Genomic DNA, 55365 nt, shown 5'->3' with positions numbered 1-55365 from the left:
CGAGCAGGCACTCACGCTGCAGAACCTGCTCTATTGCGCCCTCGGCTGCACCGTCGGCACCTTGATCGGGCTGCTGCCCGGCCTCGGGCCGCTCTCCACCATCAGCCTGCTGCTGCCGCTGACCTACTCCATCCCCGCCGGCGGCGCATTCATCATGCTGGCCGGCATCTATTACGGTGCGCAATACGGCGACAGCGTGAGCGCGATCACGATGAAGATCCCGCACGCCAGCAGCATCGTGGCGTGCATCGACGGCTACCAGATGACGCTCAAGGGCAAGACGGGCCTGGCGTTGTTCACGGCCGGCATCTCCAGCTTCATCGGCGGCACCGTGGCCATCATCGTGCTGGCGACCATGGCCCCCATGCTGGGCGAGGTCGGCTTCCTGTTCGGTCCGGCCGACTATTGCGCACTGATGCTGCTGGGCTTCTTCTGCGTGAGCTTCGTCAGCAGCGGCAGCCTGCTCAACGGCCTGGCCATGGCCATGATCGGCGTGCTGCTCGGCATGATCGGCACCGACGTCAACAGCGGCACGGCGCGCTACACCATGAACCTGCCCTTCCTGATGGACGGCGTCGGGCTCATCAGCATCGCGCTGGGCTGCTTCGGCATCGCCGAGGTGGTGAAGAACCTCGACAACAAGAATGTGTTGACGCCCTTCAACGGCAAGATCAAGCTCATGCCGACCTGGCCGGAGTTCAAGCGCATCATTCCGAGCGCACTGCGCGGCAGCGTGATCGGTTCCATCCTGGGCATCCTGCCCGGCGGCGGCCCGACCATCGCCCAGTTCGCAGCGTATGCGGCCGACAAGCGCTTCAGCAAGTACAAGCACGAGATCGGCACCGGCTGCATCGAAGGCGTGGCCGGCCAGGCTGCCGCGGACGAGGCCGCCGCACGCACCAGCTTCATCCCGCTCATGGCCATCGGCATTCCCGAGAACGCCGTGATGGCGCTGATGATGGCGGCCTTCATCGTCAAGGGCATCCAGCCCGGCCCGAACATGATCGCCAGCCACCCCGACCTGTTCTGGGGCCTGGTGGCCAGCATGTGGATCGGCAACTGCTTCCTGGTGATTCTCAACGTGCCACTGGTGCGCTACTGGCTGTCGGTCTTCAAGATTCCGTACGTCGTGCTGTTCCCGGCCATCCTGTTCTTCTGCTGCATCGGTACGTACAGCATCAACAACAGCCTGGACGACATCTACACCACAGCGGTGTTCGGCCTGATCGGCTACCTGTTCCTGCGGCTCGACATGGAAGCCGCGCCGCTGATGCTCGGCTTCATCCTGGGCCCGATGCTGGAAGAGAACTTCCGCCGCGCGATGCTGCTGAGCCGCGGCGAGTTCGGCATCTTCTTCCACCGCCCGATCAGCGCCACGCTGCTCACCGTGATCGCGATCGTGGTCGTCTGGCAGACGCTCGCGTTCTTCCGGGCGGCGAAGAAGAAAAGGCTCGTCGCTCAGACCGCGTCGATGCGCAACGACAGCTCCGTCGCGGTGTAGGTCGGCGTGACCTTGAAGCCGGCCGGCACGGTGATCGCGCTGAACTTGCCGATCAGCGCGCCGCTGCTGACGACCGTGAGCACGTCGCCCACGCTGGGCGCCGCGCCGGCCTTGAACGTGACGTTCAGGGTGCCGTCCAGGGCCGCCACGCCCTTGACCGCCAGGCGGCCGGCGCCGTTGCCGCCGATGTTCATCTGCAGCGTGCTGCCGCCCCGCTGCGTGTAGGCACCCGCCATCGTCACCATCGAATCGACATTGCAGACCAGCGTGCCGCCACCGACGTAGACGTTGCCCTGGCCGAAGGCGCTGGCCGAGTCCGCCTGGAGCGTGCCGGCCACGAGCTGCGTGCCGCCGCTGTAGCTGTTCTTGCCGCCCAGGCGCAGCGTGCCGCTGCCGGTCTTGCTCAGCTTGCCGGCACCGGTGATGTCGTTGCGCCAGCTGTCCGTCGCGTGGAAGCCACCCAGGCTGGCGTCCATCTTCACGACCACGTCGCCGTTGAACGCGCCGTAGCCGTCGGCCGCATCGAACAGGTTCAGACGACCCCAGCCTTCGGCGTCGTCCATCGCCGGGTAGCCCGACGCGATGGCGGTGGTCTTGAGCACCACGCGGCGCTGCTCGGCGTCGAGGTACGGCAGCCGGGTCTCCAGCAGCACTTCGGCGCCCTTGGGCACGACGGCCGGTTGGGTCCTGTCGCCGACCTGGGTCAAGCCGAAGGTCATGCGGCGCAGGTAGGCGGCCTTGCTGGCCGCGTGGTCCGCGAAGCGGTCCTGGTCCGCGCCCTGCGAATGCGCGACGGCGTTGAGGGCCGTGGCATCGGCTGCGCCGACCGCCGTCATCAGCACCGACTGGGCCTGCGCACGGGCCGCGGCCTTGCGCGCGGCGTTGGCGCCGGTGGACAGGCTGGCCGCCGCCACCGCATGGCCCTGGATGCGTCCACCGATCACGTCCAGCGGCGAGTGCATGCCCGCGAGAATGCGGTTCTCGCCGAGTTCGAGGCCGCGGGCAACCATCTCCTGGAAGCGCTCCGGCACCACGTAGCCGAAGGCGAAGCTGTTGCGCACCGCCTCTGCCGTGTGGCCGCTGACGAAGCCGCCGTCGGTGGCGGGCGTGGTGCTCTTCGCCGGTTCGAGCGCGGGAACCACCTTGACGCTGCTGCTCCAGCGCCATGGGCGTGCGTACTTGAAGTAGCGCTTGGCCGGCTCGGTGGAGCCGTTCTCACCGATGTTGTTGATCAGGTCGACCACGGTGCCGAAGCTCGGGTTGGCGCCGCCGCCCACGCCGCTGTTGTTGCCGCCGTCGTCGTACTTCACGGTGGTGGCGTCGGCGGCGATACCGGTGATCGTCGTGGTCTGCTGCGCGGCCGCGCGCCAGGCCGCCGTGAGCGGCCCCAGGCCGTCGCTGACGCTGTAAGCCTTGCCCCGGCGGTCGTCGAGGTAGGCCGCCAGTTCCTGCGCGCTGGTGCGGGCGGTGGTCACATCGACCACGTACTGGATGTTGCGGCCCAGCACGGCCGCGTTGACGACCTTGCCGTCGGTGGCGTCCCCGGGAATGCCGCTCCAGTTGGACGCGGTCACGGCCGGAAAGCCCGCCTGCGCCGGGGCCGTCTGGCCTGCGTCCACCAGCAGCGTGCTGGGCGTCCACAAATCGAGGAAGCCGGCCACCACGCGGACGCCGGCGTTGGTTTCCTTGGTGGCGTAGCGCGCATCGCCACGCTGGTTGGTCGCGGCGTTGTCGACGAACGGCGGGACGGTGGCCGTGTCGGGCACCGGTGCGGCATCGGTGAAGCCGAGGTCCTTCGGCGCGCCGCCTGCGACGGGCGCGACGGCGGCAGGCGCCGGTGCGGTGCCGGTGGCAGGGGTCGAAGCGCTCGAATCGTCGCCTCCCCCGCCGCAGGCCGACAGGCACAGCGCGGCGACCAGGGTGATGACGAAGGGACGGGAAGATGACAGGAGCAGAGACATGAAGAGGGGGTTCGATGCGGGAGGGAAGCGCGAGCCGGCAGAGGCGCCGGGCACGGCGACACGCACTCTAGACATCGAAGAAGTCATGCCCGTGAAACGTCGATGCAGAGGGCAGACGCCGCTGAAGTCGGCGTTTCAGGGCAGACCCCGACCCCGAGGTGGAATCAGGGCCATGGCAAAACATTTTTGACATGTCATTCCATGCTCCTGTATTCTCAATTCATCAAATTGACATTTCAGGTGGCCCAATGGACGCTCAACTGGTTAGTACGTCATGGCTTGCAGCCCATCTCGACACACCGGGCCTGGTGGTCCTGGATTGCGGGTGGTACCTGCCCGACTCCGGCAAGAAAGGGGTCGACGACTTCCTGGCCGGGCATATTCCGGGCGCCCGTTACCTGGACCTCGAGCAGGTGTCCGACCCGGACTCCCCCTACGTGAACATGCGGCCGTCCGCGAGCCGGTTCGAGTCCTGCATGCGCGCGCTCGGCATCGACAAAGATTCGCTGGTCGTCGTCTATGACGCCGGCTATGTTTCGGCCCGCATCTGGTGGATGCTGCGCACGTTCGGCCACGAAGGCGTGCGCATCCTCGATGGCGGCTGGCGCAAATGGAAGGCCGAGGGACGGCCCGTGGAAGCAGGGCCTGCGGCACCACCGGCGCCAGGCGACTTCGTCGCGTCGCCCCAGGCGGGCAAGGTGGCGGTCTGGCAAGACGCATTGGCGGCGTCGCGCGACGGCACGGCGACACTGGTCGACGCCCGGACTGCCGAGCGGTTCACCGGTGCCATGCCGTCCGGGTACCCGGGCGTGCCCGGTGGCCACATCCCCGACGCGCTCAATGCGCCCTGGAGCCGATTCATGGATCCGGAACGCGGCCATGTCTTCGTCAACGCGGAGCAGGCGCGGGACATTCTGGTCGCGGCGGGCGTTGACCTCGACCGCCCGGTCATCACGACCTGTGGCTCGGGCGTGACCGCCGCCATCCTGGCCCTGATGCTCGACCGCATCGACCATGCCGACCACCGGCTGTACGACGGTTCGTGGCACGAGTGGGCGCAGCGGGACGGCCTGCCACGTGTCTCGGTGACCGACAGCGCGCCGGACACCGCGCCGGGAGCCAAGGCATGAGCGGCGGGGGTCGCGACACCACCGGCCTCGCGCGCGACACGCTGTACGTCGCGGCGGGGCGCGACACCGATCTGCCTGGGCGGTCCGTCAACCCACCCATCGTCCGCGCATCGACGTTTCTGTTCAATTCGCTGCAGGAGCTGGAATCCGCCGCCAAGGCGCCCTTCGACGGCGCTTTCTACGGGCGCCTGGGGACGCCAACCACCTTCGCCTTCGAGCGCGCCATGGCGCAGGCCGAAGGCGGTTACCGCAGCATCGCGACAGGCTCGGGCCTTTCGGCCATCGTGGCGGTTCTGGTGGGGTTCCTGAAGACCGGCGACCACGCACTGATCGTGGATTCCGTGTACGAACCGGTGCGGCGCTTCTGCCACCGCGTCCTGGCCGGCATGGGCGTGGAAGTCACCTTCTACGACCCGGGCCTCGGCGCTGCGGAACTGGAGCCGCTGATCCGCACGACCACCCGGCTGATCTACATGGAGTCGCCCGGGTCGGGCACTTTCGAGGTGCAGGACGTCCCCGCCATCGTGGCGCTGGCCAAACGCCGCCAGCTCGTGACGGCGATGGACAACACCTGGGCCACGCCGCTGTACTACCGGCCGATCGAGCACGGTGTCGACATCTCGATCCACGCCGCCACCAAGTACATCGTGGGCCACTCCGATGCCGTGCTCGGCGTCGTGACCACCAACGAGGCCACCTGGGGGCCGGTGCGCCAGGCCAGCCAGGACCTGGGCGCGAGCGCGGGCTCGGAAGAGTGCAACCTCGGCCTTCGTGGCCTGCACACGCTGGCGGTGCGCATGCGCCAGCACGAGGCGACGGCGCTCACCCTCGCGCGGTGGCTGGCCGAGCAGCCCGCTGTTTCCCGCGTGTTCCATCCGGCGCTCGAAAGCTCGCCTGGGCATGCGCACTGGAAGCGCGACTTCGATGGCTCGAGCGGGCTTTTCAGCATCGAGCTGGGTGGCATGTCCGCCACGGCCTTCGATGCTTTCACCAGCGCCCTGAAGCTCTTCTCCATCGGCTTCAGCTGGGGTGGTTTCGAGAGCCTGATCCTGCCCGCCCATCCCGAGAAGACGCGCACCGCACCGGCCTGGCAGGGCACAGGCCCCCTCCTTCGGCTGCATGCCGGCCTCGAAGACCCCGCCGACCTGCTCGCCGATCTGCAAGCGGGCTTCGTCGCGGCGGCCCGCACCAAAGACACCGGCTCCCCATGACACGCGCCAAACGCACACTGACGCCGACGCCGCCTGCCGACCCGGCTGCCACCGCAACGCCCGGTCGCCTGGGCGATCACGCCTACGAACGGCTGCGCAGCGATGTGATGCACTGCCTGATCCTGCCGGGTGCCGAAGTGACGGAAGCGTTGCTCGCGGCGCGGTATGGCCTCGGCAAGGCGCCCATCCGCTCGGCACTCCTGCGGCTGGTGCAGGAAGGGCTCGCGGTGTCCTTGCCGCGCCGCGGCTACCAGATCGCCCCCGTCACCATCCGCGACATCCGCGAACTGTTCCAGCTGCGCGCACTGCTCGAACCCGAGGCCGTGCGGCTCGGCGTGCCGCATGCGGACGTTGCCGCGCTGCGCACGCTCGACGCCGTCCTGGCGAGTGGGTTCACGAAGGGCGACGTGGAAGGCGAAGCGGCCTACCTCGCCGCCAACCGCGCCTTCCATTCCACGCTCATCTCGGCGTGCAACAACGAGAAGCTGACGCGCGTCATCGACAACGTGATCGACCAGATGGGCCGCCTCTTCCACCTGGGCCTGACGCAAACCTGGAACAAGGGCAAGCTGCGCAGCGAACACCAGGAACTGGTGGACGCCGTCGAGGCCCGCGATGCCGACCGCGCCGCAGCGATCGTGGCCGAGCACATCGAAACCATGCGGCAGACCGTCATCGAAGGCGTCATGCAGCACGACAGCCTGGCCTTCCCCTCGGCCTCGACGGCGTCCACAGCGTCGCCGGCACCGCGCATCGCACGTCCTCCCGTGCGTGCCGACTGACCGAGGCGTCCGGCCGATGTCGCTCACATCCAGTCATTGGGGAACCTACGAGGTGGTCCGCGACGGCGGGCAGGCCGTGGGCCTCCAGGCGTTCAGGCACGACCCGGACCCCTCGCCGATCGGGCTGTCCGTCTTCGAGGCGGCCACAGGCCCGCTGCGCATCCAGAAGCCGGTGGTGCGATCGAGCTGGCTGCAGGCGCAGCGCGCCCGCCGGGCGCTGCCGCCGGGCACGCGCGCGCCCGGGCCGATCACGGCGGAAGAAGGCGCAACGCATCTGCGCGGGCAGGAGCCGTTCGTCGAAGTCTCCTGGGACGAAGCGCTGGACCTGGTTGCCGGCGCGATCCGAGAGGTCATCGACACGCACGGCAACGAGTCGCTCTATGCGGGCTCCTATGGATGGTCGAGCGCCGGTCGGTTTCACCATGCGCAGAGCCAGGTGCATCGCTTCTTCAACTCAGTGGGCGGCTACGTCCGGCATGCGACGAACTACAGCTTCGGGGCGGCGCAGGTGCTGATGCCGCACGTCGTCGCGCCGATGGACCATCTCATCACTCATCACACCAGCTGGGATGTCCTGGCCGAGCACTGCGAATTGTTCGTGAGCTTCGGTGGCGTTCCGTCGAGGAACGTGCAGGTCAGCGCGGGCGGTGCCAGCCAGCACAAGGTGCGAGATGGTCTGGCCGCCATGCGCGCGAATGGCGTTCGCTTCGTGAGCGTGAGCCCCGACGCCGCAGACCTGGACCATGTCGGCGAGCACGAATGGCTGGCCATCCGGCCGCACAGCGACACCGCGCTGCTGCTGGCCCTGGCGTACGTCGTGTATGTCGAAGGCCTGCACGACCGGGATTTTCTCGACAAGTACTGCGTCGGCTTCCAGCGCGTGGTGCCCTATCTGCTGGGCGAGGCCGACGGCGAACCCAAGACGCCGGCCTGGGCCGAAGCCAAGACGGGGATTGCCGCCGAACGCATCTGCACACTGGCCCGCGAGATGGCGGCATCGCGCACGATGATCAACATCGCCTGGTCGCTGCAACGCGCACACCACGGTGAGCAACCCTACTGGATGCTGGTGACGCTGGCCGCGATGCTCGGCCAGATCGGCCTGCCCGGCGGTGGCTTCGGCGTGGGTTACGGCGCCACCAGCCTGATGGGCAACGACGCGCCGCTCTTCTCCGGCCCCACCTTGCCGCAGGGCAAGAACCCCGTGCAGGCGTTCATCCCCGTCGCGCGCCTGACGGACATGCTGGAACAACCCGGCGGACGGTTCACCTATGACGGCCAGGACCATCGCTACCCGGACATCCACCTGGTCTATTGGGCCGGCGGCAATCCCTATCACCACCACCAGGACCTGAACCGCCTGATGCGTGCGTGGCGTCGACCCGGTGCCGTCGTCGTGCACGAGCAGTTCTGGACGGCGACCGCGCGGATGGCCGACGTCGTGTTGCCAGCCACCACGTCGCTCGAACGCGACGACATCGGCTACTCCAACCGGGACCGCTTCATCATCGCGATGAAACGCGCGATCGAGCCCGTCGGCGAGGCGCTGGACGACTACGACATCTTCACCGGCCTGGCACGACGACTGGGTGCCGAAGCGCTCTACACCGAAGGTCGTACCGCCATGGAGTGGTTGAAGGAAATCTACGGGCAAAGCGAAAGCCGGGCGCAGCGCGCAGGCGCCGCCCTGCCCGACTTCGACACCTTCTGGGCGCAGGATTGCTGCGATCTCGGCGCGTGGAGCGCGCCGGTGGTGATGCTGGCGCAGTTTCGTGCCGACCCGGTCGCGCACCCGCTGGCGACGCCCTCGGGCCGGATCGAGCTCTACAGCGAGACGATTGCCGGCTTCGACTGCGAAGACTGCGCGGGTCACGCCCGCTGGTTCGAACCCGTCGAATGGCTCGGCAGCGCAGCGGCCGGCGAGTTCCCGCTGCACATGCTGTCGAATCAGCCCGCCGCGAAGTTGCACAGCCAGTACGACCATGGCGCATCGAGCCGCAGCCACAAGGTCGATGGCCGCGAGCCGATCCTGCTGAACCCCGAGGACGCCCAGGCGCGCGGCATCGTCGACGGCGACGTGGTCCGTGTGTTCAACGCGCGGGGCGACTGCCTGGCCGCGGCCCGGCTCACGCCGCAGTTGCGACCGGGCGTGGTGAAGCTGTCGACCGGCGCATGGTTCGATCCGTCGTCATGGGCCGGCGCCGACAGCCTGGAGAAACACGGCAACCCCAACGTGCTGACGCGAGACCAGGGCGCATCCAGCCTGTCGCAAGGATGCATGGCGCAAACCTGCCTGGTGGAGATCGAGCGCTTCGCGGCACAGCCGCCCGCCGTCACCGCGTTCGAGCCCCCGACCGTTCTCCCCCGGACCTGACCGCAACTTCACCTCGATCCACCTCGAAAGGCCACCATGACATCGAAACGCTCTCTCGCACTTTCCGGCACCGCCTTGGCGCTTTGCTTCGGCGTGGCCACAACGGCCATCGCGCAGGCATTCCCATCCAAGCCGATCCGCCTGATCGTGCCGTACGCCGCCGGCGGCTCGTCGGACCAGATCGCGCGCCTGGTCGCGGTCCCGATGTCCAAGTCGCTGGGCGTGCCCGTGGTCGTGGAGAACATGGCGGGCGGGAACACCATGATCGGCGCTGGCGCCGCGGCGCGCGCCGCGCCCGACGGTCACACGCTCATGGTCAACGGCGTGGCGTTCTCGGTGAATGTTCTCGTCACGAAGGCGCCCAGCTACAAGACGGACGACTTCGTCCCCGTGGCCTCGCTCATCAAGTTTCCCTATGTCTTGAGCGTGAACACCACCGTGCCCGCCACCAACGTGGCCGAACTCGTGGACCTCGCCAGGAAGCAACCGCAGAATGTCAACGCGATATCGCTCGGGACCGGTGGCGTCACCCACCTGCTGAACGAGCGCTTTGCCTCGGCCGTCGGCGTGCCGATCACGAGCGTGCCGTACCGCGGGGCGGCACCGGCGCTGGTGGACCTGCTGTCCGGCCAGGTGCAGTTCTACATCGACGCCACGGTGTCGTCGATCCAGCACATCCGCAGCGGCAAACTGCGCCCCCTGGCCGTGACGACCGACGAGCGTTCTGCCTTGCTGCCCAACGTCCCCACGTTCAAGGAACTGGGCTACCCGGGCATGACGCAGGAAGGCTTCTTCGGCGTGTTCGCGCCCAAGGGCACGCCACAGCCGATCGTCGACCGGCTCAACGCGGAGGTCATCAAGGCCCTGGCCACGCCAGAAGCCGTGGCACTGTTCGAGCGCGATGGCCTGAAAGCACCCGCCTACACGCCCAAGCAGTTCGCCGATTTCGTCAAGAAGGACGGCGCTGTCTGGGCGGAGACCATCAAGCCGCTCAAGATCCAGCTGGACTGACCCAGTTCAGAGCGCTCCGGCCCGCGCCTTCTTCATCGCCATTGCCTTGGCCACGCGCGGCAGGATCAGCACCGCCAGCACCACGAGGATCAGCACGATCGACATCGGGCGCTGGAAGAACACCACCGCACTGCCCTCGCCGATGGACATCGCGTTGCGCAGCTGCGCTTCGGCCAGCGGCCCGAGGATCATGCCGACGACGACCGGTGCGGTCGGAAAGTCGAAGCGCCGCATGATCACGCCCAGCACACCGATGGCGTACAGCAGGAACAGGTCGAACGCGCTCTGGCGCATGCCATAGGCACCGACCGTCGCGAAGATCAGGATGCCGGCGTAGAGCTGGGGCTTGGGGATCTTCAGCAGCTTGACCCACAGGCCGACCATCGGCAGGTTGAGCACCAGCAGCATCACGTTGCCGATGTAGAGCGAGGCGATCAGCGCCCACACCAGCGCGGCCGAGGTGGTGAAGAGCTGCGGGCCGGGCTGGATGCCGTAGTTCTGGAAGGCGCCCAGCAGGATGGCGGTGGTGTTGCTGGTCGGGATGCCGAGCGTCAGCAGCGGGATGAGCGCGGCCGTCACCGTCGCGTTGTTGGCGGCTTCGGGGCCGGCCACGCCTTCGATGGCGCCGGTGGTGCCGAACTCGGCCTTGGCGTCGCTGTCCTTCGCGAGCTTCTTTTCCATCGCATAGCTCAGGAAGGTCGGGATCTCGGTGCCGCCGGCCGGGATGCAGCCGAAGGGCGTGCCGATGGCCGTGCCGCGCAACCAGGCGGGAATCGACCGCTTCCAGTCGCGCTTGCTCATGTGCACGCGGCTGAGCTTGTTCTGGCCCTCGACGACCTTGCCTTCGTACAGCACGGCATAGAGCACTTCCGCCACGGCGAAGAGGCCGACCGCGACCAGCACGATCTCGATGCCGTCGAGCATCTCGGGGATGCCGCCGGTGTAGCGGCCCTGGCCCGAGATCTGGTCGAGGCCGACGCAGCCGGCGGCCAGCCCGATGAAGAGCGCCGTCATGCCACGCAGCGTGCTCTTGCCGAGCACCGCGCTCACCGTGGTGAAGGCCAGCAGCATCAACAGGAAGTATTCGGGCGGGCCGAGCTTCACGGCGAATTCGGCCACGAAGGGCGCGAACAGAGTGACGACCACCGTGGCGATGGTGCCGGCCACGAAGGAGCCGATGGCCGCGGTGGCCAGCGCGGCGCCCGCGCGGCCGCTCTTGGCCATCTTGTTGCCCTCCATGGCGGTCACCATGCTGGCCGTTTCCCCGGGCGTGTTCAGCAGGATGGAGGTGGTCGAGCCGCCGTACATCGCGCCGTAGTAGATGCCCGAGAAGAAGATCATCGAGGCCGTGACGTCGACCTTGCCGGTGATCGGCAGCAGCATCGCCACCGCCACCGCGGGGCCGATGCCCGGCAGCACGCCGACGGCCGTGCCGAGGGCACAGCCCACCAGGCACCAGAGCAGATTGGCAGGGGTGATCGCCGCGGCGAAACCCTGCATGAGTGCGTTGAAGATGTCCATGTCAGATCCAGCCGCTAGAAGTGAGGCCCGGCAGATTGATGGCCAGGAACTGCGTGAACATCCAGAACACCGGTGCCGCGATGAGCATGCCGGTGACGGCATCGATGAGCCAGGTGCGCGGGCTGTTGACCCCGCCCTGCCCGCTCGCGCGGCGCAGGCCCTGCACAGCGAGCACGTAGCACAGCGTGCAGCTGAAGATGAAGCCGATGGTGGTGATGAGGGATGCGTTCAGCAGCAGCCCGGCCGACACCCAGACGAAGCCCGACCAGTAGGTCTCGGCCGCGCCCGAGGGTTCGTCCATGTCGCGGAAGCCGCCGGTGCGAGATTCCCAGATGATCCACGCGCCGCAGATCGACAGCACGATCGACACGAGCCACGGCAGGAAGTTGGGGCCGACGCCGCCGTAGCCGGCCTCCGAAGAAATGCCGATGGCGCCGCCAGCCAGCGCGAGGCCGGTGAGCAGCACGCCGACGCCGACCAGGGTCTGCGGCCACGTGGCGCCGCGCCCCACATCCACGGGAAGAGAGCTGGAGTTCATGTTTTTCTCTGAGGGAGGAGCGAAATCGTCCCCTTCCAGGGACACCACGGAACCGGCTTCGCCGGGCCGTTGGTGTCGCCCCCGGAAGGGGGTGGGCGCAGCCACACGAAGTGGGCAAGCCCCGGGGGAGAGTCAAATCATCCCGGACTTGGCCATGATGGCGCGCAGGCTGGCGAAGTCGTCGTCGACAAACTTCGCGAACGCATCGCCCGACAGCACGGCCGGCGTCCAATCGTTCTTCTTGAGCGCCTCGGCCCAGGCCGAACTCTTCACGGCGGCCAACACCATGTCGGTGACGGTCTTGCGCTGCTCGGGCGTGAGGCCCGGGGCGCCGTACACGCCGCGCCAGTTGCCGATCTCAACGTCGATGCCCTGCTCCTTCAGCGTGGGCACGTTGACGCCCGGCAGGCGCTGCGCAGACGTCACGGCGATCGCGCGCATCTTGCCCGCGGCGATGTACTCGGCGAATTCGCTGTAGCCGCTGCCGCCCACCGTGACGTTGCCGCCCAGAATGGCCGCAGTGGCCTCGCCGCCGCCACGGAAGGCGACGTAGTTGATCTTCGACGGATCGGCGCCGACCTTCTGCGCAATCATGGCTGCGGCGATGTGCTCAGTGGAGCCGCGCGAACCGCCGCCCCACTTGACGCTGCCCGGGTCCTTCTTGAGCTGGTCGACCACGTCCTTCATGGTCTTCAGCGGCGAACTGGCCGGCAGCACGAACACGTTGTATTCAGTCGTGATGCGCGCGATGGGCGTGGCCTGCTCGAGCTTGACCGGCGGCTTGCCGGTGATGATGCCGCCCAGCATGACCGAGCCCATGACCATCAGCGCGTTCGGGTCGCCCTTGGCGCCGTTGACGAATTGCGCCAGGCCCAGCGCGCCGGCGGCGCCGCCCTTGTTGTCGTAGGTGACCGTGTCGGCCACCTTGGCGTCGGTCAGGGCCTTGCCCAGGGCACGCCCGGTGGTGTCCCAGCCGCCACCCGGGTTGGCGGGAATCATCATCTTGAGGTTGGCGGCAGCGCGTGCCGACAGGGGCAACGCACCCGCGGCGGCTAGGGCGGCCAGGGACTTCAAAAAGGTGTCGCGACGCATCGGGTGTCTCCTTATGGAATGAAAGCTGATTGGAAGCTGAACGCCGCTATGATGCGCCGCCCTGCTGTCAGTTGGCTGTCCTGCGGACTGGGGTAAACACGAACCCACCTCCCCGATGAAGCTGCTGCTGGTCGAAGACGACCCCACCATGCAAACCACGCTGCAGCGCACGTTGGGCCGCCGCCGCATCGACGTGCGGGTGTGCGGCGACGGGGCGCTGGCAGTGGCGCAATGGCAAGCGCTGGAACCCGACGTGGTGGCGCTGGACCTCAACCTGCCGAACCTCGACGGGCTGCAGGTGCTGGCCCAGGCGCGTGCTGCCGGCCTGCGCACCCCCGTGCTGCTGCTGACGGCGCGCGGCACGGTGGGCGACCGCATCGTCGGGCTCAATGCCGGTGCCGACGACTACCTGCCCAAGCCCTTCGACCTGGACGAATTGGAGGCACGCCTGCGCGCCCTGCGCCGCCGCCACCAGCAAGGCGACGCTGGCGACGCGCCGGCCGGCCCGCAGCCGGTGGGCAGTTTGCGCTACGCGGCCGACAGCGGGGCCATCTACCACCGGGCCGATGTCATGGAGCTCACGCCGCGAGAGCTGGCGCTGCTCAAGGCGCTGATGATGAATCCCGGCCATGCGGTGAGCAAGGAGCGCCTGTTCGAGCTGGTATTCCCGGGCGAGGCGGACGTGCAGTACGAAGCCGTGGAGGTGGTCGTCTACCGCCTTCGCAAGAAGCTGGTCGGCACTGGCACCGCGCTGATGACGCTGCGCGGGCTGGGCTACCTGTTGCGCGAGGAGCCGTGAGGCGGCTGTTCGCGACCTCGGCGACCTCGCTGCGGGCACGGCTGCTGCTCGGCATCCTGGTGCCGGTGGCGCTCGTCATCGCGGTCAACAGCGTGAGCCTGTACCGCCAGAGCCTGGCCGCGGCCACCATCGCCTACGACCGCACGCTGCTGGCGTCGGCCAAGACCATCGGCGAGCAGCTCGACGTGACCGGCTACGACGACGCGGCGGTGCTGCGCGCGGTCGTGCCCTACTCCGCGCTCGAGGCCTTCGAGGCCGACAACCAGAGCCGCATGTACTACCGCGTGTCGACCCTGAAGGGCGAGATGATCTCGGGCTTCGACGAGGTGCCCTTCTGGCGCGGCACGCTGCCGATCCGCCCGCCGTATGCGTCGCTGGTCGACTTCTACGACGCCGAGTTTCGCGGGCAGCAGGTGCGTATCGCCGTGCTGCTGCAGCCCGTGGCCAGCGCCGTCGGCCGCGGCATGGCGGTGGTGCAGGTGGCGGAAACGCTGGAGATCCGCGAGACGCTGGCGCGCACGCTGCTGCTCGACACGCTGTGGCGGCAGGCCGTGCTGCTGGCGGTGATCGCGCTCGTCACCGCGCTGGTCGTGCAGCGCGCGACCCAGCCGGTGCGCGCGCTGGGCGAGGCGATCGAGGCGCGCGCCGCCGACGACCTGTCGCCCATCGATGCGCCCGACGCCCCGCGCGAGCTGCGCCCGCTGGTCGAGGCGACGACGCGCGTCATGGGCCGGCTGCAGGCGCTGCTCGACCACCAGAAGCGCTTCGTGCGCGACAGCGCCCACCAGCTGCGCACGCCGCTGGCGGTCCTCAAGGCGCAGGTGCAGTCTGCGCGGCGCGGCGACGTACCGGCAGATCAGGCCCTCAGCGAGATCGACGCCACCGTGGCGCGAGCGACGACGCTGGCCAACCAGATGCTGTCGCTGGCCAAGGTCGAGCAGCTGCGCCAGCAGCCGGAGTCGAGCACGCAGGACCTGGGCGAGGTGGTGCGCCAGGTGGCGCTCGACGTGTCGCCGCTGATCGCCGACAAGGCGCTCGATTTCGAGCTCGACGCCGACGCCGTACCGGTGCACGCCCACCGCTGGATGCTGCAGGAACTGACACGCAACCTGCTGCACAACGCCGTCAAGCACAGCCCGCGCGGCGGCATGCTGTCGGTGCAGGTGCGCGCGGAGGGGGGTGAGGCGCTGCTGCGGATCGCCGACGCCGGCCCCGGCATCACGGCCGAACTGCGCGGGCGGCTGTTCGCGCCCTTCTCCGCCGGCGACATGGCCAGCGGCTCGGGGCTGGGGCTGGCGATCTGCCGGGAGATCGTGCAGGCACTGCGGGGTCGCATCGCGCTGGACAATCGCCTGGCGGACGGCCGTGTCGTCGGTCTCGACGCCACCGTGCGGCTGCCGCTGGAACAAGGATAGGAATGGATCGTCTGCGCATCGACAAGTGGCTGTGGGCCGCGCGCTTCTACAAGACCCGCTCGCTGGCGGCCGACGAGATCGGCAAGAACCGCGTGCAGGTCAACGGCGACGTCGCGAAAGCCTCGCGCGAAGTCAAGGCGGGCGATACCGTCGCGCTGCGCCAGGGCGCCGTGCAACGGACCGTGGTCGTGCGGGGCCTGAGCGGCCAGCGCGGGCCGGCGCCGGTGGCGCAGCAGCTCTACGAGGAGACGGCGGAAAGCATCGCGGCGCAGGCCGCGGCCCGGGAACAGCGGCGCCTGGGCAGCGAGCCGGCGCTGAGCATCGAGCAGGGACGGCCGACCAAGCGCGAGCGCCGCAGCCTCGACCAGGCCCGAAGCGGCTGGGGCCCGCGCTGGAGCGCCAGCCTGGACGACGACGGAAATAGCGAATAGCCGTCGGCAATGCGGCATAGCCGGCGTGCCTCATCGCCGGCACCCCGGCGCGCGCCAGGATGCGCTTAGCCGAATGGCGTATTGAGGACATGCAAGCTCACGCGCAGACTGCAGGCTCGCCCCCGGGGTTCATCTCATCGCTTCTTCCAAAGGCACGGAAATGGAAACGCTTTCGCAAGCACAGTTCGTGGTGGCCTTCGCCTCCGCAGCGGGGGTCGGTATCGGCATGCTGGTGACCCTGAGCCGTTCGCAGATCATGCTCACCCAGGCGATGGCCGCGCGTGTCGCCGCCTCTATCGCGACGCTGGACGAGTCGACACGCTGAGTCAGAACCGGCCCAGCAGGCGCTTGCGAGGCGCCGCCACGGGTCGAACCGCCTTCCCGTTCGGCGTCGTCAGCGGGAAGCGACGCAGCATCCAGTGGCCGAGCGGCGTGATGGCTTCCACGGTGGCCGGTGGCTGGTCATAGCCATGCAGCGTGCGCACCGGCAAGGGGATCGTCGCCTTCACATGCCCCGCCAGATGCAAGACACGCAGGCTGTCCACCTCCTTGCCAGAGAACAGGTTGACTGGGAGGGATGCCTGAGCGAGCTGATGAAGGAGCAGAAGTGACACGGGGGCCTTGCTGGGCGGGATGCATTGATTTTCGGTGGGCTCTAGCACGCCCGACATGCCACCGAGTATCAACAAAGCCCGGCCGGCGTGAACAAGTTGACACTGTTTAACGGTGGTCGACGAACATACTCACGGGTCACTCGGAGGTGCTCATGAGTCAATGGGAAGCGGAATTCGCCGGCGCCGTGGCCAACCTGGAAACGGCCTACGCTGTGGATCAGCGCGCCTATGATGCCCTGCGTGATCCACTCAAGGCGTCCTGGGCCCTGCTCCCCACATGGATGTGGCCCGAGCCGGAGCGCGTGGGCGCCCTGCTGCGTGCGCGGATCGATCTCGTGGCCGCGGAAGACGACGTGCGCGATCTGGTACGCCGCCAGAGCATCGCCATCCGCAATGCCCGGGCCCGCCGCCAGGCCATGTACCAACGCCGCGCCTTCGCACAGACGGCCCCCGACGAACTCAGCGGCCCGGCGGCCCTGGCCGCACTGTCCTCCTCGCCCGTCATCAGCGCCGCACAATCCGCGGGCGAGTCTTGAGCCTCCAGGCACCGCCACCGGCCGGCGCTGCGGGCCACTACTGGATCGTCGTGTGGGCCACGTCGAAAGAGGGGCTGATGAAGGTGGGCGCAGCGAGTTCGCCACGGCGCGGGCCACTGGCACCGGCCGCCGCCTGCAGCGCCATGTAGCCGGCGGCCAGGGCCGCCTGGTAGGTCTTGGCAGGCGCGTCGGCCGCGTCGATCGGCTCGTACACACCCGCGTCGTCGTTCTCTTCCTGCAGCACCCAGAAATACAGGCCCGGCCACGGTTCGTCCACGGTCAGTGCAATGCGGCGCAGATCAGCAGTCATTTCTTCGTTCCTCGTCGGGCCGGGCCCGTTGGCTGTTGTGTGTCGGAACCTCACGGAACCGAGTTCTTTAGTTCACATTCGATGACCTTTGTCACCGTCTGTCGATAGGCTGAATTAGGCATGGCTTTCGCCCGATCCGCACGACCTGGGAGGCTCGATGTAATGCTTTTAAGTGACAAATCTCCCAAAACACGAGGACATTAGTACTCTTTTTCCTCAGCACCGACGGCGCGCGCCGTCGTGGCTCACGCCCAGGAAGCGGCACCCGTCCCCGGAACTTGATCCACCGCAAGCCGCTATCCGCGGCATCGGCGCAACATCGTGGCTCGACGGCTTCTCAAGGAGAGACACCATGTACCGCTACATCCTGGTTCCACTCGACGGCAGCAAGACGGCCGAGCGCGGCCTACGCGAGGCGATCCGGTTCGCCGATGCGCAGAAGACGAAGGGCAAGCTGCGTCTGGTGCACGTCATCGACGAGTTCCCCACGCTGGTCGAGCTCTCTTCGATGAACAGCTTCGAGCTCTCGATCCAGCGCCTGCGCGACGACGGCCATGCGCTGCTGGAGCGCGCCGCGCGCACTGCCGCCGAAGCCGACGTGCAGGCCGATACGACCTTGTGCGAAGTCACGCAGGGCCGCATCGCCGACGCGCTGGTGGACGAGGCCCGCAAGAGCGGCTGCGACCTCATCGTGATGGGCACGCACGGCCGCCGCGGCTTCAGCCGCCTGGCGCTCGGCAGCGATGCCGATCTGGTGGTGCGCGCGAGCACGGTGCCGGTGCTGCTCGTGCGCGATGCCGCGGCGGATACCTGAGGAAGCCGCCGGCGGCATGTGGGCTCCCTGGCGTGTGGCGGCGTTCGCTGGCGGGCTGCTCCTGCTGGGCGGATGCACGGCCCTGTCGGCCCCGCCTGCCGCGCTGTCCGCGGGCCGCATACCGGAATCGGGGATCGAATCGAGCTTCGCGTCGCTGGTAACGCGGCGCAGCGCCGCCGTGGTGGACATCGCGACGCTTCGCATCGGGCGCGACGCCAGCCTCGACGACGCCGAACCCGAATTCATGCCGGAGAACGACTTCGCCGATCGCCTGGCCTGGCCGCTCCCGGCGAGCGCGCAGCCCAGCCAGCTTCGCGATCTCGCCTCGGGCCTGATCCTGTCGAGCGATGGCTACATCCTCACCAGCGCGCATGTGATCCGCAGCGTCGACGACATCCAGGTGCGGCTCGACGACGGCCGCCGCTTCCGTGCACGCGTGGTCGGCATCGACGCGCGCAGCGACGTGGGCGTGCTCAAGATCGCGGCCACCGGCCTGCCCACCGCCGTCATGGGCGATTCCTCCCAAGTGGCCACGGGCGACTGGGTGGCCGCGATCGGCGCACCCTTCGGCTTCCATGGCAGCTTCACTGCCGGTGTGGTCAGCGCCACCGGCCGATTCCTCAACGGCGCAGGCGAAATTCCGTTCATCCAGACCGACGTCGCCATCAACCCGGGCAGCTCCGGCGGCCCCCTCTTCAACAGCCGGGGCGAGGTGGTGGCGATCAATGCGCTGATCTACAGCGGCAACGGCGGCTTCATGGGCATCTCCTTCGCGGTCCCCATCAATCTGGCGCTGAAGATCGCCCATGAGTTGCGCGCGAACGGCACCGTCCGGCGCGTCCATCTGGGCGCCGAGTTCCAGGAGGTGACGCCGGCCCTCGCACAGTCGTTCGGCGCACACGGCACCTCGGGGGCGCTGGTGGTGCAGGTGCAGGACGACGGTCCGGCCCACGCCGCCGGCCTGGTGGTCGGGGACATCGTGACCGCGATCGACGGCGTGCCCGTGGCGCGCCCCATCGCCCTGCTCGACGCCATGGCCGCACGGCCGGCCGGTACGCGGTGCAGCCTGACGGTCTGGCGACGCGGCGCCGCCGTGACCGTGCGTGCCACGCTGGCCCTCCAACCGGGCGGCACGCCACACGACGCCCCACCCAGCGATCTCGCATGGACCGACGACCTCGGCCTGACGCTGCTCGAACTCACCCCCGCACAGCGCCTGCTGTTTCGCATCGACAACGGCCTGTGGGTGCGCGACGCTGGCGGGCTCGCACGCGGCGAAGGGGTGCGCCCCGGCGACGTGCTCATCGCCGTCAATGACAGGCGCGTGGCCCACGTGGCCGACTTCAAACGCCTGCTCGCCGCATTGCCACCTGGCGGCGGCAGCGTCGCGCTGCTGCTGATGCGCGACCGCCGGATGGCCTACCTGGCCATCGATCTGCCGCCGAAGCCGCCTGCTCGCTGACGCGCGCCGATGGACGCGCCGGTCCACAGGCATCGCGCCGGCCCTGGCCGACAATCCCGGCTTCAAACAACGAGGATCTGCAATGGCGATCGAAATGGCTTTCTGGGCCGAGCCCGAACACATGGACGCCATCCGGGCGGCCAATGGCCTCACGAGCGGACTGAAGAATGTCCCCCTCTGCCCGTTCAACGTCGGCGACACCTTCAGCTACCCCGGCCCCACCAATGCCCTGGCCTACCGGGTCATCCAGCGGCATTACCAGCCGATGGCGGACGGAAGCGCGAAGTGGGTCATGAAGATCGAGCCCTGCGCGCATCCCGTGGCCGGGTAGTTCCGTGCGTCGCTGCGCGACGAAACGCGTCCGCCTACAGATAGACGCATTCCCCGCCGAGGGGGAAGCATTGGCCAATGAAAAAAGCCCCGTCAATCCGAAGATCAACAGGGCTTCATCAACTTGGCGGAACCGGAGGGATTCGAACCCTCGATGAGGCTCTACACCCCATACTCCCTTAGCAGGGGAGCACCTTCGGCCACTCGGTCACAGTTCCTTGGAGGCGTGATTATGCCAGTGTTCGGGCCGTTTTCAGGCAGTCGGCTGGTCGAGATCGAAGGCTTTGTGCAATGAACGCACCGCCAGCTCCATGTACTTCTCGTCGATCACGACGGAGGTCTTGATTTCGCTGGTGGAAATCATCTGGATGTTGATGCCCTCTTCGCTCAGCACGCGGAACATCTTGCTCGCGACGCCGACGTGGCTGCGCATGCCGATGCCCACGATGCTGACCTTGCAGATCTTGGTGTCGCCGACGATCTCGGCGGCGCCGAGCGTCGGCATCACCTTGGCCTTGAGCAGGTCGGTGGCCTTGGCGTAGTCGTTGCGGTTGACCGTGAAGCTGAAGTCGGTCTTCCCGTCCTTGCTCAGATTCTGGATGATCACGTCGACTTCGATGTTCGCGTCGGCGACGGCGCCGAGGATGTGGTACGCGATGCCCGGCCGGTCGGGCACGCCCAGCACCGAAATCTTCGCCTCGTCGCGGTTGAACGCGATGCCGGATACGACGGCTTGTTCCATGTTTTCGTCTTCCTCGAAAGTGATCAGCGTGCCGGACTTGGCTTCTTCATTGATGTCGATGTCCCAGGGCGTGAAGCTCGACAGCACGCGCAGCGGGACCTTGTACTTGCCGGCGAATTCCACCGAACGGATCTGCAGCACCTTGGAACCGAGGCTCGCCATCTCGAGCATTTCCTCGAAGCTGACGGTCTGCAACCGGCGTGCGTCGGGTTCGACGCGCGGGTCGGTCGTGTAGACGCCGTCCACGTCGGTGTAGATCAGGCATTCGGCGGCCTTCATCGCCGCGGCGATGGCCACGGCCGAGGTGTCGCTGCCGCCACGGCCCAGCGTCGTGATGTTGCCCGCGTCGTCCACACCCTGGAAGCCGGTGATGACGACCACCTTGCCGGCCGCCAGGTCGGCGCGCACGCGGGCGTCGTCGATGCTCTCGATGCGGGCCTTGGTGAAGGCGCTGTCGGTGTGCACCGACACCTGCCAGCCCGCGTAGCTCACCGAGGGCACGCCTTCGGCCTGCAGCGCGATGGCCAGCAGCGCCGACGAGGCCTGTTCGCCGGTCGACGCGAGCATGTCGAGTTCGCGGTCGTGGCTCGCATCGGTCTTGCTGGACGCGAGTTCCTTCGCGAGGCCCAGCAACCGGTTGGTCTCGCCGCTCATGGCACTCGGGACCACCACCATCTGGTGGCCGGCGCGTGCCCATTTGGCGACGCGCTTGGCGACGTTCTTGATGCGCTCGGTCGAGCCCATCGACGTACCGCCGTATTTGTGAACGATCAATGCCATGGGTGAAATCAAGGAGAGGAAAAACGGACGCCGCGATGTCGGCGACGGCCCTGCGGACCGCTTCGTCGATGGCCGGTTCAGCGCGAAGGCTGCGAGCTACGGCGAAGGCGCGACATTGTACCAACGCAGCCGCGCGCCATCCCGCTCGACGAAGCCGTCGGCCACCTTCAACCGAATGCCGTGGCCGCGGGTGCGGCAGGCCTCGACCTGGTCGAGCAATTGCTGCAGCTGCGCCTCGCTCGGCACCGCACGGTGCGCGCTGCGCAGCCAGTGCCGCAATGCGTTGGCGCGACGCTCGCGCGACAGCGCCTGCAGGGCGTCGATGGCTGGCGGCATGCCGGCGGTTTTCAGATCGATCTCTGCCAACTCGGTCAGCAAGGCCGACGCACGCGCCGCGTTGCGCGCGCTGCGCGCGAAGGTGTCGCGGAACTTCGGCAAGGCCTCGGCCAGTGCCGGCAGCACCCGCCGGCGGATGCGGTTGCGCGTGTAGCGCTCGTCGGTGTTGCTCGGGTCTTCGATGAACGGGATGGCCTCGGCCGCGAGCCAGGTGCGCAGATCGGTCGCCCGCAGGTCCAGCAACGGTCGGTGGAAACGAATACCGTGGCGCGTCATCTCGCGCGGCATGCCCGCCAGGCCGTCGAGCCCTGCGCCACGGCCGAGCGCGATCAGCATCGTCTCGACCTGGTCGTCCGCATGCTGCGCCAGCATCACGTCCTGCACCCCCTGCCCCGACGCGAGCACCGCCAGCGTGGCGTAGCGCGCCCGCCGCGCGGCATCCTCGGGGCTGTCGCCACTGTCATGGCGGGCGTCGACCCGGCCGATGTGCAACGGCACGCTCAGCGCGTCGCAGGTGGATGCGCAGTGGCGCTCGAAATCATCCGCCGCCGATTGCAGCCCGTGGTGTACATGCAGCGCCTGCACCTGCCCCGGCCAGCGTGCCGCCGCCGCGTGCAGCAGGGCCGTCGAATCGGCACCGCCGCTGTAGGCGATGCCCAGCGGAAGCGATACCGCCCACGAGGCGAGCGCGTGGGCGGCGGGGTTGTCCATGGTGATGGGCGAGCCGAAACCGGCTCGCAGACACGTCAGCGGCTGCTGTCAGCCTTGGTGTCCGAGAAGCGGCCGTAGCTCTGCAGACGCTCGTAGCGGCGCTCGAGCAGCTCCTTCACCTTCAGGTCGCTGACCTGGCGGAAGGCATCGTTCAAGGCGCGCTTGAGGAAAGCCGCCATCTGCTTGTGGTCGCGGTGCGCACCGCCGACCGGCTCGTTGACGATCTTGTCGACCAGGCCCAGTGCCTTCAGCCGATGCGCGGTGATGCCCAGCGCGTCGGCCGCTTCCTGCGCCTTCTCGCTGGTCTTCCAGAGGATCGAGGCGCAGCCTTCGGGGCTGATCACCGAATAGATCGAGTACTGCAGCATCACCAGCTGGTCGCCCACCGAGATGGCCAGCGCACCGCCGGAGCCACCCTCGCCGATGATGGTGACGATGATCGGCACCTCGAGTTGCGCCATCTCGAAGATGTTGCGGCCGATGGCTTCCGACTGACCGCGCTCCTCGGCGTCGATGCCGGGGTACGCGCCGGGCGTATCGACGAAGGTGAAGACCGGCAGTTTGAACTTCTCGGCCGTCTTCATCAGGCGCAGCGCCTTGCGGTAGCCCTCGGGCTTGCTCATGCCGAAGTTGCGCGTGGTGCGCTCCTTCGTGTCGCGGCCCTTCTGATGGCCGATGACCATGCAGGGCACGCCGTTGAAGCGCGCCAGCCCGCCGATGATCGACAGGTCGTCCGAGAAATGGCGGTCGCCATGCAGCTCGACGAAGTCGGTGAAGATCTCGTGGACGTAGTCGAGCGTGTACGGGCGTTCCGGATGCCGGGCGATCTTGGTGATCTTCCAGGGCGTCAGGTCGCTGTAGATGTCCTTGGTGAGCTGCTGGCTCTTCTTGCTGAGCTGATCGATCTCTTCGGAGATGTCGACCGCTGATTCCGTCTGCACATAGCGCAGTTCTTCGATCTTGCCTTCGAGTTCAGCGATAGGCTGCTCGAAGTCGAGGAAAGTTCGTTTCGCCAACGTCTTCTCCAGTTTTTAGTACGCGACCGGCACCGGGTCGAGCGACCGCCAAATATACCAAGTCGCCACGCTGCAATAGGGCGCCCAGCCCACCCCCACCTCGCGCAGGTCGCTGCGGCTGACCGGCTCGCCCGAAAAGTAGTTCTGGCTCACGCCGTTGATCAGGCCGATGTCGTCCAGCGGCAGCACATTGGGGCGCATGAGGTGGAAGATGAGGAACATCTCCGCCGTCCAGCGGCCGATCCCGCGGATCGCCACCAGCTCGTCGATGATCATCTCGTCGGTCATGTCCTTCCAGGCGTCGATGTGCACGGCGCCGGAATCGAAATGGATGGCGAGGTCGACCAGGTACTCGACCTTGCGCGCCGACAACCCGGCCGCGCGCATGTCGTCGACCTTGAGCTTGAGCACGTTGCGCGGCGTCATCTTGCGCGGCAGCGCCTCGAAGCGGTCCCAGACGGACTGCGCCGCCTTCACCGAGATCTGCTGACCGACGATGCTGCGCGCCAGCGTGGTGAAGGCGTCGCCGCGCGACTCCAGGCAGGCGTCGCCGAACTGCGGGATGAGCCGCTTCATCACGCGGTCCTTCTTGGACAGGTGCTTGCAGGCTTCCACCCAGTAGTCGGGCGTGATGATCTTGACGGGCAGGGAAACGGCGGGCGACATCGGGGTCCGGTCCTTCACTGCGCCGCAGCCCAGGTCGTGCCCGTGGCGGAGTCCTTGAGCACGATGCCTTGCGCGAGCAGGTCGTTCCGGATGCGGTCGGCTTCGCCGAAATTCTTCGCGGCCTTGGCCGCCGCGCGCTGCGCGATCAGCACCTGGATGGCCACGTCGTCGAGCGCACTGCCCGACTGAAGGAACTGCTGCGGGTCGCCCTGCAGCAGGCCCAGCGTACCGGCCAGCGCCTTCAGCAAGCCGGCCGTTTCGGCCGACGCCGTGCGGTTCACCTCGCCCGCCAGATCGAACAGCACGGCGATCGCCTCGGGCGTGCCGAAGTCCTCGTCCATGGCGGCCTTGAAGCGCGCGGCCTGGGGCTGCGACCAATCGATGGCGACCGGGGCCGGCGCCACCGAATGCAAGGCCGTGTAGAGGCGCTTGAGTGCGTTGCGCGCATCGTCCAGATGCGCATCGCTGTAGTTGAGCGGGCTGCGGTAGTGCGTGCGCACGAGAAAGAAGCGCAGCGTCTCGCGGTCGTACTTCTGCAGCACCTCGCGGATGGTGAAGAAGTTGCCCAGGCTCTTGGACATCTTCTCGTTGTCCACGCGCACGAAGCCGTTGTGCATCCATACGTTGGCCAGCGGCTTGCCGTGCGCGCCCTCGCTTTGCGCGATCTCGTTCTCGTGGTGCGGAAACTGCAGGTCGGCGCCGCCGCCGTGGATGTCGAAGGTCTCGCCCAGCGTCGCGCAGCTCATGGCCGAGCATTCGATGTGCCAGCCCGGCCGGCCCGAGCCGAAGGGGCTGGCCCACTTCACCTCGGCGGGTTCGGTCGGCTTGGACGCCTTCCAGAGCACGAAGTCGAGCGGGTCGTCCTTGCCGTCGAGCACCGCGACGCGCTCGCCGGCATGCAACTCGTCGAGCGACTTGCCCGACAGCTTGCCGTAGCCGGGGAACTTGCGCACCGCGTAGTTCACGTCGCCCATCGGCGAGCGATAGGCCAGGCCCTTCTGCTCGAGTGTCTCGATGATGCCGAGCATCTGCGGCACGTACTCGGTGGCGCGCGGCTCGATGTCGGGCGGCTCGATGCCGAGCGCGGCGACGTCCTCGTGCATCAGCGCGATCATCTCGTCGGTCAGCGCGCGGATCGTGATGCCGCGTTTGACCGCGCGCTCGATGATCTTGTCGTCGATGTCGGTGATGTTGCGCACATAGGTGACGTGCAGGCCGGTGGCACGCAGCCAGCGCTGCACCACGTCGAAGGCCATCATCATCCGCGCATGGCCGATGTGGCAGAGGTCGTACACGGTCATGCCGCAGACGTACATGCGCACCTGGCCGGGTTGCAGTGGAGAAAACTCCTCCAGTTCACGCGACAGCGTGTTGTAGATGCGCAGACTCATGGAAATCGGAAAGCGTCGGCCTGCGGCTCGGGCGACGCAGGCGAACAATGGTTTTGTCAGGGGTGTGGGGGCTGTTGCACGAGGGGTTCGGCTTGGCCCCTCGGCTACAATCGCGCCCAGTATAAACGGCCCCCGCGGGGCACCATCGGCCGATACCAGGGTGATTCTCGAAGCCCGCGCCGGACCCTCTTCCCGAGCCTCATGAAGCAAGCCGTCACCCTCCTCCTGACCCCCTTGTCCTTCCGTCCAGCCCTGCGCCTGTTCGGCGCCCTGCTGTTCGCGGTGGCCGGCACGCTCGCGCATGCCGACGACTACGCCGACGTCAACCAGCTGCTGCGCCAGGGCAAGGCCGCCGAGGCGCTGACCAAGGCCGACGCCTACATCGCCGGCAAGCCACGCGACCCGCAGATGCGCTTCCTGCGCGGCGTGATCCTCACCGAGCAGGGCAAGACGGCCGACGCGACCACGGCCTTCGTGCAGCTCACCCAGGACTTCCCCGAGCTGCCCGAGCCCTACAACAACCTGGCCGCGCTCTACGCGCAGCAGAGCAAGTTCGACCAGGCGCGCGACGCCCTGGAGAACGCGATCCGCCTGAACCCGAACTACGCCACGGCGCACGAGAACCTCGGCGACGTGTATGCGCGGCTCGCGGCCCAGTCGTATGCCAAGGCGCAGCAACTCGCATCCACCAACGCCAGCGCGGCGCCCAAGCTCGCGCTGATCCGCCAGATCTTCACCGGCACGGCGGCCGCCATCTCGGCGCTGCCGGCTGCGCCGACCGAAGCGCGCAAGCAGACGCACGCCAAGTAAGTCGCCTGTCTGCGGGGCGCGCAGCGCCGCCGGAGCACGTCCATTCCTGCAGAAAGCGAGTCATCCCTTGAGCATCCACGCCCTTTCGCGCCGCACGGCGCTGATCCTCGCCGCCACGCTGACCCTGGGCGCCAGCGCCTGGGCACAAGGCGCGGCACCGCGCGTGAAGCTGGCCACCTCGGCCGGCGACATCGTCGTCGAGCTCGCGCCCGAGAAGGCGCCCAAGACCGTGGCGAACTTCCTCCAGTATGTCCGGGACAAGCACTACGACGGCACGGTATTCCACCGCGTCATCGACGGCTTCATGATCCAGGGCGGCGGCTTCACGGCCGACATGCGCCAGAAGCCGACGCGCGCACCGGTGCCACTGGAGGCCTCGAATGGCCTCAAGAACGCCAGGTACACCATCGCCATGGCGCGCACCGGCGACCCGAATTCGGCAACCTCCCAGTTCTTCATCAACGTGAAGGACAACACGATGCTCGACGCCCCCAACCCGGACGGCTACGGTTACACCGTGTTCGGCAAGGTGGTCGCGGGCGCCGACGTGGTCGACAAGATCCGCGCCGTCCAGACCGGCAACAAGGGCGGCATGCAGAACGTGCCGCTCGACACCATCACCATCCAGTCCGCCACTGTCGTGGCGAAGTAACCCAGGAGCCATCCATGAGCAACCCCCAAGTCGAACTCGTCATCAAGGACCAGGGCACCATCACCCTCGAACTCGACCGCGCCAAGGCGCCGAAGTCGGTCGAGAACTTCATCCGCTACGTGAAGAGCGGCCACTACGACAACACGGTGTTCCACCGCGTGATCCCAGGCTTCATGGTGCAAGGCGGCGGTTTCGAGCCCGGCATGACGCAAAAGCCCACCGGCGCCGAGATCGAGAACGAGGCCAACAACGGCCTGAAGAACGACAAGTACACGGTCGCGATGGCCCGCACCAGCGCCCCGCACTCGGCCACCGCTCAGTTCTTCATCAACATCGCCGACAACGGCTTTCTGAACCACACCGCGCCCTCGGCCCAGGGCTGGGGCTATGCCGTGTTCGGCAAGGTGATCGCCGGTACCGAGGTGGTCGACAAGATCAAGGCCGTCAAGACCGGCCGCAAGGGCTTTCACGACGACGTGCCGATGGAAGACGTGGTGATCGAGAAGGCCACCGTCACGGTCGAGTAAGCCCCGGGTGTCACGCGGCATGAGCACGGTGACCGAGCTGGCCTTCGCCGAACTCGTGGCGCCGGCCGCGTGGCACACGGTCGACCTGCTCTCCGACCTGCACCTGCAGGCGGAGGAGCCGGCCACCTTCGAGGCCTGGCGTGGCTACCTCGAGACCACGCCGGCCGATGCGCTCTTCATCCTCGGCGACCTGTTCGAGGTCTGGGTCGGCGACGACGCCGCCGCCCTCCCCGGCTTCGAGGCGCAATGTGCCGATCTGCTGCGCGCGGCGTCGCTGCGACGGCCCATCTTCTTCATGCATGGCAACCGCGACTTTCTCGTCGGGCCGGATTTCGCCGCGCGCTGCGGCCTGACGCTGCTCGACGATCCGACGGTGCTGGTGCTGCACGGCGAGCGCTGGCTGCTGAGCCATGGCGATGCACTGTGCCTGGCGGACACCGACTACCTGCGCTTTCGCGCCCAGGTTCGCACGCCGGCGTGGCAGCAGCAGTTTCTGTCGCAGCCGCTGGAAGAACGCCGCACGCTCGCGCGCTCGATGCGCGCCCAGAGCGAAGAACACAAAGCCGCGCCCGGCATGGTCTGGGCCGATGTCGACGCCGACGCGGCCCGTGAGTGGCTGGACCGGGCCCAGGCACGCACGCTGATCCACGGCCACACGCACCGCCCCGCCGAGCATGCGCTGGGCGACGGGCTGCGCCGCATCGTGCTGAGCGACTGGGACGCCGCCGCGCACCCGCCGCGTGCGCAGGTGCTGTGCGTGTCGGCCGTGGAAGCACGGCGCGTCGACATCCGCTGACCGCCGCGATGTTCAGGTGGCTTCGCGGCCTGCGTGCCGCCCCCGCGATTCCCGATGCCCCCTGGCAGGCCACCCTCGCACGCTATCCCTTCCTGGCCGACCGTCCGGCCGCGGACGGCGATCGGCTGCGCGCCATGGCGGCCGAGTTCCTGCGCGACAAGGAATTCCACGGCGCACACGGCTTCGTCATCACCGACGAGGTGGCCCTGGCCGTCGCGGCGCAGGCCGTGCTGCCCGTGCTGCACCTGCCCGGCGGACTCGACTGGTATGGCGACTTCGTCGGCATCGTCGTGCACTCGTCCGAAGTGGTCGCGCGACGCAAGACCATGGACGAGACCGGCGTGGTCCACGAATACGACGAGGTGGTCGCCGGCGAGGCCATGGACCGCGGCCCGGTCATGCTCAGCTGGCAGGACGTGCTGGCCAGCAGCCTGACGGCCGGCGACGGCTACAACGTGGTGATCCATGAGTTCGCCCACAAGATCGACATGCGCGACGGCGCCGCCGATGGCTGCCCGACGCTGCCGGCCGGCTTCGGCGGTCACGCCAGCGCGCGTGACGCGCATGCCGCCTGGATCGCCGTGATCCAGCCGGCGTTCGAAGCGTTCCGCGAGAAAACGATCGTCGCCGAGCGCTTCGGCGGCGAGCCGCCCTGGCTCGACCCCTACGGGGCCGAGTCGATCAGCGAGTTTTTCGCGGTGGCGTGCGAGGCCTACTTCGTGAACCGCACGCGCTTCGGCGAGGAATTCCCGCCGCTGCTGGCGCTGTTCGACGCCTTCTTCACGCCCCCGCGCCGCTGAAAGACAAAAGGCCGCGCGCCCCTCGGCGACGCGGCCTCCTCTCAGCCTGCGGCGCTTACTTCCGCAGCAGCGCCTTCAGCGCGTTCTGCAGGCGGCGCGCCGTAGCGGCGTCATGCGCCGCGGCCAGCACCTTGCCCGCGTCCTCGCCCCAGGTCTGCGCCGGAGCCGGGTCGCCGCGCTTGGTCAGCAGCTTGAGCTGCAGGGCGCGGCGTGCGTCGATCTGGTCGGCCGGCGTCGGCACCTCGGCCGCCATTTCCAGGCGCAACAGGGCTTCGCCCGCGTCGCCCGACGGCGGCTTGGCCACCGCCTGCGTCCAGGCGGTGCGCACGGCGGGCGTCACCGCCCGGCCGAGTTCCTGCACGCTCGGCAGTTGGGCCGCATCGCGCTTCTCCCACGCGCCCAGCAGGTGCGTGAGCGCTTCGCCGTGCGCCTGGGCCGCCAGCTTGCGCAGCGCCAGGTCGGCGCGCTCGAGCGCCTCGCGCTGGGCGCGGAAGGCCGTGTCGCCCAGGCGCGGACCGCGGTCCTCGAAGCGCGGCGCACGGTCGCCGAAGCGGCCGCCGCCCGGCGCACCCCGGTCGCCGCCAGGACCACCGGAACCGCCGGCACGCGGGCCGCGATCGTTGGGACGCCCACCCGGGCCGCTGCGGCTGTCGCGGCGGTCGCCGAAGCGGCCGGCCGGCCCCGCCGGCTCGGCCTTGCGGCTGCCCGGACGGTCGTCGCCACGGCGTGCGGCCACCACCGGCTTCGGCGCGGCCTTGGGCGGCGCGACCGGCGTGGCGGCCGCCGCGTTGTCGCCTTCGTCGGCGAGTGCCGAGGCGTCGGCGCTGCCGACCGGTGCAATCAGGTCGCCGGACGGCGCGGGCGAAGCGGCTTGGCCTGCTTCGTCCGGTTCGGGCGCGGCCATGGGCGGCGGGGCATCGGTCTCGCCCGGCATCGGCTGCAACGAGGCGCCTTCGCCGAACTCGGCCGCGGCCTGGCCGGGCGCGACGACCTCGGTCGCACCGACGGACGGGCCGTCGCGCTCGGACGTGACCGGCGCGGGTGCGGACACGGGCGCAGGCGCCGGACGCACCGGCGCTTCGCCGCGCAGTGCAGCTTCGAGCTGCGCCACCGCGGCGCGGATCTTCTGCACGTCGCCCGACGCATTGGCCGCGTCGAGCGCCTTGGAGGCTTCCAACACGTTCCGGTCGTGCTCGCTCATCGCCGTGGAGGCCTTTTCGCGCTCGGCCGTCTTGCGGTTGAAGGCTTCGTCGATCGGCGCGCGGAATGCGTCCCAGAGCTTCTGTTCCTGGCGGCGGTCGAGCGGCACACCCTGGGCCTCGGCCTGCCAGCGCTGCTGCAGCGCCTTGACGGCGTCGATGCGCAGCATCGGCTGGGCGCCCAGGTCGGCGGCCTCGGCGATCATGGCCTGACGGCGCTCGATGCTGGCGGCCTGCGCCGTTTCGAGCGGCGCGCGCGCGGCGCCGAAGGCCTCGTTCCAGAGCGGCTGCAGTTCGGCGAAGACCTTCTCGCCGACGTGACCACCATCGCGCCAGCGGTCCGCAAATTGGTGCAGCGCGCGGTTGTGCGCCTTCAGGTCGGACGCACTGGCATGCGCCTCGGCCCATGCCTTCACTTCCTCGATCAGCGCCACGCGATGCGCGCGATGCTCGGCCGCGTCGGCACGCACCTTGTCGAGCCAGGCTTCGACCACCTTGTGCGCGTCGTTGCAGGCCTCGTCGAAGCGCTTCCAGAGCGCGTGGTTGGGCACACCGCCCTGGTCGGCCTGCTTCCATTGCTCGCGCAGCGTGCGCAGCGATTCCTGAATCTTGCGGCCGCCGAGCGCCTGCCCTTCCGGGCGCTTGAGCAGGCCTTCGGCCTTGGCGACGAGGTCTTCGCGCACCTTGTCGGCGCTCCAGCGCTGCCAGCCTTCGAGTTCGCCCGCGGCGACCAGGGCGGCATGCACCCGGGCTTCGAGCGCGGCGTCGACCTGCTTGCCGTGGTCCTTCAGCACCGCGCGCAACGCAGCGGCGGCACCGGCACTGGCCTTGCCGTGGCCTTCTGCCGTTTCCTGTTCCAGCTTCGCCAGAGCAGCCTCGACGGCGGCCTGTGCGGCGGCACGCTTCTCGGGGTCGACCTTCGGGCCGGCCGGCTTGGCGGGCGCCGCGGCGGCGGCTTCGGTCGGCAGGCCGCGGGCGGCGCGCAGTTCGTCGGCCCAGACCGGCACCGGCGGCAGCGGCGCGGCCGCATCGGCAGCCGCCGCGATGGCCTGCGCCAGCGCACTATGGAAAGCATCGGACACGACCAGCAACTGGGACTTGGACGCCTCGATCTGCGGGGCGAACCTGGCGTCCAGGCTGTTCCAGTTGGCGTCGGCGGTCAGGTCGGTGGCCTGCTGCTGCCAATGGGTCACGTCGGCGCGCAGGCCTTCTTCGGCCGCCTGCGCATCGCGCCAGCCCTTGGTCGAGAGCACCTCGAAGCGCTGGGCCAGGAGCACGGCGGCCTCGCGCTGGACCTGGGCCCTGTGCTGCAGGTCCTCGATGCCCTTCACGCGTTCGGCCAGCTGCACCTTGAAGCCGGCCAGCGGTTCGCGCGACAGCGGCGCCCCGGCCTTGGCGGCGTCGCGCTGCCAGGCGAGCGCATCGGCGATGTTGAGCTTGGACTGGGCCAGCAGGGCCTCGGCCTTCTGCGCCCATTCGGCCGCGATGGCCTCCTGGCCCTTGGCGCGCTTGATCTCGTCGAGCTTCTCGCGCAGCAGGCGCGCGGCGCCCTTGTCGCGGCCGCTGAGTTCCTTGAACACCTCCTGCATCTGGTCGGGCGATGGGCTCGCCGCAAGCCACTCGCGGATGCGCTGCGCCCGCTCGCCGGACGTGGGGGCGGTGAACGCGCCGCCCGTGAGCGTGTCGAGAGACTGGAGGTCGTGGTGCTTGGAAGAGGTAGAGGTCACTGCGCGCAGGTCGTTGTCGGAGAAAGATGAGAAAAGCGAGGGCGCCGGCAAAAAGCCGGCGCACCCCGCCATTTTCACCGACCGGCGCGTGTTCCGTTCAACGGGTGGCCAGATTCAGTTCCGCACCCGGTTTCCAATCGTTGCCGGACGGGTTCGTGCGGACCGCGCCGAGGAAGAGCCGCTCACTCGGCAATTGCCGGGCCAGCAGGTAGTCGCGCACCACCGCGCCGCGCTCCACGGCCAGCTGGCGGATCGACTCCTCGTCGACGGTGAGCGTGGCCAGCAGCAGGTCTTCCATCTCCTTCTGGGGCAGGTCCTTGGCGAGCCCGATCAGGTTGCGCGGCTTGGGGATGTCTGCGCGTTTGTAGACGGCGGTGAGCAACCCGGGGTATTCGGCGTCGGTGACCGCGGTGATCTCGGCGGCGTTCTGGCCGGCGCGCGCGGCGGTGCGGCGCTTTTCGGACAGCAGCAACTGGCGCAGGCGTTGGCGCTTGGCGGCCTCGCGTTCCTTCTCCAGGCTGGCGGTGCCCACCACGGTGAGTTGCAGCGCCGGGCGGTCGGTCAGGGCCTGCGCCACCTTGTCGAGGCTTTCTTTCGCGCCAGCGGACAGCACGGCACTGCCGGGCTCGAAGGCGATCGCACTCGCCTCGCCCGCACCACCGCCGCCGAAACCGCCCGTCAGCAGGCTGAACGGTGCGGTCACCGCCTTCAGAATCAGGTTGCCGATGGCCCGGAAGATCAGCGAGCCGATGCTGAACTGCGGGTCGTTGAGGGAGCCGCTGATCGGCAGATCGACGTCGATCACGCCATTGCGGTCGGCCAGCAGCGCCACGGCGAGCTTCACCGGCAGGCTGTTGGGCGCGCCCTGCACTTCCTCGCCGAACTGCAACTGGTTGAGCACCAGCTTGTTGGTCGCCGCCAGGCGGCCGTCGGGCGAGATCTTGTAGTTGACGTCCATGCTCAGCTTGCCGCGCTCGATGCCGTGGCCGGCGTAGCGCACCGCGTAGGGCGTGAGCGGCGCCAGGTCGAGGTCGCGCATCTTGGCGGTGATGTCGAGTTCGAGCGGCTTCGCAAGCGGATTGATCTTGCCCGAGATGTCGAGCGCGGCCGTCTGCTGCGCCTTGCCCCGCAGCTCGAGGTCCGCCATCCCGGGCTTGTCGGACGCGAAGGCGCTGAGCTTGCCGGTGAGCTCGCTCAGATCGGCCGAATAGTTCGGCTTGACGAACAGGTCGGTGAAGTCGATCTTGCCGTTGACCATGCTCATCGGGCCGAAGCGGATCACCGGCGCCGGCCCGCCCGTGTCGCCGGCGGCCGCTGTGGCCGCTGGCGCGGGACGCGTGGGTGCGGGCGCCCCGCCGACCATCGCCTCGGCAGGGACCGTGGGGGCGCCCGCCGTCGGGGCCTTGACCGCCGTCGTGGTGCCGCCACCCAGGTTGCGCCGCGTACGGGTTTCGGGTGCTGCCGCCGCAGCCGCATCGGCCTCCTGCTGCGACTTCTTCGTGAGGTTCTGCAGGTTGAGCCGACCCGTCGGGTCGACGATGACACGGGCGAAAAAATCGGTGAGCGTGGTTTCGCGCACATCGACCGTCAGCGGTGCGCGCGGCACCATGGCGACCTGCATGCCCCGCAGACTGAGCGCCTTCCAGCTGAGCAACTGGTTGTTGGCGCGCTCCAGGCCCGGCGATTGGGACTGGGTGAGCGATGCGCTGTTGGCGCGGAAACCCTCGATGGCCGTGTCGCCGGCCAGCTTCAGGCTCAGGCCTGCCGGCAGCGCCTCATAGCGGACGGTGCCGCGGTAGCTGGCGAAGGCGCGGCGGATGTCGATGTTGAGCACGTCGCCGTAATAGGCCTTGAAGGCGTGCGCCGGGAAGGCCTCCACCTCGAGCCGGCCTTCGGCCGACAGGGGCTTGAGCACGATCTGACCCTTGTAGTCGAACTTGCCGGGCTCGGCGCGGCCGGCGGCGATGCGGCCCGACAACTGCACCGGCGACACCGTCGCGGTGTCGGGCGTGATCTTCTGGGCGTTGAGCTTGAGCGCGGTGACCTCGACCGCGACCGGCGTGCCGCTGGCCTTGTCGGCATAGGACACCGTGCCGCCGTCCACCGCCAGCGAGGCGATGCTCAGACGCCAGGGCTTGGTGTTCTTGCCCGCGGCCGCCGACGCCGCGGCCTCGGCCGACTTGGGTGCGGCGGCCTTGGCCACAGCCTGGTCCGAAGCGCCGGACGGCGCCTTGAGCCAGCGCTCGAACATCCAGTGCTTCTCGTTGTCGCGCTCGATGCGGACCTTGGGGCTCGTCGCGGTGAACGAGGCGATGGCCAGCGTGTGCTGCGTCATGTCGACCTCGGCATCGACCAGCTCGAAGCGGCCAACGCTCGCCAGGGCCGTCTTGCCCTGGGTCAGCGCCAGGCCGTCGGCCGCCAGGCGGCGCGCCTTGAACCTGAGGTCGGGCGCGTTCCAGGCCACGTCGATCTGCCCGCTGAGCTTGCCGTCCAGCGTGGGTTCCAGGCTCTGCGCGAGATACGGCGCCGCGAGCGACAGTGGCAGCGCGTCGAGCTCGGTCTGCACGCTCGCCACCTTGTCGGTCGCCTCGCCCTGGAACTTGAGTCCGGCGCCCCCCACCCGGGTCGAGCCGGTGAAACGCGCGGGCTTGTCCATGGGCCAGGCGATGCCGTTCGCCTCGACGGCGAGTTCGGTCATGTCGACCGCCGCGGCCGGCGCGGTGGTTGCGTCGCGCCAGCCGACGCGGCCGCCGCTCAGCACGACCTTGTCGACCACGATCTGCATCGGCTTCTTCTCTGCCGGTGCAGCCGCTGCGCTGGCCGGTGCCCGGGGCGCCGCGACCTTCTGTGTCGCGCCGGTGGCCGGATCGGTGGCCAGCAGATTCAGCTGGCCACCTGCATCGCGTGCCACGACGAGCTGCGGCGAGGCCAGTTCCACTTCGCCCAGGTGAATCACGCCATCGAGCGGCCGCACGTCCACCAGCGCGACCTTCAGTGCGTCGAAGCCGAGCAGGTCGCGTCCCTTCGCGTCCGCCACCTGGGTCTGATGCGCCGCGACCGTGCCGGTGATCTTGAGCCCGGTCGTGGCGGCCTGCTCGAAGTCGATCTTGAGGTCGGCGTCCAGCAGACCGGCCTTGACCTGCACCGGCAGGCCCGCCGGGATGTAGCCCAGGTAGGGCGCGAGGTCGAGCCCCTTGAAGCTCAGTTGCGCATCGGTCTTGCGGTTGGCGGCGAAAGGCGTGGTGAAGGCGGCCGAATCGAAGGCGCTGCCGTTGAGCGTGAAGGCCAGCTTGGGCTCGGTCGTGACCTCGCGTTTCGAATCCAGGTTGCTGAGGAACGGCACCTTGAGCACCAAGTCGCGCAGTACATGCTTGCGGCCGACCGTCTGGTCGTCGAAATCCACCGATCCATCGGTCACGCTGATGTTGTAGACCGCAAAGCGCGCGGGGTCGGACTTGGGCGCATCCGCCGGGCTCGCGAGCTTGGCCAGGACGTCGTCGATGTCGTACTTGCCATCGGCCAGATGCGTCAGGCGGACGGCCGGGCCTTCGACGCTCACCGCGTCGATCACCGGTGCCAGGCGAAGCAAGGACTGCAGTTCCGCATCGGCGTACAGGCGGCGGATGGCCAGTTGGGGCGGGCCGCCGTCGACGGCGGCGATGCGCAGATCCGTCAGCGTCAGTTCGAGCGACCACGGCTTGAAGTCGACGGCACCGACCGTGACCTGGCGGCCGAGTTTCTCCGTCGCGATCTTCTGCAGCTGGCTCTTCGCCAGCGGCGGCACAGCCAGCCAGGCCAGCGCCCAGATGGCCAACAGCACCACCACCGCGACGCCTCCGCGACGCAACCACTTGTTCTTCTTCAACGATGCGACATTCATCGCGCGAGTGTGCCGCAAATGGAGGGGGTCGAAGCCCTGCTTCCGAGCGAACGCCCCGCATCGAGAAGTTTGCCGCGACGGGCGCAAAAATGAGAAAGCCCGGCGGTTCGACCTGAAGTCTTGCCGCCGGGCTCGATGACGGGCGCGAGGCCCATGCCATCTTTTCGCTCGAGCAGAAGTGGATCGTTCCGCCCGCGCTGGCAGCAAGAGATTGCCACCGATTGGCCTCCGTCGCGGGGTTCTCGAATCGCTTCTCGAACCGCTGGACTTCGGTACATGCCCGACGAGATCGGACCGTGCCAGCTTAGACCTTTCGAGCGAAGGCTGCAAGACAGATTGCCCATCGACATGCGCGGCCCGATACCCCAAAGACGACCGGCCTTTTCGCTTTTATTAACATATCGAACAACATCCTTATGCTTGACCGTGTATTTGGGCGCTCCTAGAATCCGCCTCGCCCGGTTCTCACTACCTCTCCCCCCGGGCCGTCCCGATCCGCCGCCGAATACTTTCGGCCTCACCATGTTGTCAGCGCCCCTCCTTCTCGCGCTGACCTGGTACGTACCAATCCAAGCGCTGTCGTCCGACCTCTCGCCCTCCGGCGTGAGCTTCAGACGCCGCACAGAAAGGAAGAGCGATGAACAAGACGTTGGAGACCACAGCCCGCGGGCTACGGACATTCGGTTCCGATGTGGTCGACGGCTTTTTTGAAATCACGCACAACGGCTTCGCCCTGCTCGGGCTGGCCACCGTGTTCGTCGTGCTGGCCCTGGCCGCACGCCCGGACCTGCGTGCCACCGGTGAAGCGCAACTCGCCACCTGGCTCGAATCGCGCAAGCCCGCGCCCGAAGCCACGGCGCTGGAGCCCACCGCCATCGACCGCACGACGGCCGCGAGCCCGCTCGACCTGCCGAAACAGCAGGCCGCGGTGGCTTACTGGCTCAGCAAGAAGTACCGGGTGGCGGCCGAGCCCCTGAGCGTACTGGTGGCCGAAGCCTACGGACTGGGCAAGCGCACCAAGCTCGACCCGACGCTGATCCTCGCGATCATGGCGGTGGAGTCGAGCTTCAACCCCTTCGCCCAGAGTCATGTGGGCGCCCAGGGCCTGATGCAGGTCATGACCCGCATCCACGAGGACAAGTACGAAAGCGCGGGCGGCTCGCTCACCGCCTTCGACCCGGTGACGAACATGCGCGTGGGCGTCAAGGTGCTGCAGGAATGCATCGCCCGCGCCGGCTCGCTCGAAGCCGGCCTGCGCTACTACGTGGGCGCCGCCAACCTCGACGACGACGGCGGGTATGCGGCCAAGGTGATGGCCGAACATGCGCGCCTGGTTCAAGTCGCGAACGGCAAGGCACCGTCGGTCGCCGCCCCGCCTGCGCCGGCCTTGCGCGCACAGGCGCCGCAGAGCCAGCCGATTCCGGTGCTCGCACCGGCCAAGCCCGACGGGACGACCGTGGCGCCGCCGCAGAAGGTGGCCTTGCTCCTCGCAGACTCCTGAGCGACCCTGCGCATGGCCGGGGGCATGGGCCCTCGGCTACACTCGCCGGGTACGCGACTGGCGATAGGCGCCGCGCCCTTTCGGGGCCGACGGCGCTGACGTGGACTACCACTGGGAAGCGTACCGCCCGGCCATCACCGGGCGATCAGCCGTTCGCCTGGGCAGCCCTTGTTTGATTGAAGAACAAGGACCACCGTCTTCAAAGGACTGCCATGTACCACCGCGACATCCTGGTCGAACAGACCGACCCCGAACTCTGGGCCGCCATCCAGGCCGAGAACGCCCGCCAGGAACACCACATCGAGCTGATCGCGAGCGAAAACTACGCCTCGCCCGCGGTCATGCAGGCCCAGGGCTCGCAGCTCACCAACAAGTACGCCGAGGGCTACCCCGGCAAGCGCTACTACGGCGGCTGCGAATTCGTCGACATCGCCGAGCAACTGGCGATCGACCGCGTCAAGCAGATCTTCGGCGCCGACGCCGCCAACGTGCAGCCGCATTGCGGCGCCTCGGCCAACGAAGCCGTCATGCTCGCCTTCCTGAAGCCCGGCGACACCATCATGGGCATGAGCCTGGCCGAAGGCGGCCACCTCACGCACGGGATGCCGCTCAACATGAGCGGCAAGTGGTTCAACGTGGTGAGCTATGGCCTCGACGCCAACGAAGCCATCGACTACGACGCGATGGAGCGCAAGGCGCACGAATCGATGCCCAAGCTGATCATCGCGGGCGCCTCGGCCTATTCGCTGCGCATCGACTTCGAGCGCTTCGCCAAGGTGGCCAAGGACGTCGGCGCGATCTTCATGGTCGACATCGCCCACTACGCCGGCCTGGTCGCAGCAGGCGTGTACCCGAACCCGGTCCCCCATGCGGACGTGGTGACCTCCACGACGCACAAGAGCCTGCGCGGCCCGCGCGGCGGCATCATCCTGATGAAGTCGCAGCACGAGAAGGCGATCAACAGTGCGATCTTCCCCGGCCTGCAGGGCGGCCCGCTGATGCACGTCATCGCGGCCAAGGCCGTGGCCTTCAAGGAAGCGATGGCGCCGGAGTTCAAGGCGTACCAGCAGCAGGTCGTGAAGAACGCGCAGATCGTGGCCGAGACGCTGACGCAGCGCGGCCTGCGCATCGTGAGCGGGCGCACCGAAAGCCACGTCATGCTGGTCGATCTGCGCCCCAAGGGCATCACCGGCAAGGAAGCCGAAGCGGTGCTGGGCAGTGCGCACATGACGATCAACAAGAACGCCATCCCCAACGACCCGGAAAAGCCGATGGTCACCAGCGGCGTGCGCATCGGCACGCCGGCCATGACCACGCGCGGTTTCAAGGACGAGGAAGCGCGCCTGACGGCCAACCTGGTGGCCGACGTGCTGGACAACCCGCGCGACGCGGCGAACATCGAGGCCGTGCGCGCCAAGGTGCACGCGCTGACCAGCCGCTTCCCGGTCTACCGCTGATCACGAAGGTCTGACCGCATGAAGTGCCCTTTCTGCGGTCACGCCGAAACGCAGGTCGTCGAGACCCGCGTGTCGGAGGACGGCGACTTCGTCCGCCGCCGCCGCCAGTGCGGCGACTGCGACAAGCGCTTCACCACCTACGAGCGACCGGACGTCAATTTTCCGGTCGTCGTGAAGAAAGACGGCAGCCGCGCGGACTTCGACTCGACCAAGGTCCGCGCCTCGATGATGCTGGCACTGCGCAAGCGGCCGGTCAGCATCGAGCAGATCGACGGCGCCCTCTTTCGCATCGAGCAGAAGCTGCTGTCCAGCGGCCTGCGCGAGATCGAGTCGACCAAGGTCGGCGAACTCGTCATGCGGGAGCTGAAGAAGCTGGACAAGGTCGCCTATGTGCGCTTCGCCTCGGTGTACCGCAGCTTCGAGGACGTGGACGAGTTCAGGCAGTTGCTGCGGGACATCTGAGAAGCTGAGCCCGCTTCGGCGTGACTCAATTTCCGGCGGCATTGCACTGGCCGGAGCCGCAGTCGCCTTTCCTGTCCGGGTCGCAGACCTTGGGCCGGCCGGAGGCCGACACCACCACGGCGCTGCGGCGCCCGGTTTCGGCCTTGAGCGCGACGCAGCCCATCTGGTAAGCGTCGCCGTTCCTGGAAAAACCGTTGGCGTCGTAGCTGAGCTTGCCATTGAAGGCGTTGCCCAGCCCGGTGTCCACCGTCACGCCGGCGGGCAGGGCCTCGAAGGCGCGCAGCGTGGTCGCGACGCCGCCGACAGCGGTTTTGACTTCCCAACCGCTGTTCCAATCCTTCTTGGTCTTGGGCGTCAGCGGCGTGAGCGGCGTGAGCGTGACCGTCTGCGCGCGCTTGAGCGCCTCCGTGCGCGCCAGGCTCAGCGCCGCGACGAACTCGCTGGTGCTGGCGGCCAGGCGTTGGTTCAGCAGCAGGTCGCGGAAACCGGGCACTGCGATGGCGCTCAGCACGGCCACGAGGGTGACGACCACCATCAGTTCGACGAGCGTGAAGCCCCGGGCCCGGCTCGGCGAAACCGGCCGGCGCATCATCTCCAGCACCTTTGCTGGTCGCCGCTGCAGCCCTTCTCGCCCCGACTGTTGATCGTGATGCTCCCCACGGCGGGATCGGTGAAGCCGTCGTTCAGCGTGGCCGTCAGCATCACGCAGCTCCTGACCTCCTTGGCCCCGTCGCAGCCGCCCGCCACCAGCCTGTACTTGCTGCCGGCCGCGGTGTCGGCCGAGTCGGCCTTGAAGACGGGCGTCCTGTAGCTGTTGACCTGCGTGTAATGGCGCTCCTGCTGCTGCATCTCCTGCATCAGCGCCGTGCGCGCCTCGGCACGCCAGCCCTTGCGCACGGACTCCATGTACGACGGGTACGCGATGGCCGCAAGGATCGCCACCACCGCGACCACGATCATCAACTCGATCAGCGTGAAGCCGCGCAGCGCGGCTTCACGACCCCGGGGAGCGAGGCGCTTCATGGCTTGATGTCCTTGTAATTGAGGACCTGGCGCCAGTTCAGGCGACCCGCGATCTGCGAGACCTTGCCGCCCTCGATGGGCCGTGTGATCGTCACGCCGGGGCCGTCCCCCGTCCCGGTCCCCAGATTGACGACGGCGACCTTCCTGGTCTCCCGCCGGCGCCCGAAGGAATCGGTCGACGTGAAGGCGCCGTCCCCCTCCTGGACGACCAGCGGGGAACTGAGGAGCCCGACGGTCGACGGGATGCAGGTGCTGCCCGACGACAGACCGGTCATGGCGTTGACCGCACAACTGTGCCCGCCGCCGCCCGCGCCGCAGGCATTCGGGTTGGGAATGAGCGTGTTGAAGACGAGGTAGCCGTCGCTCAGCACCATCCGCGAGACCTGCCGTTCGCCGTGGCTGCTGGCCTCTGGCAGATCGAAATACCAGCCGCGGCGCCGCGAGGTCTTGTCGTCGTAGGCGCCATGGACGAAGGCGTCACCGGTGATGCTGAACTGCCCCTTGTCGTTCGACGCCACCGTGCGGGACTGGAGTTGCTTGCGCGCCTGGTCCACCGGGATCGCCGTTGCGTTGTCGTAGACGCCATAGATCGTCTGCGCCCGCCGTGTCGGCAGGTCGCTGACCTCGACGAACTTGCCCGTGCCGAAGAGAACGATCGCGCCGCCGTTCGGCCCGACACCCACCTCCGGCGTGATGGTAATGGGCTGGCGCTGTCCGCTGGCGTCCTGCGCCACCATGAGCGGGGTGCGGTCGGGGCCGAGCGTCCGGTCGCTCTCGCTCCAGGGCGCCTCCCCGGAGAGATCGAATTTCCACAGGTTGCCCTGGGTGTCGCCGGCGTAGAGCAGTCGCGTCGAGTCGTCCGACGCCGCGTAGTCGCCCACCGGGCCGAGCGCGTTGACCATCGTCGTGTCCGCCGGCTTCGGCAGCACGATCTTGTGGTAATTGACACCCCGCTGCCACGGGTCGCCGGCCGCCTTGTCGAGCGACAGCAGGAAGAGTGCGGCCGCCTTGTCGGCATTGCCGTTGTTGAAGCCCGAGGGCACCACGGCGAACCAGCGATACACCGCCGGATCGCGGCCCTTGGCCGCGACGGTGCGCAGCTTCAGGAGGCGGGGTGCCTGCGTCACGTAGCCGATGTCGGCGTCGTCGGCCTCCGTGAACTCCCAGAGGACCTTGCTGGCGTCGAAGGCCGCCGGGTTCGTCACGTCGAGCGCGAACACACCCCGGGCGCCGCCGCCCAGACCCGACACCAGCGCCGTCCGCCAGCCGCCGCTGGCCGACTGAACCTCGCCGGCTGCCGCACTGCCGTCGACGTAGGGTCGATGGACGTAGTCCGGCGAGGTGTAGCTGCCGAGCCTGGCGGACAGAGAGCCCGGCACATAGGCGAAGAGTTCGGCACCCGTGTCCGCGGCGAAGGCGTGCAGCATGCCGTCGTTGGCGCCGACGTACACGGCGTGCCTGCGGCCCTCGTAGATGTTCACAAAGTTCTCGTAGCCGGCACCTTGCACCGAGGCGCTCGGTGCGCCGACCAGCAGCGGCGTCGAATTGACCACGTCGCCCATGACCGAATCGCGCATCCGGAAGATGCCGCCCGCCTTGTCCGCTTCCAGGCTGCGGTCGCCGCGCAGATAGGCCACGCGCTTCTCACCCAGATCGTCTTTCGCGTTCGTCGGCGAGAAGGGTGTCGCGCTCAGCGCGTCGGCCCAGGTCGTGTCGCTGGCCAGCGTCTTCCAGTCGAACACGGCACCCTGACGGGTACTGAGCCACGTGAAGATCTTTCGCTGCTCCGGCGCGTTGGTCGTGGTCAGCAGGCGGCCCGCGCTCCAGCTCGGCTTGTCGCTCTTGGTCACCGCGCCCGCCTCGGCGTCGTAGGTCAGCGGATACGCCAGTAGCGACCCGGACCAGCGCGTGCTGTCCAGTTGCGGGATATAATAGACGCTCGTCCCGCTTGCCGCGACGCGTGTGCTGGACAAGGCGCCCCCCGCGATCGTCCCACTCGCCGCACCGGCCTTCGCGAAGATCTGACGGATGGCCGCGATCATCTCCTCGGGCTTGCTGGCGAGAAAGTAGTTCGCCGGCTTCGGCAGGCCGTCATCGTCCACGCCCGACTGCCACTCGGCGTTCGAGACCACCTCCGCGCCGCCCTCGGCCGGGGCGGTGACGAAGGGGTTGCCGTCCTTGTTCTTGTCGTCGAAACCGCCGTACTTGGCGGCCAGGTAGTAGGCGCTGCCCCGCTTTCCCTGTCGGATCGTCCCGTCGCCACCCTCGTCGACGTCGATGGTGTAGGTCTTCACCCGCACGTCGGGATAGTCGTTGCGGATCTTCTGCGTGTTCGCCCAGTACGCCAGCCCCGCCCAGGCCAGCGAGCCTTGATCGGCGCCGGTGTTCAGGCTCGCCATGTTCCCCGACGTGATCTGCGTGCCGTTGTTGTAGGCGAAGGCGCGCGGGCCGGCTGCATTGCCGCGGGTCGTCAGGCCCGCCGTGCTGGAGGGCACTGTGTAAGGCTTCGCCTCCGCATTCTCGAAAGCACCGACGATGCCGGACCAGAACGCCGTGTCGGGCTCCATGTTGGAAAGGTCCACCGCTCGAGATCCGTCTGGCCAACCGTCCAATCCATCGTTGTGCAACCCGGGCAATGAATGCTCATGGTGGGTGTTCAGATCGCCGATGGCCACGACATAGTTGCGCTGGCAGCTCGCGGTAATCGGGTCCCAGTTGCTCTTCACGCCATCGCCCCACTTCGCCGTCCCGTTGTAGACCGGGAAGCCGTCCCTCATGGCATCCCCGATCGCATCGCTCATGCCAGCGGTAGCTTGTGGGCTGGGTTTCTGGCCCTGCAGGTAGCGCAGCGATTCGTAGTACAGCTCGCCGATCGTGTCGTAGGTCTTGTAGGTTCCGGGAACGGGGCCCGTGCGGCCGAACCGGTTCAGGTAGTTGACGACACCGCTCGAACCGTCCGTGCTGGCCAGCGGATTGGCGGCGAACACGCCGGTGGTGGCATCCCACTCGGCGGCTTCGTTGGCGATCTTCTCGAACCGCGCGTTCTCCGCCGTCGGCCCGGCGAACTTCATCGGCGCACGCAGCACGCCGCCGTAGCGCGCATTGGTGTTGTCCATCAGGTAGCCGAAGGCGGCGAAGCGCATCTTCTCCGAATAGGTCTGGATGGTGCCGACCGGCTTGTAGCGGCCACTGGGCTGCCTGGCACACAGGTCGCTGCGCAACGGCCCTTCCGCCGCCGAGCAGACTTCCACCTGCGCGACATAGGGGCCGGGGCCGTCCGGGCCATAGAGCTGGTCGGTGCCCGGATCGCCGCAACGCCCCGACGATGTCGAACCGATGAACAGGCGGTCGCGGCAACTGGCGATCCGGATGCTGCCGCTCGCCCCCACGGTCCCCGCCAGGGGCGTCAGCTTGTCCAGATCGCCGGACAGAACCCGGGCCGGAAAGTTGAAGGGCGCGTTGTAGAAGTTGTCTTGCAGCACCGCGCGCTGAAGCACGGTGTCGGTCGGGGCGTCCTTCACGCGGTCGCCGCCGGTCATGGCATAACGCAGCATGTCGATGGCCGACGACGCGGCCCAGTTCAGCATGTTGCCGCTCCACTTGTGCGCGCAGACGATGGACTGGCCCGAGCGCGTGGCGTTTGCCGCGCGCTTGAAATAGCCGTCCGCCACGGCGTAGTCATAGCAGCCCATCGGGTCCCAGTAGCCGATGTACGACTTGGTGATGTCGAAATCGCCGCGGTATGCCGCCCCCGTCGTCGGGAACTCCACCGACAGGTCGAGCACCATGTTCGGCTTGACGCGCGACGAGGTGGAGAACAGCGGCTCGTCGGCGAGCACCGCGTCGGGCGCGACCAGGGGCACGGGGGCGGGTGCCGCCGCGGAAAGCAAGGTGGCGGCTCCCAGGTAGAGGAGCAACGCCACGGCGGCACGCCTCGGCTCGCCTTGTCGGATCGAGAACATCTGGCACTCCCTCTCAAGGACAACCGGCACTGACGGTCGGCTTGTACACATTGGTCTGCAACACCACCTGGGTGTCGGCGTCGACCCCGAAGCCGATGGCGGTCACGCGGAAGAGGTGGGTGACGTTGCCGGCGCTGGCGCTCTCCAGGCGATTGGCCTGCCAGCCCCCGCTGTTGCGCATGACCTCGACGATGTAGCGGGGCAAGGCCGCCGAGGTCGCGCCCTTGCCGACGACATAGGCCTGGCCGGTGAAGGTGCCGTAGGCGACCGAAGTCTTGCTGCCCGGCGACAGATCGGCCTTCATCCAGGCGGGGGTGGTGCCCGGCGCGCTCGGCGCGCACAGGCCCAGGCTCGTGCGGCTGCCGCATCCCTCCACGAAAGGCGCGACGTCCTTGTTGTTGAAAAGGCAGAGACGGGCCGCGGCGCCGGGATTGGGGCCGAGGATGTCGAGCTCGGCGTCGACCAGCGCCGCCTCCGCGGCCTGCATGGCGATCTCGTTGTCGCGGTCGTTGCGGGCGCTGCGCTCGTTCACCAGCGACAGCTGTGCCGCCCCCACGCCGAGCACGGTGACGACCACGAGCAGCAGCAACACCATGATCAGAGAGAAACCACCGGACCGACGGCAGCGCGAGGATCGAAGGATGCGCCTGCTCATGCCGGATCCCTCATGACATTGCGCAGCATCACCGTGAAGGTCGACACCGAGCGGAAACGGCCATCATCCGGCGGCTCGAAGTTGACGGTGTCCTTGAACTCCTTGCCGAGGGGGTACAGCGTGATCTGCCTGACGTCGGCATTCGGCTGATCGCTGCGCACCACGATCCCCACGCGCACGGCGACCACCTTGCGCCATTCGGCATTGACCTGTGCGCCCAAGGCGTTTTTCCCCGCCTTGGTCTTGATGGCGTTGGCGTCGAGCCACGCTTCCGGCACGCTGTCGCCATCGGCGTCGTAGCCATAGACGACCTTGAATCTCTCGACGCCGCGGGCCAGTTGCTCCGAGTCGAAATCCCCTTTTTTCGTTCGGAACTTGCAGTAGAGCGCCGGCACGCCGTCGTCACCATTGGCCACATAGAAGAAGCTCCAGGCGCGATCGGCCGCCGTCGGCGTGGCGGACGGGCCTTTCTGAGGATGGCCCAGGCAGTCGACGATGGTGTCGTCCGCCGCGTCTTCGTCGGCCTTGCTGCGGCCGAAGAAGCGGACCAGCAGCGAGTCGTTCCGGGCCTTCATGTCGGTGCCGTTCGCACCCACGCTGTCGTCATCGCGCTCGACCGAGGTATTGCTCGCGCCGACGACATTCAGGTCGTCGGTCCCGACACCGTTTCCGAGCAACGCCGCATTGCTCGCGATCACCGCGACGCCGTCGCTCAACCGGTCCGGCGCGTAGTCGGCGTAACCGGCCTGGCGCACCACGCTCTGCACGATGTAGCGGGTGAAGCGCAGGGAATCCTGCACGGCCTGGACGTCGGCGTCGGTGTTGAAGAGCTTCTTGCCCGCGAGAAAGGCCACGGTCGCGGCCAGGATCACGACGAGGCCGATGGCCACCGCGACCATCAGTTCGACCAGAGTGACCCCGCGCTGCGTGTCGCGGCGGCGCTCAGAAGCGTTTCGGCGTGAAGTCATCGTAGTCCTGTCCGGGGATCAGTTGCATGACCACGCGCGGCGGGCGCTTCGCCACATCCTTTTCAGCGTCCGTGGGGATGCGGGGTGTCCAGCCGAGCTTGACGACGAGGTTGCGGCCGGTCTTGCTGCAGGACCAGGTGGCGCTGCCGTCGTCCGCGAATGGCTTGTCGTCGAAGCAGACCACGACCCGCGCCTCGGGCAATGTGGCGTCGACCCGCTCCAGCCAGGTGCGGACGTCCCAGGCGGCGAGGCGCTTGGTCGTGCAGGCCGCGTCGGCGCCGACGCAGGCGAGGTCTGCGTCGGGCAGCGCACCGCCGCGTGCCCAGGCGACGACGTAGGCGTTCTCGGCGTTGTTGCGCGCGGCGATGTTCTTGTTGATCCGCGCCTTCTCGGACAGCTCGCGGACCAGGTTGACGGCGGTGGTGAAGGCGCCCGATTCGTTGGTGCTGCGGACCGCCGCCAACAGCATGCCGACCGCGCCCAGCAGCCCGATGCTGAGCACGACGATCGAGATCAGCACCTCGAGAAGGGAAAAGCCCCCCTCGGCGCGCCTGGATGACACCATGTTTTCACTCCCTGACGTGGATCTGTCACGGGCAAAGGCCCCGTGCAGTCGTTTTGCGAAGTCTAGGTTTCATCGAGGGTCGGCCGTGCGCCGTTCGTCCCCTGTCGCGCTACCGCTCGTATGATCCGAACGGCCGCGCGCGCACTTTCTCGCACGACCGCACCACGCGCAGATCCGGCGCGCCACCTGACCTCTCGCCGCCATGCCCCTCCCCTCCGACGACGCCATCCAGAGCGCCCACGCGCATCGCCTGGCCCTCGACAGCCTCCTGCTGACCGACCCCAATCCCCGCGTCGGCTGCGTCCTTACCAACACCGCCGGCCGCATCCTCGGCGCCGGCCACACCCAGGCCGTCGGCGGCCCGCACGCCGAAGTGATGGCCTTGCGTGACGCCGCCGTGCGCGGCCATTCGGTCCAGGGCGCGACCGCCTACGTCACGCTGGAGCCGTGCGCCCACCATGGCCGCACCGGCCCGTGCTGCGACGCGCTGATCGCCGCCGGCATCCGCCGCGTCGTGGCGTCGATCGCCGACCCGAACCCGCTGGTGGCGGGCCAGGGCTTTGCGCGGTTGCGCGCCGCCGGGGTCGACGTCGAGGTCGGCCCCGGCGCGGTCGAATCGCGCGAGCTCAACATCGGCTTCTTCAGCCGCATGGTCCGCAAGACGCCCTGGGTGCGCATGAAGACGGCCGCCTCGCTCGACGGCAAGACGGCCCTGACCAACGGCAGCAGCCAATGGATCACCGGCGAAGCCGCCCGCGCCGACGGCCATGCCTGGCGCGCGCGCGCCAGCGCCGTGCTGACCGGCGTCGGCACGCTGATCGAAGACGACCCGCGCCTCGATGTGCGCGGAATAGACACGCCGCGGCAGCCCCATCTGGTGATCGTCGACAGCCGCCTGCAGACCCCGCCCGGCGCCCGGCTGTTCGACATTCCCGGCCGCCGGGTCTGGATCTATGCGGCCCGCCGCGACGACGCCCTCGCCACGGCACTGGAAGCGAAAGGGGCGACGGTGACCGTCCTGGCCAACGCCGACGGCAAGGTCGACCTGGCGGCCATGCTGCGCGATCTGGCCGTGCGCGAGGTCAACGAATTGCACGTGGAGGCCGGTCACAAGCTGAACGGCTCGCTCATGCGTGAAGGCCTGGTCGACGAGCTACTGGTGTACCTGGCGCCCAAGTTCCTGGGCGACGGCTTCGGGATGGCGAGCCAGCCCTATGCCGGAGGACCGCTGACGGCACTGGCCGGCGCCCTCGCCCTCGACTTCCGTTCGGTCGAGCGTTTCGGCCCCGATCTGCGCATCCTCGCGCGGGTGCAGGGACGCGATTCCTTCTGAGTTCCGGGCGCCCCGGGAGAGCCGGCCGCGTTCTCTGCGAAAATGCGGGAATGTTCACCGGCATCATCACCGGCGTGGGGCGCATCGCCGCCGTACGCAACCTCGGAAGCTCCTCCTCCCACGGCAAGCGCCTCAGCATCGCCGCACCGCCGGGCTACCTCGACGATGTCGGCCTGGGCGACAGCATCGCCCTCAACGGCGCCTGCATGACGGTCACCTCGCTCGACCCGGCGCAGCAGCAGTTCACCATCGACATCTCGGCCGAATCGCTCGACAAGACGGCCGGTCTCGCCGAGGAAAGCGCGTCGGTCAACCTCGAGAAGGCGCTGCGCGCGAGCGATCGGCTGGGTGGGCACATCGTCTCGGGCCACGTCGACGGCATCGGCCGCGTGACCCGCTTCGCACCCGTCGGCGAAAGCTGCGAACTGCGCATCCTGGCGCCGCAGGCGCTGGCCCGTTTTCTGGCGTACAAGGGCTCGATCACCGTCAACGGCGTGAGCCTGACGGTGAACACCGTGACCGACAACGCCGAGGGCAGCGAGATCAGCATCAACCTCATCCCCCACACGGTGGAGAACACCTCGCTCGGCACCTTGAAGGAGGGCAGCGCAGTGAACCTCGAAATCGACACCGTGGCGCGCTACGTGGAGCGCATGCTCCAGGCCGGCGCCCTCCCCGTTCCGCAGAAAGACAGCACCCCATGAATGCCTCCGTCACGCCCATCGCGGCTCCCCGCAACGGACGCACCCCAGCGCCCATCTCCCCCGTGAGCGAGATCGTGGCCGAGCTCACGGCCGGCCGCATGGTCATCCTGGTGGACGAGGAAGACCGCGAGAACGAAGGCGACATCGTCATCGCGGCCGATCACATCACGGCCGAGTCGATCAACTTCATGGCGCGGCATGCCCGCGGCCTGATCTGCCTGACCCTGTCGCGCGACATGTGCGAGCGGCTGAACCTGCCGCCCATGGTGGCGCGCAACGGCGCCAAGCATTCGACCGCCTTCACGGTGTCGATCGAAGCCGCCGAGGGCGTGACGACCGGCATCTCGGCCGCCGACCGCGCCCGCACCGTGCAGGCCGCGGTCGCCCGCAACGCCGTGGCGGCCGACCTGGTGCAGCCGGGCCACATCTTCCCGCTGCAGGCGGTCGACGGCGGCGTGCTGATGCGCGCCGGCCACACCGAAGCCGGCTGCGACCTGGCCGCCATGGCCGGCTGCTCGCCGGCCTCCGTCATCTGCGAGGTGATGAACGAGGACGGCACCATGGCGCGCCTGCCCGACCTGCAGATCTTCGCCGCCGAACACGGCCTCAAGATCGGCACCATCGCCGCGCTGATCGAGCACCGCAGCCGCACCGAGTCGCTGGTGCGCAAGATCGGTTCGCGCGAAATCCAAACCGCCTGGGGCAGCTTCACCGCCCACGCCTTCCAGGACAAGCCGAGCAACGGCGTGCACCTGGCCCTGGTGCGCGGCAGCTGGGGGGCCGACGAGACCGTGGCCGTGCGCGTGCACGAACCGCTGTCGGTGCTCGACGCGCTCGAGGTCAACCGTTCGCTCCATTCATGGAGCCTGGACGCCAGCCTCGCCTACATCGCGTCGCAGAACAAGGGCGTCGCCGTGCTGCTGAACTGCGGCGAAACCGGCGAAGATCTGCTGGCCCAGTTCGACGGCACCGCGCGCCCCGCGCAGGCCCCCGAGCGCGGCCGCATGGACCTGCGCAGCTACGGCGTCGGTGCGCAGATCCTGCGCGAATGCGGCGTGCACAAGATGCAGCTGCTGGGCACCCCGCGCCGCATGCCCAGCATGGCAGCCGGCTACGGCATCGAGATCACCGGCTACATCCACAAGGACTGACATCGTGCTTCACGCAAACAAGGGCGCCGACGCGCCACTCGACGGCAAGGGCCTGCGCATCGGCGTCGTGCAGGCGCGCTTCAACGCGGACATCACCGACGCGCTGGCTTCGGCCTGCCTGGCCGAGCTCGCCGCCCTGGGCGTGGCCGAGGGCGACGTCGACCATGTCCAGGTGCCGGGCGCCCTCGAAGTGCCCATCGTGCTGCAGGCCATGGCGCGGCGCGGCGGCTACCACGCGCTGGTCGCGCTCGGCTGCATCATCCGCGGCGAGACCTACCACTTCGAACTCGTCGCCAACGAGTCGGGCGCGAGCGTCAGCCGCGTCGCGCTCGACGCGCACCTGCCGATCGCCAATGCGATCCTCACCACCGAAAACCTCGAACAGGCCGTCGCACGGCAGACCGACAAGGGTCGCGACGCGGCCCGGGTCGCCGTCGAGATGGCGCGACTGCTGGCAACGCTCAAATGACAGACTCCTCCCCCAAAGAACCCGGCACCAAGCCACGCCAGAGCCGCACCGGCCTGACGGCCACCGGCGCACGCAAGGCCGCGGCCAAGTCCAACCGCAGCCGCTCGCGCGAGTTCGCCCTGCAGGCGCTCTACCAGCACCTGGTCGGCCGCAACGACCCGACCGACATCGACCATTTCACGCGCGACCTCGCCGGCTTCCACAAGGCCGACGCCGCGCACTACGACGCCCTGCTGCACGGCTCGATCCGCGAAGAGGTCGAACTCGACGCGATGATCGTGCCCCTGCTCGACCGCAAGCTGGCCGAGATTTCCCCCGTCGAACACGCCGTGATGTGGATCGGCGTCTACGAATTCCGCCATTGCCTCGACGTGCCGTGGCGCGTGGTGCTCAACGAATGCATCGAGCTCGCCAAGGAGTTCGGCGGCACCGACGGCCACAAGTACGTCAATGCCGTGCTGAACGGCCTGGCGCCGCAGCTGCGCAGCCTGGAGGTCGAAGCGGACCGCGCGTCGGGGAAGGCGCGCGCATGAGGATCTCTTCGCGCGCCGAGAAGATCGAACCCTTCTATGTGATGGAGGTCGCCAAGGCGGCCAGCGCCCTGGCCCGCGAAGTGGCGGCCACCGATCGGCCGATGATCTTCCTGAACATCGGCGAGCCGGACTTCACCGCACCGCCGCTGGTGCAGGAAGCGGCCGTGCGTGCGGTGCGCGCCGGCGCGACCCAGTACACGCAGGCCACCGGGCTCGACCTGCTGCGCGAACGCATCAGCGACTGGTACCGCCAGCGCTTCGGCGTCGACGTGCCGGCCCGGCGCATCGTGATCACGGCCGGCGCCTCGGCGGCGTTGCAGCTGGCCTGTCTGGCGCTGATCGAAGCCGGCGACGAGATCCTGCTGCCCGACCCGAGCTACCCCTGCAACCGGCATTTCGTGACCGCGGCCGACGGCCGTGCCGTGCTGGTGCCGACCACCGCCGCCGAGCGCTTCCAGCTGAGCGCCGACAAGGTCGAGGCCGCCTGGACCGACAGGACGCGCGGCGTGCTGCTGGCGTCGCCGTCCAACCCGACCGGCACCTCGATCGCGCCGGACGAGCTGCGCCGCATCCACGAGGTGGTCGGCAAGCGCGGCGGCATCACGCTGATCGACGAGATCTACCTCGGCCTGTCGTACGACGACCAGTTCGGCCAGACCGCACTCGCCATCGACGACCAGGTCATCAGCATCAACAGCTTCAGCAAGTACTTCAACATGACCGGCTGGCGCCTGGGCTGGCTGGTGGTGCCCGATGCCATCGTGCCCGCGGTCGAACGGCTGGCGCAGAACCTCTTCATCTGTGCCAGCACGGTGGCGCAGTACGCTGCGCTCGCCTGCTTCGAGGCCGAGAGCATCGCCGAGTACGAACGCCGCCGTGCGGAATTCAAGGCCCGGCGCGACTGGTTCATCCCGCAACTCAATGCCCTGGGCCTGACGGTGCCCGTGGTGCCCGACGGCGCCTTCTACGCCTGGGCCGATTGCGCCACCTTCGCACCCAGGCTCGGCGTCGAGGGCAGCTGGGACTTCGCCTTCGAGCTGATGAAGCGTGCCCACGTGGCCGTCACGCCGGGCCGCGACTTCGGCACGGCCGAGACCGCACGTTTCGTCCGCTTTTCGACCGCCAGCTCGATGGCGCATCTCGAGGAAGCGATCGCGCGGCTCAAGACGCTGGCCGGATGACTTTTCAGTTCCCGATCCGCATCTACTGGGAAGACACCGATGCCGGCGGCATCGTGTTCTACGCCAACTACCTGAAGTTCATGGAGCGCGCGCGCACCGAATGGCTGCGCTCGCTGGGCATCGGCCAACAGGCGCTGCGCGAGCGCAGCGGCGGCATGTTCGTCGTGAGCGAGACGCAGCTCAAGTACCACCGGCCCGCCCGCCTGGACGACGAACTGCTTGTTACGGCCGAGTTGCGTCAGACCGGCGCGGCGTCGGCCACAATCGCGCAGCGCGTGCTCTCCAGGGGCGAGCCGACCGTGCTGCTGTGCGAAGGCACGATCCGCATCGGCTGGGTCGATGCCGCCACCATGCGCCCTGCGCGCATTCCTGCAGATGTCGCGGGAACCCTCGCGCGCGAATGCAGCTCCATCTCCCAACCGTTGAAGCCATGAACAACCAAGACCTTTCGATCATCAACCTCCTGCTGCACGCCAGCTTCGTCGTGCAACTGGTCGTGGCGCTGCTGGTCGGCATCTCGATCGCGAGCTGGGCCGCCATCATCCGCAAGTACTTCGCGCTCAAGCGCATGCGCACGCTCAACGACGACTTCGAGCGCGAGTTCTGGTCGGGCACCAGCCTGAACGAACTGTTCTCCTCGGCCGCCCAGAACGCCAAGTTCGCCGGCCCGATGGAACGCATCTTCGCCTCCGGCATGCGCGAATACCAGAAGCTGCGCGAGCGCCATATCTCCGATGCCTCTACCCTGCTCGACGGCGCCCGCCGCGCGATGCGCGCGAGCTTCCAACGCGAGATGGACGTGGCCGAATCCAACCTGTCCTTCCTGGCAACCGTCGGATCGGTGTCGCCGTATGTCGGCCTGTTCGGCACGGTCTGGGGGATCATGCATGCCTTCACCGGCCTGGCCGCGCTGACGCAGGTGACGCTCGCGACCGTGGCCCCCGGCATCGCCGAGGCGCTGGTGGCCACGGCGATCGGCCTGTTCTCCGCCATTCCCGCGGTCGTGAGCTACAACCGCTTCGCCCGCGAGATCGACAAGATCGCCATCGCGCTGGAGACCTTCACCGAAGAGTTCTCCAACATCCTGCAGCGCAACCTGTCGACGCACGTGTCGTCGCAGGGCTCCGCCACCGGCCGCTGAGCGAACGCACGCACAAGGACCCGACCCGATGGCATCCGTTTCCTCCCGCGGCCGCGGCCGCCGCACGATCAACGAGATCAACATGGTCCCGTTCATCGACGTGATGCTGGTGCTGCTGATCATCTTCATGGTCACGGCGCCCCTCATCACGCCGAGCGTGATCAACCTGCCCAGCGTCGACCGCGCCAACAAGCAGCCCGACAAGCCGATCGAGATCGTCATCAAGACCGACGACGAGATCCAGGTCAAGAAGGACCCGTCCACCGGCACCGGCGGCACCAACGTACCCTTCACGCAGATCGGCAAGGCTGTGATCGCGGCGCAAGGCGGCGACGCCCAGCGCCCCGTGGTCATCAGCGCAGACAAGACCGTCAAGTACGAGACGGTCGTGAAGGCCATGAACGAGCTCAAGCGCGCCGGCGTCGAGCGCGTCGGCCTCTCGGTCACGACGACGGGCGCGAAGTAAGGCATGTCGCTCGCCGCCGACCGCCCCGAGTTCGCCCCCCCACCGCAGCGCGGCACGCCGCGTGCCGTTGCGCTCGCCCTCGTTGCGCACGTCGTCCTGATCGCCGCGCTGACCTGGGGCGTGCACTGGAAGCGCGACGCCGAGAGCGACGCGGTCGAAGCCGAGCTGTGGTCCACCACCGTGCAGCAGGCCGCGCCGCGCCTGTCGCAGCCGCCGACGCCGACACCGGCCCCTGCGCCCGCACCGACCCCGGCACCTCCCCCACCGCCGCCTCCGCCGCCCCCGGCCCCGCAGGTGCGTGCACCGGAGCCGCCGCCGCCACGTGAACCCGACATCGCGCTCGAGCGCGAGAAAAAGCTCAAGGAGCAAAAGGAACGCGAGCGCGAGCTGGAGCAGGCCAAACAGCAACAAGCGAAGGCAGAGACCGCCCGCAAGGCCGCCCAGGAGAAGAAAGAGCTCGAAGCCAAGCGCCGTGCCGAGGAAGAGGCCGAAGCCCGCCAGGAGGCCAAGGAAAAAGCCCAGCTCGAAGCGCGCAAGAAAAAGGAAGCCGAGGCCAAGCAACAGCAGGCCGAAGCCGCGGCTGCGGCAAAGAAGAAGGAAGCGGATGCCAAGCAGGCCGCCGCCGACCGCGCCGCCACGCTCAAGCGCATGCAGGGCCTGGCCGGCGCCAGCGGCAACGACAGCGCCACAGGCACGGCGCTCAAGTCCTCCGGCCCGTCGGGCAGCTATGGCGGGAGGGTGGCCGCCGCCGTCCGGCCCAACGTGGTGTTCCCCGATGCCGACCTGGTCAGCGGCAACCCGGGTGCGGAATTCGATGTGCGCCTGGCGCCGGACGGCACCATCGTCGGCACGCCGCGCCTGGTCAAGTCGAGCGGCCTGCCCGCCTGGGACCAGGCCGCCCTGCGCGCCCTGCAGAAAACCGAGAGGCTGCCGCGCGACGTCGACGGCCGCGTGCCGCCGGCGCTGATCGTGGAACTCAAGCCCAAGCGCTGAGCCGGCCTGCCGCGCCCGCGCAGGTCAGCGGCGGGCGCTCTTCACCTTGCTCACCGCGTCCCAGATCCGCGCCTTGGCGCTGTCCCGCAGCGGGCTGCGCCCGACCGGCGAAGGCGCGATGCCGAAGCGCCCCAGCACACGGCGCGATGCGTGGTTGAAGCTCAGCGCGCGGCGCCAGGCCATGCTCTGCGCCGTGTTGAAGATGATCGACATCGAGATCGACACGTCGTCGCCGCCGTTGCGCACATGGTGGCCGGCGACGAAGGGGATGTGGATCGCCTCGCCCGGCGCGAACTGGTACGTCGTGCCCAGCGCATCGGCCTGCGGCGACCAGGCCAGACGCGAGTTCGCGTAGGCCACGTAGGCCTCGCGGCTGGCCGACGGCACCACGCGCTCGTCCCACTGCGGGAACACCGTGACTTCCTTGCTGCCGCGGAATTGCATCAGGAAGGTCGAGTAGCGGTCGATGTGGAAGGGCGTGACGGCATTGGGCGACGCGATGAACAGGTAGAGCTGCGGGTCGATCGCCTCGGTGCCCACGCCACGGCGACGCATCAGGGTTTGCACATCGGCGAGCAACTCGCGATGCAGCGGCGCGAACGACGGGTCGATCTCGGGCGACTGCACCATGACGTAGCCGTCGCTCACGCGAATGCTCTCGATGGTCTCCTCGATCGTGCGATCGGCCGGGCGCTGCTTGAAGGTCGCCTCGAAGTCGTCGCCCTTGTGCAGCAGCGCCTTGGAATACATCACGCGCTCCTTCGGGAGCGACGGGATCACCCGCTGCAGGTTTTCCAGGCTCAGCGCCGGATGCCCCATGAGCTTGTGCTTGAACTTGAAGGCCTCCCGGTCCAGTTGGTCGAGCACGGGGCTGTCTTCGAAACACTGCATGGACGTCCTCTCGCGGCAGCGGCTGCCCTGTTACAACGGGCGACG

52 protein-coding genes, 1 tRNA gene and 1 riboswitch (1 of these 54 only partly in view) are annotated in these 55365 nt (G+C 68.3%); of the genes, 32 read left to right on the top strand and 21 right to left on the bottom strand.

Annotated elements, in window-relative coordinates:
• Positions 1 to 1501 carry the 3' portion of a tripartite tricarboxylate transporter permease gene (locus N8A90_RS06785; RefSeq protein ID WP_262073908.1) on the top strand. The gene continues 32 nt to the left of window position 1, outside the view, so 1501 of the gene's 1533 nt are visible here — the last part of the coding sequence; the start codon falls outside the window, past its left edge; its stop codon occupies positions 1499 to 1501.
• On the opposite strand, the gene N8A90_RS06780 is transcribed toward N8A90_RS06785, so the two are convergent.
• A complete protein-coding gene (locus N8A90_RS06780) occupies positions 1459 to 3462 on the bottom strand; it encodes a phosphatase PAP2 family protein (RefSeq protein ID WP_262073907.1) in 2004 nt (667 codons plus the stop codon). The two genes, N8A90_RS06785 and N8A90_RS06780, sit on opposite strands and share 43 nt — an antisense overlap.
• Before the next feature lie 248 nt (positions 3463 to 3710).
• On the opposite strand from N8A90_RS06780, the gene N8A90_RS06775 reads away from it, so the two are divergent.
• The 5 genes from N8A90_RS06775 to N8A90_RS06755 are packed head-to-tail and all read left to right on the top strand — an operon-like array spanning position 3711 to position 9970.
• Positions 3711 to 4592, top strand: coding sequence for a sulfurtransferase (locus N8A90_RS06775; RefSeq protein ID WP_262073906.1), 882 nt, complete (start codon positions 3711 to 3713; stop codon positions 4590 to 4592).
• A complete protein-coding gene (gene metC, locus N8A90_RS06770; protein WP_262073905.1) occupies positions 4589 to 5803 on the top strand; it encodes a cystathionine beta-lyase in 1215 nt (404 codons plus the stop codon). The genes N8A90_RS06775 and metC overlap by 4 nt, the downstream gene beginning before the upstream one ends.
• Entirely contained in the window at positions 5800 to 6585 is a 786-nt protein-coding gene (locus N8A90_RS06765) for a GntR family transcriptional regulator (protein WP_262073904.1), read from the top strand. The genes metC and N8A90_RS06765 overlap by 4 nt, the downstream gene beginning before the upstream one ends.
• Positions 6586 to 6601: 16 nt before the next feature.
• Positions 6602 to 8959, top strand: coding sequence for a molybdopterin-dependent oxidoreductase (locus N8A90_RS06760; protein WP_262073903.1), 2358 nt, complete (start codon positions 6602 to 6604; stop codon positions 8957 to 8959).
• Between the two features lie 36 nt (positions 8960 to 8995).
• The gene (locus N8A90_RS06755) at positions 8996 to 9970 is read left to right on the top strand and encodes a Bug family tripartite tricarboxylate transporter substrate binding protein (protein WP_262073902.1); all 975 of its coding nucleotides are present in this window, start codon (positions 8996 to 8998) and stop codon (positions 9968 to 9970) included.
• Positions 9971 to 9976: 6 nt separating this feature from the next.
• On the opposite strand, the gene N8A90_RS06750 is transcribed toward N8A90_RS06755, so the two are convergent.
• From N8A90_RS06750 to N8A90_RS06740, 3 genes are all read right to left on the bottom strand, one after another.
• Complete coding sequence (locus tag N8A90_RS06750) at positions 9977 to 11491, bottom strand: tripartite tricarboxylate transporter permease (protein ID WP_262073901.1); 1515 nt, start codon at positions 11489 to 11491, stop codon at positions 9977 to 9979.
• 1 nt (position 11492) lies between these two features.
• Complete coding sequence (locus N8A90_RS06745; protein WP_262073900.1) at positions 11493 to 12029, bottom strand: tripartite tricarboxylate transporter TctB family protein; 537 nt, start codon at positions 12027 to 12029, stop codon at positions 11493 to 11495.
• Between the two features lie 132 nt (positions 12030 to 12161).
• Positions 12162 to 13121, bottom strand: a complete 960-nt coding sequence (locus N8A90_RS06740) for a Bug family tripartite tricarboxylate transporter substrate binding protein (protein ID WP_262073899.1) — start codon at positions 13119 to 13121, stop codon at positions 12162 to 12164.
• A 115-nt stretch (positions 13122 to 13236) separates the two neighbouring features.
• Here N8A90_RS06740 and N8A90_RS06735 point away from each other — a divergent pair, with 115 nt between their 5' ends.
• The 4 genes from N8A90_RS06735 (at position 13237) to N8A90_RS06720 (ending at position 16091) form a co-directional block, all read left to right on the top strand.
• Positions 13237 to 13920, top strand: a complete 684-nt coding sequence (locus N8A90_RS06735) for a response regulator transcription factor (protein ID WP_262073898.1) — start codon at positions 13237 to 13239, stop codon at positions 13918 to 13920.
• Positions 13917 to 15335 (top strand): sensor histidine kinase, encoded by a 1419-nt coding sequence (locus N8A90_RS06730; RefSeq protein WP_262073897.1) that lies wholly within the window; start codon positions 13917 to 13919, stop codon positions 15333 to 15335. The genes N8A90_RS06735 and N8A90_RS06730 overlap by 4 nt, the downstream gene beginning before the upstream one ends.
• 2 nt (positions 15336 to 15337) lie before the next feature.
• Positions 15338 to 15766 carry an RNA-binding S4 domain-containing protein gene (locus N8A90_RS06725; protein ID WP_262073896.1) on the top strand — a complete coding sequence of 143 codons (429 nt, stop codon included), beginning with the start codon at positions 15338 to 15340 and terminating at the stop codon, positions 15764 to 15766.
• 160 nt (positions 15767 to 15926) lie between these two features.
• Positions 15927 to 16091, top strand: a complete 165-nt coding sequence (locus N8A90_RS06720) for a hypothetical protein (RefSeq protein WP_262073895.1) — start codon at positions 15927 to 15929, stop codon at positions 16089 to 16091.
• A 1-nt stretch (position 16092) separates the two neighbouring features.
• Here N8A90_RS06720 and N8A90_RS06715 read toward each other — a convergent pair whose 3' ends face one another.
• Positions 16093 to 16380, bottom strand: a complete 288-nt coding sequence (locus N8A90_RS06715) for a hypothetical protein (protein WP_262073894.1) — start codon at positions 16378 to 16380, stop codon at positions 16093 to 16095.
• Between the two features lie 152 nt (positions 16381 to 16532).
• Here N8A90_RS06715 and N8A90_RS06710 point away from each other — a divergent pair, with 152 nt between their 5' ends.
• Entirely contained in the window at positions 16533 to 16916 is a 384-nt protein-coding gene (locus N8A90_RS06710) for a hypothetical protein (protein WP_262073893.1), read from the top strand.
• 37 nt (positions 16917 to 16953) lie between these two features.
• Here the strand turns inward: N8A90_RS06710 and N8A90_RS06705 are convergent, their stop codons facing one another.
• The gene (locus N8A90_RS06705) at positions 16954 to 17226 is read right to left on the bottom strand and encodes a hypothetical protein (protein ID WP_262073892.1); all 273 of its coding nucleotides are present in this window, start codon (positions 17224 to 17226) and stop codon (positions 16954 to 16956) included.
• A 352-nt stretch (positions 17227 to 17578) separates the two neighbouring features.
• On the opposite strand from N8A90_RS06705, the gene N8A90_RS06700 reads away from it, so the two are divergent.
• The 3 genes from N8A90_RS06700 (at position 17579) to N8A90_RS06690 (ending at position 19833) form a co-directional block, all read left to right on the top strand.
• Entirely contained in the window at positions 17579 to 18040 is a 462-nt protein-coding gene (locus tag N8A90_RS06700) for a universal stress protein (RefSeq protein ID WP_262073891.1), read from the top strand.
• A 16-nt stretch (positions 18041 to 18056) separates the two neighbouring features.
• A complete protein-coding gene (locus tag N8A90_RS06695; RefSeq protein ID WP_262073890.1) occupies positions 18057 to 19502 on the top strand; it encodes a trypsin-like peptidase domain-containing protein in 1446 nt (481 codons plus the stop codon).
• Positions 19503 to 19584: 82 nt separating this feature from the next.
• Positions 19585 to 19833, top strand: coding sequence for a hypothetical protein (locus N8A90_RS06690; protein ID WP_262073889.1), 249 nt, complete (start codon positions 19585 to 19587; stop codon positions 19831 to 19833).
• Positions 19834 to 19957: 124 nt separating this feature from the next.
• On the opposite strand, the gene N8A90_RS06685 is transcribed toward N8A90_RS06690, so the two are convergent.
• The 6 genes from N8A90_RS06685 to cysS form a co-directional block, all read right to left on the bottom strand.
• A tRNA-Ser gene (locus tag N8A90_RS06685) sits at positions 19958 to 20050 on the bottom strand.
• Positions 20051 to 20085: 35 nt separating this feature from the next.
• Positions 20086 to 21354: an aspartate kinase gene (locus N8A90_RS06680; protein WP_262073888.1), complete on the bottom strand. Its 1269-nt coding sequence runs from the start codon at positions 21352 to 21354 to the stop codon at positions 20086 to 20088.
• A gap of 96 nt (positions 21355 to 21450) precedes the next feature.
• Entirely contained in the window at positions 21451 to 22401 is a 951-nt protein-coding gene (gene tilS / locus N8A90_RS06675; RefSeq protein WP_262073887.1) for a tRNA lysidine(34) synthetase TilS, read from the bottom strand.
• 35 nt (positions 22402 to 22436) lie between these two features.
• Positions 22437 to 23417, bottom strand: coding sequence for an acetyl-CoA carboxylase carboxyltransferase subunit alpha (locus N8A90_RS06670; RefSeq protein ID WP_262073886.1), 981 nt, complete (start codon positions 23415 to 23417; stop codon positions 22437 to 22439).
• Between the two features lie 15 nt (positions 23418 to 23432).
• Positions 23433 to 24083: a DNA-3-methyladenine glycosylase family protein gene (locus N8A90_RS06665; protein ID WP_262073885.1), complete on the bottom strand. Its 651-nt coding sequence runs from the start codon at positions 24081 to 24083 to the stop codon at positions 23433 to 23435.
• Positions 24084 to 24097: 14 nt separating this feature from the next.
• Positions 24098 to 25474 (bottom strand): cysteine--tRNA ligase, encoded by a 1377-nt coding sequence (gene cysS, locus N8A90_RS06660; protein ID WP_262073884.1) that lies wholly within the window; start codon positions 25472 to 25474, stop codon positions 24098 to 24100.
• A 234-nt stretch (positions 25475 to 25708) separates the two neighbouring features.
• Between cysS and N8A90_RS06655 the strand changes: the two genes are divergently transcribed.
• The 5 genes from N8A90_RS06655 (at position 25709) to N8A90_RS06635 (ending at position 29059) form a co-directional block, all read left to right on the top strand.
• Positions 25709 to 26284, top strand: a complete 576-nt coding sequence (locus N8A90_RS06655) for a tetratricopeptide repeat protein (protein WP_410087640.1) — start codon at positions 25709 to 25711, stop codon at positions 26282 to 26284.
• A gap of 67 nt (positions 26285 to 26351) precedes the next feature.
• Positions 26352 to 26936: a peptidylprolyl isomerase gene (locus tag N8A90_RS06650; RefSeq protein WP_262073882.1), complete on the top strand. Its 585-nt coding sequence runs from the start codon at positions 26352 to 26354 to the stop codon at positions 26934 to 26936.
• Positions 26937 to 26950: 14 nt separating this feature from the next.
• A complete protein-coding gene (locus N8A90_RS06645) occupies positions 26951 to 27463 on the top strand; it encodes a peptidylprolyl isomerase (protein WP_262073881.1) in 513 nt (170 codons plus the stop codon).
• Positions 27464 to 27482: 19 nt separating this feature from the next.
• Positions 27483 to 28259, top strand: coding sequence for a UDP-2,3-diacylglucosamine diphosphatase (locus tag N8A90_RS06640; RefSeq protein ID WP_262073880.1), 777 nt, complete (start codon positions 27483 to 27485; stop codon positions 28257 to 28259).
• An 8-nt stretch (positions 28260 to 28267) separates the two neighbouring features.
• Positions 28268 to 29059, top strand: coding sequence for a zinc-dependent peptidase (locus N8A90_RS06635; RefSeq protein ID WP_262073879.1), 792 nt, complete (start codon positions 28268 to 28270; stop codon positions 29057 to 29059).
• 55 nt (positions 29060 to 29114) lie between these two features.
• Here the strand turns inward: N8A90_RS06635 and N8A90_RS06630 are convergent, their stop codons facing one another.
• Together N8A90_RS06630 and N8A90_RS06625 are read right to left on the bottom strand one after the other, a co-directional pair.
• Positions 29115 to 31985 carry a DUF349 domain-containing protein gene (locus N8A90_RS06630; RefSeq protein ID WP_262073878.1) on the bottom strand — a complete coding sequence of 957 codons (2871 nt, stop codon included), beginning with the start codon at positions 31983 to 31985 and terminating at the stop codon, positions 29115 to 29117.
• Positions 31986 to 32082: 97 nt separating this feature from the next.
• Entirely contained in the window at positions 32083 to 35865 is a 3783-nt protein-coding gene (locus N8A90_RS06625; protein WP_262073877.1) for a DUF748 domain-containing protein, read from the bottom strand.
• Between the two features lie 637 nt (positions 35866 to 36502).
• On the opposite strand from N8A90_RS06625, the gene N8A90_RS06620 reads away from it, so the two are divergent.
• The 3 genes from N8A90_RS06620 to nrdR all read left to right on the top strand — a co-directional run bounded on the left by N8A90_RS06620 (position 36503) and on the right by nrdR (position 39285).
• Complete coding sequence (locus N8A90_RS06620) at positions 36503 to 37366, top strand: lytic transglycosylase domain-containing protein (protein WP_262073876.1); 864 nt, start codon at positions 36503 to 36505, stop codon at positions 37364 to 37366.
• 43 nt (positions 37367 to 37409) lie between these two features.
• A riboswitch (ZMP/ZTP riboswitch) is annotated at positions 37410 to 37536 on the top strand.
• A 42-nt stretch (positions 37537 to 37578) separates the two neighbouring features.
• Entirely contained in the window at positions 37579 to 38823 is a 1245-nt protein-coding gene (glyA, locus tag N8A90_RS06615; RefSeq protein WP_262073875.1) for a serine hydroxymethyltransferase, read from the top strand.
• Positions 38824 to 38841: 18 nt separating this feature from the next.
• Entirely contained in the window at positions 38842 to 39285 is a 444-nt protein-coding gene (nrdR, locus tag N8A90_RS06610; protein WP_262073874.1) for a transcriptional regulator NrdR, read from the top strand.
• A gap of 25 nt (positions 39286 to 39310) precedes the next feature.
• On the opposite strand, the gene N8A90_RS06605 is transcribed toward nrdR, so the two are convergent.
• From N8A90_RS06605 to pilV, 6 genes are all read right to left on the bottom strand, one after another.
• Complete coding sequence (locus N8A90_RS06605) at positions 39311 to 39877, bottom strand: GspH/FimT family pseudopilin (protein WP_262073873.1); 567 nt, start codon at positions 39875 to 39877, stop codon at positions 39311 to 39313.
• Positions 39874 to 40308 (bottom strand): type IV pilin protein, encoded by a 435-nt coding sequence (locus N8A90_RS06600; protein ID WP_316044005.1) that lies wholly within the window; start codon positions 40306 to 40308, stop codon positions 39874 to 39876. The genes N8A90_RS06605 and N8A90_RS06600 overlap by 4 nt, the downstream gene beginning before the upstream one ends.
• Positions 40305 to 44096, bottom strand: a complete 3792-nt coding sequence (locus N8A90_RS06590) for a pilus assembly protein (RefSeq protein ID WP_262073872.1) — start codon at positions 44094 to 44096, stop codon at positions 40305 to 40307. Before N8A90_RS06590 ends, N8A90_RS06600 begins: the two co-directional genes overlap by 4 nt.
• A gap of 187 nt (positions 44097 to 44283) precedes the next feature.
• The gene (locus N8A90_RS06585; RefSeq protein WP_262073871.1) at positions 44284 to 44925 is read right to left on the bottom strand and encodes a PilX N-terminal domain-containing pilus assembly protein; all 642 of its coding nucleotides are present in this window, start codon (positions 44923 to 44925) and stop codon (positions 44284 to 44286) included.
• Positions 44922 to 45893 (bottom strand): PilW family protein, encoded by a 972-nt coding sequence (locus N8A90_RS06580; protein WP_262073870.1) that lies wholly within the window; start codon positions 45891 to 45893, stop codon positions 44922 to 44924. Before N8A90_RS06580 ends, N8A90_RS06585 begins: the two co-directional genes overlap by 4 nt.
• Positions 45868 to 46458, bottom strand: coding sequence for a type IV pilus modification protein PilV (gene pilV / locus N8A90_RS06575; RefSeq protein ID WP_262073869.1), 591 nt, complete (start codon positions 46456 to 46458; stop codon positions 45868 to 45870). Before pilV ends, N8A90_RS06580 begins: the two co-directional genes overlap by 26 nt.
• 202 nt (positions 46459 to 46660) lie before the next feature.
• Between pilV and ribD the strand changes: the two genes are divergently transcribed.
• From ribD to tolA, 10 genes are read left to right on the top strand one after another with little or no spacing between them, the layout of a single operon-like run.
• Positions 46661 to 47791: a bifunctional diaminohydroxyphosphoribosylaminopyrimidine deaminase/5-amino-6-(5-phosphoribosylamino)uracil reductase RibD gene (gene ribD, locus N8A90_RS06570; RefSeq protein ID WP_262073868.1), complete on the top strand. Its 1131-nt coding sequence runs from the start codon at positions 46661 to 46663 to the stop codon at positions 47789 to 47791.
• 50 nt (positions 47792 to 47841) lie between these two features.
• Positions 47842 to 48495, top strand: a complete 654-nt coding sequence (locus N8A90_RS06565; RefSeq protein WP_262073867.1) for a riboflavin synthase — start codon at positions 47842 to 47844, stop codon at positions 48493 to 48495.
• On the top strand, positions 48492 to 49646 hold the full coding sequence (gene ribBA / locus N8A90_RS06560) for a bifunctional 3,4-dihydroxy-2-butanone-4-phosphate synthase/GTP cyclohydrolase II (protein WP_262073866.1): 1155 nt from the start codon (positions 48492 to 48494) through the stop codon (positions 49644 to 49646). Before N8A90_RS06565 ends, ribBA begins: the two co-directional genes overlap by 4 nt.
• Before the next feature lie 4 nt (positions 49647 to 49650).
• On the top strand, positions 49651 to 50115 hold the full coding sequence (gene ribH / locus N8A90_RS06555) for a 6,7-dimethyl-8-ribityllumazine synthase (protein ID WP_262073865.1): 465 nt from the start codon (positions 49651 to 49653) through the stop codon (positions 50113 to 50115).
• Positions 50112 to 50648, top strand: coding sequence for a transcription antitermination factor NusB (nusB, locus tag N8A90_RS06550; RefSeq protein WP_262073864.1), 537 nt, complete (start codon positions 50112 to 50114; stop codon positions 50646 to 50648). The genes ribH and nusB overlap by 4 nt, the downstream gene beginning before the upstream one ends.
• Positions 50645 to 51829: a pyridoxal phosphate-dependent aminotransferase gene (locus tag N8A90_RS06545; RefSeq protein WP_262073863.1), complete on the top strand. Its 1185-nt coding sequence runs from the start codon at positions 50645 to 50647 to the stop codon at positions 51827 to 51829. The genes nusB and N8A90_RS06545 overlap by 4 nt, the downstream gene beginning before the upstream one ends.
• Positions 51826 to 52263, top strand: a complete 438-nt coding sequence (gene ybgC, locus N8A90_RS06540; RefSeq protein ID WP_262073862.1) for a tol-pal system-associated acyl-CoA thioesterase — start codon at positions 51826 to 51828, stop codon at positions 52261 to 52263. Before N8A90_RS06545 ends, ybgC begins: the two co-directional genes overlap by 4 nt.
• Positions 52260 to 52970, top strand: coding sequence for a protein TolQ (tolQ, locus tag N8A90_RS06535; protein ID WP_262073861.1), 711 nt, complete (start codon positions 52260 to 52262; stop codon positions 52968 to 52970). Before ybgC ends, tolQ begins: the two co-directional genes overlap by 4 nt.
• A 28-nt stretch (positions 52971 to 52998) precedes the next feature.
• A complete protein-coding gene (locus N8A90_RS06530; RefSeq protein ID WP_262073860.1) occupies positions 52999 to 53436 on the top strand; it encodes an ExbD/TolR family protein in 438 nt (145 codons plus the stop codon).
• A 3-nt stretch (positions 53437 to 53439) separates the two neighbouring features.
• A complete protein-coding gene (gene tolA / locus N8A90_RS06525; protein WP_262073859.1) occupies positions 53440 to 54429 on the top strand; it encodes a cell envelope integrity protein TolA in 990 nt (329 codons plus the stop codon).
• Positions 54430 to 54453: 24 nt separating this feature from the next.
• Here tolA and N8A90_RS06520 read toward each other — a convergent pair whose 3' ends face one another.
• The gene (locus N8A90_RS06520) at positions 54454 to 55320 is read right to left on the bottom strand and encodes a cupin-like domain-containing protein (RefSeq protein ID WP_262073858.1); all 867 of its coding nucleotides are present in this window, start codon (positions 55318 to 55320) and stop codon (positions 54454 to 54456) included.
• Positions 55321 to 55365 lie beyond the last annotated feature (45 nt).

Source organism: Variovorax sp. N23, assembly GCF_025486315.1.
In the GTDB taxonomy this organism is placed as follows: domain Bacteria; phylum Pseudomonadota; class Gammaproteobacteria; order Burkholderiales; family Burkholderiaceae_C; genus Variovorax.
Note: the sequence above shows the minus strand (reverse complement) of the source record. Positions and strands in the feature narration are given on the sequence as shown.

Bases quoted from the DNA above. Each gene is read 5' to 3' on its own strand.
- N8A90_RS06780 (WP_262073907.1), bottom strand. From the start codon at position 3,462: ATGTCTCTGCTCCTGTCATCTTCCCGTCCCTTCGTCATCACCCTGGTC.
- N8A90_RS06775 (WP_262073906.1), top strand. From the start codon at position 3,711: ATGGACGCTCAACTGGTTAGTACGTCATGGCTTGCAGCCCATCTCGAC.
- metC (WP_262073905.1), top strand. From the start codon at position 4,589: ATGAGCGGCGGGGGTCGCGACACCACCGGCCTCGCGCGCGACACGCTG.
- N8A90_RS06765 (WP_262073904.1), top strand. From the start codon at position 5,800: ATGACACGCGCCAAACGCACACTGACGCCGACGCCGCCTGCCGACCCG.
- N8A90_RS06760 (WP_262073903.1), top strand. From the start codon at position 6,602: ATGTCGCTCACATCCAGTCATTGGGGAACCTACGAGGTGGTCCGCGAC.
- N8A90_RS06755 (WP_262073902.1), top strand. From the start codon at position 8,996: ATGACATCGAAACGCTCTCTCGCACTTTCCGGCACCGCCTTGGCGCTT.
- N8A90_RS06750 (WP_262073901.1), bottom strand. From the start codon at position 11,491: ATGGACATCTTCAACGCACTCATGCAGGGTTTCGCCGCGGCGATCACC.
- N8A90_RS06745 (WP_262073900.1), bottom strand. From the start codon at position 12,029: ATGAACTCCAGCTCTCTTCCCGTGGATGTGGGGCGCGGCGCCACGTGG.
- N8A90_RS06740 (WP_262073899.1), bottom strand. From the start codon at position 13,121: ATGCGTCGCGACACCTTTTTGAAGTCCCTGGCCGCCCTAGCCGCCGCG.
- N8A90_RS06735 (WP_262073898.1), top strand. From the start codon at position 13,237: ATGAAGCTGCTGCTGGTCGAAGACGACCCCACCATGCAAACCACGCTG.
- N8A90_RS06725 (WP_262073896.1), top strand. From the start codon at position 15,338: ATGGATCGTCTGCGCATCGACAAGTGGCTGTGGGCCGCGCGCTTCTAC.
- N8A90_RS06720 (WP_262073895.1), top strand. From the start codon at position 15,927: ATGGAAACGCTTTCGCAAGCACAGTTCGTGGTGGCCTTCGCCTCCGCA.
- N8A90_RS06710 (WP_262073893.1), top strand. From the start codon at position 16,533: ATGAGTCAATGGGAAGCGGAATTCGCCGGCGCCGTGGCCAACCTGGAA.
- N8A90_RS06705 (WP_262073892.1), bottom strand. From the start codon at position 17,226: ATGACTGCTGATCTGCGCCGCATTGCACTGACCGTGGACGAACCGTGG.
- N8A90_RS06700 (WP_262073891.1), top strand. From the start codon at position 17,579: ATGTACCGCTACATCCTGGTTCCACTCGACGGCAGCAAGACGGCCGAG.
- N8A90_RS06695 (WP_262073890.1), top strand. From the start codon at position 18,057: ATGTGGGCTCCCTGGCGTGTGGCGGCGTTCGCTGGCGGGCTGCTCCTG.
- N8A90_RS06690 (WP_262073889.1), top strand. From the start codon at position 19,585: ATGGCGATCGAAATGGCTTTCTGGGCCGAGCCCGAACACATGGACGCC.
- N8A90_RS06680 (WP_262073888.1), bottom strand. From the start codon at position 21,354: ATGGCATTGATCGTTCACAAATACGGCGGTACGTCGATGGGCTCGACC.
- tilS (WP_262073887.1), bottom strand. From the start codon at position 22,401: ATGGACAACCCCGCCGCCCACGCGCTCGCCTCGTGGGCGGTATCGCTT.
- N8A90_RS06665 (WP_262073885.1), bottom strand. From the start codon at position 24,083: ATGTCGCCCGCCGTTTCCCTGCCCGTCAAGATCATCACGCCCGACTAC.
- cysS (WP_262073884.1), bottom strand. From the start codon at position 25,474: ATGAGTCTGCGCATCTACAACACGCTGTCGCGTGAACTGGAGGAGTTT.
- N8A90_RS06645 (WP_262073881.1), top strand. From the start codon at position 26,951: ATGAGCAACCCCCAAGTCGAACTCGTCATCAAGGACCAGGGCACCATC.
- N8A90_RS06640 (WP_262073880.1), top strand. From the start codon at position 27,483: ATGAGCACGGTGACCGAGCTGGCCTTCGCCGAACTCGTGGCGCCGGCC.
- N8A90_RS06635 (WP_262073879.1), top strand. From the start codon at position 28,268: ATGTTCAGGTGGCTTCGCGGCCTGCGTGCCGCCCCCGCGATTCCCGAT.
- N8A90_RS06625 (WP_262073877.1), bottom strand. From the start codon at position 35,865: ATGAATGTCGCATCGTTGAAGAAGAACAAGTGGTTGCGTCGCGGAGGC.
- N8A90_RS06620 (WP_262073876.1), top strand. From the start codon at position 36,503: ATGAACAAGACGTTGGAGACCACAGCCCGCGGGCTACGGACATTCGGT.
- glyA (WP_262073875.1), top strand. From the start codon at position 37,579: ATGTACCACCGCGACATCCTGGTCGAACAGACCGACCCCGAACTCTGG.
- nrdR (WP_262073874.1), top strand. From the start codon at position 38,842: ATGAAGTGCCCTTTCTGCGGTCACGCCGAAACGCAGGTCGTCGAGACC.
- N8A90_RS06605 (WP_262073873.1), bottom strand. From the start codon at position 39,877: ATGATGCGCCGGCCGGTTTCGCCGAGCCGGGCCCGGGGCTTCACGCTC.
- N8A90_RS06600 (WP_316044005.1), bottom strand. From the start codon at position 40,308: ATGAAGCGCCTCGCTCCCCGGGGTCGTGAAGCCGCGCTGCGCGGCTTC.
- N8A90_RS06590 (WP_262073872.1), bottom strand. From the start codon at position 44,096: ATGGTGCTCGACCTGTCGGTGGAGTTCCCGACGACGGGGGCGGCATAC.
- N8A90_RS06585 (WP_262073871.1), bottom strand. From the start codon at position 44,925: ATGAGCAGGCGCATCCTTCGATCCTCGCGCTGCCGTCGGTCCGGTGGT.
- N8A90_RS06580 (WP_262073870.1), bottom strand. From the start codon at position 45,893: ATGACTTCACGCCGAAACGCTTCTGAGCGCCGCCGCGACACGCAGCGC.
- pilV (WP_262073869.1), bottom strand. From the start codon at position 46,458: ATGGTGTCATCCAGGCGCGCCGAGGGGGGCTTTTCCCTTCTCGAGGTG.
- ribD (WP_262073868.1), top strand. From the start codon at position 46,661: ATGCCCCTCCCCTCCGACGACGCCATCCAGAGCGCCCACGCGCATCGC.
- N8A90_RS06565 (WP_262073867.1), top strand. From the start codon at position 47,842: ATGTTCACCGGCATCATCACCGGCGTGGGGCGCATCGCCGCCGTACGC.
- ribBA (WP_262073866.1), top strand. From the start codon at position 48,492: ATGAATGCCTCCGTCACGCCCATCGCGGCTCCCCGCAACGGACGCACC.
- nusB (WP_262073864.1), top strand. From the start codon at position 50,112: ATGACAGACTCCTCCCCCAAAGAACCCGGCACCAAGCCACGCCAGAGC.
- N8A90_RS06545 (WP_262073863.1), top strand. From the start codon at position 50,645: ATGAGGATCTCTTCGCGCGCCGAGAAGATCGAACCCTTCTATGTGATG.
- ybgC (WP_262073862.1), top strand. From the start codon at position 51,826: ATGACTTTTCAGTTCCCGATCCGCATCTACTGGGAAGACACCGATGCC.
- tolQ (WP_262073861.1), top strand. From the start codon at position 52,260: ATGAACAACCAAGACCTTTCGATCATCAACCTCCTGCTGCACGCCAGC.
- N8A90_RS06530 (WP_262073860.1), top strand. From the start codon at position 52,999: ATGGCATCCGTTTCCTCCCGCGGCCGCGGCCGCCGCACGATCAACGAG.
- tolA (WP_262073859.1), top strand. From the start codon at position 53,440: ATGTCGCTCGCCGCCGACCGCCCCGAGTTCGCCCCCCCACCGCAGCGC.
- N8A90_RS06520 (WP_262073858.1), bottom strand. From the start codon at position 55,320: ATGCAGTGTTTCGAAGACAGCCCCGTGCTCGACCAACTGGACCGGGAG.